60 protein-coding genes (1 of these 60 only partly in view) are annotated in these 57465 nt (G+C 54.1%); 14 read left to right on the forward strand and 46 right to left on the reverse strand.

What is annotated here, in order from left to right; all coding sequences use genetic code 11:
* On the forward strand, positions 1-839 hold an 839-nt coding region (locus KDN35_RS16665), incomplete at its 5' end, for a YncE family protein (RefSeq protein ID WP_212133330.1).
* A 225-nt stretch (positions 840-1064) separates the two neighbouring features.
* Here the strand turns inward: KDN35_RS16665 and KDN35_RS16670 are convergent.
* The 8 genes from KDN35_RS16670 to KDN35_RS16705 all read right to left on the reverse strand — a co-directional run bounded on the left by KDN35_RS16670 (position 1065) and on the right by KDN35_RS16705 (position 8189).
* Complete coding sequence (locus KDN35_RS16670) at positions 1065-1646, reverse strand: DinB family protein (protein ID WP_212133331.1); 582 nt, start codon at positions 1644-1646, stop codon at positions 1065-1067.
* 67 nt (positions 1647-1713) lie between these two features.
* A complete protein-coding gene (locus KDN35_RS16675; protein ID WP_212133332.1) occupies positions 1714-2661 on the reverse strand; it encodes a helix-turn-helix transcriptional regulator in 948 nt (315 codons plus the stop codon).
* Positions 2662-2810: 149 nt separating this feature from the next.
* Complete coding sequence (locus KDN35_RS16680; RefSeq protein ID WP_212133333.1) at positions 2811-3236, reverse strand: SRPBCC family protein; 426 nt, start codon at positions 3234-3236, stop codon at positions 2811-2813.
* Between the two features lie 74 nt (positions 3237-3310).
* Complete coding sequence (locus KDN35_RS16685) at positions 3311-4303, reverse strand: sigma-70 family RNA polymerase sigma factor (protein WP_349290997.1); 993 nt, start codon at positions 4301-4303, stop codon at positions 3311-3313.
* Positions 4304-4355: 52 nt separating this feature from the next.
* Positions 4356-4835, reverse strand: a complete 480-nt coding sequence (rlmH, locus tag KDN35_RS16690) for a 23S rRNA (pseudouridine(1915)-N(3))-methyltransferase RlmH (RefSeq protein WP_171563938.1) — start codon at positions 4833-4835, stop codon at positions 4356-4358.
* A 3-nt stretch (positions 4836-4838) separates the two neighbouring features.
* Complete coding sequence (locus KDN35_RS16695; RefSeq protein WP_171563937.1) at positions 4839-5108, reverse strand: CxxH/CxxC protein; 270 nt, start codon at positions 5106-5108, stop codon at positions 4839-4841.
* 165 nt (positions 5109-5273) lie between these two features.
* A complete protein-coding gene (cls, locus tag KDN35_RS16700) occupies positions 5274-6716 on the reverse strand; it encodes a cardiolipin synthase (protein WP_212133349.1) in 1443 nt (480 codons plus the stop codon).
* A 252-nt stretch (positions 6717-6968) separates the two neighbouring features.
* Entirely contained in the window at positions 6969-8189 is a 1221-nt protein-coding gene (locus KDN35_RS16705) for a S1C family serine protease (protein ID WP_171563935.1), read from the reverse strand.
* Positions 8190-8420: 231 nt separating this feature from the next.
* On the opposite strand from KDN35_RS16705, the gene KDN35_RS16710 reads away from it, so the two are divergent.
* Positions 8421-8633 carry a hypothetical protein gene (locus tag KDN35_RS16710; RefSeq protein ID WP_171563934.1) on the forward strand — a complete coding sequence of 71 codons (213 nt, stop codon included), beginning with the start codon at positions 8421-8423 and terminating at the stop codon, positions 8631-8633.
* Positions 8634-8670: 37 nt separating this feature from the next.
* Here KDN35_RS16710 and KDN35_RS16715 read toward each other — a convergent pair whose 3' ends face one another.
* The 6 genes from KDN35_RS16715 to KDN35_RS16740 form a co-directional block, all read right to left on the reverse strand.
* Positions 8671-9459, reverse strand: a complete 789-nt coding sequence (locus tag KDN35_RS16715; RefSeq protein WP_171563933.1) for an MBL fold metallo-hydrolase — start codon at positions 9457-9459, stop codon at positions 8671-8673.
* 53 nt (positions 9460-9512) lie between these two features.
* Entirely contained in the window at positions 9513-10289 is a 777-nt protein-coding gene (locus KDN35_RS16720; RefSeq protein WP_171563932.1) for a two-component system regulatory protein YycI, read from the reverse strand.
* Entirely contained in the window at positions 10276-11658 is a 1383-nt protein-coding gene (locus KDN35_RS16725) for a YycH family regulatory protein (RefSeq protein WP_212133335.1), read from the reverse strand. The genes KDN35_RS16720 and KDN35_RS16725 overlap by 14 nt, the downstream gene beginning before the upstream one ends.
* Positions 11655-13484, reverse strand: coding sequence for a cell wall metabolism sensor histidine kinase WalK (gene walK, locus KDN35_RS16730; protein ID WP_212133336.1), 1830 nt, complete (start codon positions 13482-13484; stop codon positions 11655-11657). Before walK ends, KDN35_RS16725 begins: the two co-directional genes overlap by 4 nt.
* Positions 13481-14188, reverse strand: coding sequence for a response regulator YycF (gene yycF / locus KDN35_RS16735; protein ID WP_171563929.1), 708 nt, complete (start codon positions 14186-14188; stop codon positions 13481-13483). Before yycF ends, walK begins: the two co-directional genes overlap by 4 nt.
* 160 nt (positions 14189-14348) lie before the next feature.
* Entirely contained in the window at positions 14349-15845 is a 1497-nt protein-coding gene (locus tag KDN35_RS16740; protein WP_171563928.1) for a peptidoglycan DD-metalloendopeptidase family protein, read from the reverse strand.
* Positions 15846-16113: 268 nt separating this feature from the next.
* Here KDN35_RS16740 and KDN35_RS16745 point away from each other — a divergent pair, with 268 nt between their 5' ends.
* Entirely contained in the window at positions 16114-16485 is a 372-nt protein-coding gene (locus KDN35_RS16745) for a hypothetical protein (RefSeq protein ID WP_171563927.1), read from the forward strand.
* 71 nt (positions 16486-16556) lie between these two features.
* Here KDN35_RS16745 and KDN35_RS16750 read toward each other — a convergent pair whose 3' ends face one another.
* From KDN35_RS16750 to pepF, 12 genes are all read right to left on the reverse strand, one after another.
* On the reverse strand, positions 16557-16760 hold the full coding sequence (locus KDN35_RS16750; RefSeq protein WP_371808859.1) for a hypothetical protein: 204 nt from the start codon (positions 16758-16760) through the stop codon (positions 16557-16559).
* Positions 16761-17073: 313 nt separating this feature from the next.
* Positions 17074-18360, reverse strand: a complete 1287-nt coding sequence (locus KDN35_RS16755; RefSeq protein WP_171563925.1) for an adenylosuccinate synthase — start codon at positions 18358-18360, stop codon at positions 17074-17076.
* 607 nt (positions 18361-18967) lie between these two features.
* Positions 18968-20317 carry a replicative DNA helicase gene (gene dnaB, locus KDN35_RS16760; protein ID WP_171563924.1) on the reverse strand — a complete coding sequence of 450 codons (1350 nt, stop codon included), beginning with the start codon at positions 20315-20317 and terminating at the stop codon, positions 18968-18970.
* A 24-nt stretch (positions 20318-20341) separates the two neighbouring features.
* A complete protein-coding gene (gene rplI, locus KDN35_RS16765) occupies positions 20342-20785 on the reverse strand; it encodes a 50S ribosomal protein L9 (protein WP_171563923.1) in 444 nt (147 codons plus the stop codon).
* A 67-nt stretch (positions 20786-20852) separates the two neighbouring features.
* Positions 20853-22790: a DHH family phosphoesterase gene (locus tag KDN35_RS16770; RefSeq protein ID WP_171563922.1), complete on the reverse strand. Its 1938-nt coding sequence runs from the start codon at positions 22788-22790 to the stop codon at positions 20853-20855.
* Between the two features lie 4 nt (positions 22791-22794).
* Complete coding sequence (locus KDN35_RS16775) at positions 22795-23703, reverse strand: DUF2232 domain-containing protein (RefSeq protein ID WP_212133337.1); 909 nt, start codon at positions 23701-23703, stop codon at positions 22795-22797.
* A gap of 88 nt (positions 23704-23791) precedes the next feature.
* Positions 23792-24022, reverse strand: coding sequence for a 30S ribosomal protein S18 (rpsR, locus tag KDN35_RS16780; protein ID WP_171563920.1), 231 nt, complete (start codon positions 24020-24022; stop codon positions 23792-23794).
* A gap of 57 nt (positions 24023-24079) precedes the next feature.
* Positions 24080-24538, reverse strand: a complete 459-nt coding sequence (locus KDN35_RS16785; protein WP_171563919.1) for a single-stranded DNA-binding protein — start codon at positions 24536-24538, stop codon at positions 24080-24082.
* 29 nt (positions 24539-24567) lie between these two features.
* Positions 24568-24855, reverse strand: a complete 288-nt coding sequence (gene rpsF / locus KDN35_RS16790; protein ID WP_171563918.1) for a 30S ribosomal protein S6 — start codon at positions 24853-24855, stop codon at positions 24568-24570.
* 139 nt (positions 24856-24994) lie between these two features.
* Positions 24995-26095, reverse strand: coding sequence for a redox-regulated ATPase YchF (gene ychF / locus KDN35_RS16795; protein WP_171563917.1), 1101 nt, complete (start codon positions 26093-26095; stop codon positions 24995-24997).
* Positions 26096-26376: 281 nt separating this feature from the next.
* Entirely contained in the window at positions 26377-26580 is a 204-nt protein-coding gene (locus KDN35_RS16800) for a hypothetical protein (protein WP_212133338.1), read from the reverse strand.
* A 496-nt stretch (positions 26581-27076) separates the two neighbouring features.
* The gene (pepF, locus tag KDN35_RS16805; RefSeq protein ID WP_171563915.1) at positions 27077-28990 is read right to left on the reverse strand and encodes an oligoendopeptidase F; all 1914 of its coding nucleotides are present in this window, start codon (positions 28988-28990) and stop codon (positions 27077-27079) included.
* 340 nt (positions 28991-29330) lie between these two features.
* Here pepF and KDN35_RS20280 point away from each other — a divergent pair, with 340 nt between their 5' ends.
* Entirely contained in the window at positions 29331-29420 is a 90-nt protein-coding gene (locus tag KDN35_RS20280) for a YjcZ family sporulation protein (RefSeq protein ID WP_171563914.1), read from the forward strand.
* A 290-nt stretch (positions 29421-29710) separates the two neighbouring features.
* On the opposite strand, the gene KDN35_RS16815 is transcribed toward KDN35_RS20280, so the two are convergent.
* From KDN35_RS16815 to KDN35_RS16825, 3 genes are read right to left on the reverse strand one after another with little or no spacing between them, the layout of a single operon-like run.
* Positions 29711-29920 carry a DUF951 domain-containing protein gene (locus KDN35_RS16815; RefSeq protein WP_171563913.1) on the reverse strand — a complete coding sequence of 70 codons (210 nt, stop codon included), beginning with the start codon at positions 29918-29920 and terminating at the stop codon, positions 29711-29713.
* Positions 29921-29943: 23 nt separating this feature from the next.
* Positions 29944-30831, reverse strand: coding sequence for a mechanosensitive ion channel family protein (locus KDN35_RS16820; RefSeq protein ID WP_171563912.1), 888 nt, complete (start codon positions 30829-30831; stop codon positions 29944-29946).
* A 2-nt stretch (positions 30832-30833) separates the two neighbouring features.
* A complete protein-coding gene (locus KDN35_RS16825) occupies positions 30834-31109 on the reverse strand; it encodes a putative Se/S carrier protein (protein WP_171563911.1) in 276 nt (91 codons plus the stop codon).
* A gap of 294 nt (positions 31110-31403) precedes the next feature.
* Between KDN35_RS16825 and yyaC the strand changes: the two genes are divergently transcribed.
* The gene (yyaC, locus tag KDN35_RS16830; protein WP_171563910.1) at positions 31404-32015 is read left to right on the forward strand and encodes a spore protease YyaC; all 612 of its coding nucleotides are present in this window, start codon (positions 31404-31406) and stop codon (positions 32013-32015) included.
* 68 nt (positions 32016-32083) lie between these two features.
* Here the strand turns inward: yyaC and KDN35_RS16835 are convergent, their stop codons facing one another.
* Positions 32084-32983, reverse strand: coding sequence for a diacylglycerol/lipid kinase family protein (locus tag KDN35_RS16835; protein ID WP_212133339.1), 900 nt, complete (start codon positions 32981-32983; stop codon positions 32084-32086).
* 132 nt (positions 32984-33115) lie between these two features.
* Positions 33116-33877, reverse strand: coding sequence for an ArsR/SmtB family transcription factor (locus tag KDN35_RS16840; RefSeq protein ID WP_171563908.1), 762 nt, complete (start codon positions 33875-33877; stop codon positions 33116-33118).
* Positions 33878-34040: 163 nt separating this feature from the next.
* Between KDN35_RS16840 and KDN35_RS16845 the strand changes: the two genes are divergently transcribed.
* The 3 genes from KDN35_RS16845 to KDN35_RS16855 are packed head-to-tail and all read left to right on the forward strand — an operon-like array spanning position 34041 to position 36414.
* Positions 34041-34985, forward strand: coding sequence for a DMT family transporter (locus KDN35_RS16845; RefSeq protein ID WP_171564189.1), 945 nt, complete (start codon positions 34041-34043; stop codon positions 34983-34985).
* A gap of 2 nt (positions 34986-34987) precedes the next feature.
* Positions 34988-35554 carry an NADPH-dependent FMN reductase gene (locus KDN35_RS16850; protein WP_171563907.1) on the forward strand — a complete coding sequence of 189 codons (567 nt, stop codon included), beginning with the start codon at positions 34988-34990 and terminating at the stop codon, positions 35552-35554.
* The gene (locus KDN35_RS16855) at positions 35551-36414 is read left to right on the forward strand and encodes an arylamine N-acetyltransferase family protein (RefSeq protein WP_171563906.1); all 864 of its coding nucleotides are present in this window, start codon (positions 35551-35553) and stop codon (positions 36412-36414) included. The genes KDN35_RS16850 and KDN35_RS16855 overlap by 4 nt, the downstream gene beginning before the upstream one ends.
* 164 nt (positions 36415-36578) lie before the next feature.
* On the opposite strand, the gene KDN35_RS16860 is transcribed toward KDN35_RS16855, so the two are convergent.
* From KDN35_RS16860 to rpmH, 15 genes are all read right to left on the reverse strand, one after another.
* A complete protein-coding gene (locus KDN35_RS16860) occupies positions 36579-37295 on the reverse strand; it encodes a DUF554 domain-containing protein (RefSeq protein ID WP_171563905.1) in 717 nt (238 codons plus the stop codon).
* Between the two features lie 351 nt (positions 37296-37646).
* A complete protein-coding gene (locus KDN35_RS16865; RefSeq protein WP_171563904.1) occupies positions 37647-38807 on the reverse strand; it encodes an aminotransferase class V-fold PLP-dependent enzyme in 1161 nt (386 codons plus the stop codon).
* 18 nt (positions 38808-38825) lie between these two features.
* A complete protein-coding gene (locus tag KDN35_RS16870) occupies positions 38826-39668 on the reverse strand; it encodes a ParB/RepB/Spo0J family partition protein (protein ID WP_171563903.1) in 843 nt (280 codons plus the stop codon).
* Positions 39665-40423 carry a ParA family protein gene (locus KDN35_RS16875; RefSeq protein WP_171563902.1) on the reverse strand — a complete coding sequence of 253 codons (759 nt, stop codon included), beginning with the start codon at positions 40421-40423 and terminating at the stop codon, positions 39665-39667. Before KDN35_RS16875 ends, KDN35_RS16870 begins: the two co-directional genes overlap by 4 nt.
* Positions 40424-40686: 263 nt before the next feature.
* Positions 40687-41538: a nucleoid occlusion protein gene (gene noc / locus KDN35_RS16880; protein WP_171563901.1), complete on the reverse strand. Its 852-nt coding sequence runs from the start codon at positions 41536-41538 to the stop codon at positions 40687-40689.
* 593 nt (positions 41539-42131) lie between these two features.
* A complete protein-coding gene (locus tag KDN35_RS16885) occupies positions 42132-42677 on the reverse strand; it encodes an MgtC/SapB family protein (protein ID WP_230077580.1) in 546 nt (181 codons plus the stop codon).
* 360 nt (positions 42678-43037) lie between these two features.
* Positions 43038-43754: a 16S rRNA (guanine(527)-N(7))-methyltransferase RsmG gene (rsmG, locus tag KDN35_RS16890; protein WP_171563899.1), complete on the reverse strand. Its 717-nt coding sequence runs from the start codon at positions 43752-43754 to the stop codon at positions 43038-43040.
* A gap of 12 nt (positions 43755-43766) precedes the next feature.
* Positions 43767-45662: a tRNA uridine-5-carboxymethylaminomethyl(34) synthesis enzyme MnmG gene (gene mnmG / locus KDN35_RS16895; RefSeq protein WP_171563898.1), complete on the reverse strand. Its 1896-nt coding sequence runs from the start codon at positions 45660-45662 to the stop codon at positions 43767-43769.
* A gap of 45 nt (positions 45663-45707) precedes the next feature.
* Positions 45708-47084 carry a tRNA uridine-5-carboxymethylaminomethyl(34) synthesis GTPase MnmE gene (gene mnmE / locus KDN35_RS16900; RefSeq protein WP_171563897.1) on the reverse strand — a complete coding sequence of 459 codons (1377 nt, stop codon included), beginning with the start codon at positions 47082-47084 and terminating at the stop codon, positions 45708-45710.
* Positions 47085-47415: 331 nt separating this feature from the next.
* Positions 47416-48762: a helix-turn-helix domain-containing protein gene (locus KDN35_RS16905; protein ID WP_212133341.1), complete on the reverse strand. Its 1347-nt coding sequence runs from the start codon at positions 48760-48762 to the stop codon at positions 47416-47418.
* A 235-nt stretch (positions 48763-48997) separates the two neighbouring features.
* Complete coding sequence (gene jag, locus KDN35_RS16910; RefSeq protein ID WP_171563895.1) at positions 48998-49627, reverse strand: RNA-binding cell elongation regulator Jag/EloR; 630 nt, start codon at positions 49625-49627, stop codon at positions 48998-49000.
* Positions 49624-50391 carry a membrane protein insertase YidC gene (yidC, locus tag KDN35_RS16915; protein WP_171563894.1) on the reverse strand — a complete coding sequence of 256 codons (768 nt, stop codon included), beginning with the start codon at positions 50389-50391 and terminating at the stop codon, positions 49624-49626. Before yidC ends, jag begins: the two co-directional genes overlap by 4 nt.
* A gap of 40 nt (positions 50392-50431) precedes the next feature.
* Positions 50432-50656, reverse strand: coding sequence for a membrane protein insertion efficiency factor YidD (yidD, locus tag KDN35_RS16920; RefSeq protein WP_171563893.1), 225 nt, complete (start codon positions 50654-50656; stop codon positions 50432-50434).
* A gap of 7 nt (positions 50657-50663) precedes the next feature.
* The gene (gene rnpA, locus KDN35_RS16925) at positions 50664-51032 is read right to left on the reverse strand and encodes a ribonuclease P protein component (RefSeq protein ID WP_171563892.1); all 369 of its coding nucleotides are present in this window, start codon (positions 51030-51032) and stop codon (positions 50664-50666) included.
* A gap of 399 nt (positions 51033-51431) precedes the next feature.
* Positions 51432-51566 (reverse strand): 50S ribosomal protein L34, encoded by a 135-nt coding sequence (gene rpmH, locus KDN35_RS16930; RefSeq protein ID WP_081656608.1) that lies wholly within the window; start codon positions 51564-51566, stop codon positions 51432-51434.
* Between the two features lie 568 nt (positions 51567-52134).
* Here rpmH and dnaA point away from each other — a divergent pair.
* From dnaA to gyrB, 6 genes are all read left to right on the forward strand, one after another.
* Positions 52135-53496: a chromosomal replication initiator protein DnaA gene (gene dnaA, locus KDN35_RS16935; RefSeq protein WP_171563891.1), complete on the forward strand. Its 1362-nt coding sequence runs from the start codon at positions 52135-52137 to the stop codon at positions 53494-53496.
* A gap of 214 nt (positions 53497-53710) precedes the next feature.
* On the forward strand, positions 53711-54850 hold the full coding sequence (gene dnaN / locus KDN35_RS16940) for a DNA polymerase III subunit beta (protein ID WP_171563890.1): 1140 nt from the start codon (positions 53711-53713) through the stop codon (positions 54848-54850).
* Between the two features lie 30 nt (positions 54851-54880).
* Positions 54881-55096 (forward strand): S4 domain-containing protein YaaA, encoded by a 216-nt coding sequence (gene yaaA, locus KDN35_RS16945; protein ID WP_029100576.1) that lies wholly within the window; start codon positions 54881-54883, stop codon positions 55094-55096.
* Between the two features lie 16 nt (positions 55097-55112).
* Positions 55113-56231: a DNA replication/repair protein RecF gene (gene recF / locus KDN35_RS16950; protein WP_171563889.1), complete on the forward strand. Its 1119-nt coding sequence runs from the start codon at positions 55113-55115 to the stop codon at positions 56229-56231.
* A 12-nt stretch (positions 56232-56243) separates the two neighbouring features.
* The gene (gene remB, locus KDN35_RS16955; protein WP_171563888.1) at positions 56244-56528 is read left to right on the forward strand and encodes an extracellular matrix regulator RemB; all 285 of its coding nucleotides are present in this window, start codon (positions 56244-56246) and stop codon (positions 56526-56528) included.
* A protein-coding gene (gyrB, locus tag KDN35_RS16960; protein WP_171563887.1) for a DNA topoisomerase (ATP-hydrolyzing) subunit B crosses the window boundary here: on the forward strand, positions 56528-57465 show its 5' end (the start). It continues 988 nt past the right edge of the window; only the first 938 of its 1926 coding nucleotides appear in the window; the start codon lies at positions 56528-56530; the stop codon falls past the right edge of the window. Before remB ends, gyrB begins: the two co-directional genes overlap by 1 nt.

Below are 57465 nucleotides of genomic sequence, written 5' to 3' on the forward strand. Positions count from 1 at the left end.
CAAATCATGTTCAAAAGAAAATCCGTGGGCTGTCAACCCATTTATCAATTGATAAAAATAGTCGGATGTGGGTGCCCATAGAAGAAGGTGGAAACCAAGTATATGTGCTTCAGGGGAACAAAATCGTCTATACGTATAATGACCTACCTTCTCCAATCAGAGTAGTTCATTCGGATAACAATTTCACTGCTGTTCTTTGTGTTGAGGATGGGGTAAACGGAAAAGTTGTTATCATCAATAATGAATCAATGAACATCATCAAAACAATAAGTCTTAAGGGATTAATAACAAACGCAGTGTTTCACAACGATCGTTTATATGTTACAGCAAATGAAATGTTAAACGAACAGGATAGCTATCTCCACAAAATTGATTTGATAACATATAAAACACTCACAATCAATCTGGATGGGCAAGCGGCACGCTCCCTTGACGCCGATGATAAAAACGTGTACGTTGGATTATTTAATCCAAGGCATACAAATTTGGTAATTTACAGAGCGGATACACTGGAAAAATTATCACATGTAAAAGTGCCTCCAGCTCCATATAAACTGAAGTTATTCAAAGACAAATTGTATATTCTTCATTTTGACATCACCAGCTTCTTTGGAAGGATACTAACTATCGTTGATACAAATACGAAATCTGTAACTAGTCATTCCATTCCGCTGCTTGCCGACGATTTTCATATAACGAACCATGAATTAATCTTATCCTCCTCCGTAGAGGATTCATTATTTGTGTTATCGTCGGATTCTCTGGAAATCAAAGAAAAGAAACCTTTTAACGGATTACTTTCAAATACTGTTGTAACAGAAAATGGGGTGAAAAATTAGTTCCGGGATCGTACCTAAATGTCATTTTAAAAGGCATGGCCATCCTTTATTGGATGGCCGCTTGCATTGCTTTCGCGATCATCAAGAAAGCTTCACGCTTATCGCAAAGTGGCTGATACGGAACGAGTAGCCCCAATTCCGTTTGCCACACTAACCGCCCGCTGCACATGCGACTTCGAAGCTACGCCTATCCAGTAAGAAGGCTTTCCGCTTTCCATTCCGGGCTCATCCATGAGCTTCCCTCCAAGCGTCGCACAGGTGCTGCTTTTGGAGTAAATGATGGCGATAATGCATCTCGATAAGCCGAAACCATTCCAACGCGTTTAATCCGCCAAATCGCGGATGGAGAACCGTATTTCGAACGATCTCCTTACCCGGTTCTGATTGCCTCTGGGCAACCGGATCAAACACCGACGCTACTATGGGTTCAATCTCGACCATTCGACGCAGCGTATCCTGCAATCCGGCGACAAGTTGTTCCTTGCTCTCCGGTTGCGGCGGCGTATATTGCGGGGACGGGGGGAGTTGGATTCGCTCAGGCGGGAAGCTCTCCCCCTTGAACAGATCCTCTCCCCACTTCGTCTTTCCCGCCTGTGAGACTTCCGGGCTGCCTCCCGGTTCAAGGCACAATGCGACGTTCCTCAAATGCAATTGCGCGGAACGGATCAGGTGCATGTACATCTGACCAAGCGACCATTCGTCCTCCGCCGGCTTCCAAAGCAGTTGTTCAAGAGTCAAGCCATCCAATTCTCGCATATAACCGCTGACAGTCTCCTCAAATTTGCTCAACGTCTCTTTCGTATCCATCGCCAAACCCGGCTCCTTTCAGCTTTAGTTGAATCCAGCATACAAAAACGCTACTGACAACAGTTTGTCAGTAGCGTTCGATCATTTTTTTGATTTCTTCGCGCACCTGTTCGCGCAGCGATTCCGGTTCCAGCACACGCACCGCTGCACCCCATCCGAGCGTCCATTGAAGGAGGTCCTCCACCCGCCGGACGCGAAACGTCGCCAGCCAGCCTTCTTCTCCCGGCTCGAACGACTCCATGTAGAAATTGTCCGATTCCTGAACCCGATCCGCGATGGCATGGTCCACCAACATGCGGACCGTCACATTTCGATCGTCTATCGGCCGATGATCCTGAAAGCTAAAACCCGGAACGATTCTGAACGAGTCTTCCAGTACAACAAGCTCTTTTATGCGAGACAGCCGAAAGTGCCGGATGTCCTGCCTCAGCTCACAGAACGCAACAAGGATCCACACCCCTTTGGAAAAAACAAGCCCGTAAGGATCAACCGTTCGTTCGCTATGGCGATTTCCGTCCGGACCCGGCAAGTTTTTGGAGTAGCGGAAACGGATCTTGCGCTTCCGCAGAATCGCCTGGCGCAACTGTTCGAACGTCTCCTTTTCCTGCCCGCGCACTTTCGACCCTTTTTCATTCAGCAGTCGAATCGTCGATCTGATCCGTTCGGTCTCCTTTCGTACTTTCTCCGGTAAAATCGCCTCGATCTTCTCTTTCGCACTGCGGGCCTTCGCGGCGTACTCAGCATCCAGCCCCATTTTTACGAAATCAGCTCCGATGAGCAGCGCTACCGCTTCTTCCTCTGTAAAGCTGACAGGAGGAAGAAAATAGCCCTCCATTAAGGAGTAGCCTATTCCCGGCGCACCGGCTACCGGAACACCCGCTTCGCTTAGCGCCTGAATGTCACGGTAAATCGTGCGGATACTCGTCTCGAACTTGCAAGCCAAATCCTCAGCGCGCAGCACGCCTTTACGCTGCAGCTCAATCACGATGGCCAACATCCGATCAGTTTTCTTCACATCGACCGCTTCCTTTTTTTCAAATTTCAATAGGGCATCAAATACAGGTTGAGCCGGTTCCATTTTCCGCTTTACAATCACTTGTGATATGCCTCAGCGTGTCACACCAAAGCAAATAAGAATGGCGCCCGATTGGACGCCAGCAGATATTAGTGAGTTTCCGTATATTTTTTAAAATTGTCCAGAATCGATTGCCAGCCTGCTTGCTGATACTCAACGGGGTGAATGTCTTCCGCATCGAACGTTTCGACGACCTCGGTTTCGTTTCCTCGGGCAGTGAAGATGATCTCAACTTTTCTCCCATCCCCCATTGTGTATGAGATTTCCTCATGTAATTTCACGACATCGTATGTTCCCCCAAAATCAAAGCCCATACTGCCATCTTTCGCTTCCATCCTGGTAACAAACTTGCCGCCGACCCGCAAATCATTTTCCGCTCTTGGCGCATGCCAATCATCCGAAGCCTGATTCCACTTCGTGATGTGTTCCGGCTCGGTCCAATACTTCCAGACCTTTTCCACCGGCGCCTGAATGACTGCCCGTACGGTTGCTTTCTTTGGTTTGCTGGTTCCCATTTTAACGTACACCTCATTTCATCAGAATCGGATTTTTGTTTCTCATATCATTAGACGAAATAAGCTTCTGAAATTCATCGGTGTATTTGTTCGGGAAGCCCAAAGCGAGTAAATAATTTTGCGTGAATAAAATTTTGGGTGTGCAAAATTTTACCCTCTTTTATTACCAGAACATGAATGCCCCAGGGAACCAGGACGGACTTATTGTCACTTGGCATATATTGCGCAAATGCAGGATAACCGCCATTCACCGTAATCGGCAATAGTCGGGAGCCTTCGCAATGCCAACGAGTTGCGGTAAAAAACTTGAACAGATTGTCCTTGCCGCTGACCCACATCTCGAAAGGCGGCATGGACAGGCACCCGTCTTCATGAAACAACGCCACCAGCGCATCAATATCAAATTGTTCAAAAGCATCCACATACCGCGAGAGCAGCTCTTGGTCCGGTTCAGCATCCATCATGCAGAGCTCTTCGGAGCGAAGCTCGGCCCGGTCCATCGTCTCTCTCGCTCTTTGCAAGGCACTGTTAACGGCTGCAGGTGTTATCCCTAGCGCCTCCGCAATCTGCCTTGCAGACCACTCGAATACATCCTTCAAAATAAGTACTGCACGTTGACGGGGAGGTAGTGTTTGCAGAAGGGCAAGAAAGCAAAGTTGAAGCGTATCTTTCCGCAGCACAACATGTTCCGGGTCACCTGCAAAATCTGGAGCAGGCCAGATCCATGACGATTCAGGCAACGTCTCGCGAGGCTCGATGATCGAAACAGCCGGGTCAAATATGTCAACAGGAAGGGCACGGCGTTTGGCTTGCCTCAGCTTGTCTATACATACGTTTGACGCGATGCGGTAGATCCACGTTTTGCGCGAAGATTGTTGTCTGAATGAATCCCAACTCCGCCAAGCGCGAGTGTAGGTTTCCTGAACTGCATCATCCGCGTCTACGATCGATCCCAACATCCTATAGCAGAACGATGTCAACTCAGGCTTTAACTTCTCAAAGAGTTCAAGATCAAGTGAGGATTCGTTCATCTTAGGCCTCCTTTTGAGTGATTGCCTGATGACGATCTAGGTCCATGCTACATTCGATAATCTGGTTACTTCATCGTAACCGCTTCCGTTACTTGTGGTAAGGCTCTCCGCGGTTGATCCGATACGCCCGATACACCTGCTCCAGCAGGATCAACCGCACCAGTTGATGGGGAAACGTCATCTTGGAAAACGACAGCAGCACGTCCGCCCGCTTCAGTACCTCCGGCGAGAGGCCCAGCGAGCCGCCGATGACAAACGCCACCTGGCTTTTGCCGTACGTAGCCAGGCGGTCCAACTCGCTGGCCAGCTTCTCGGACGACCACATCTGCCCTTCGATGGCGAGCGCGATCACGTACTGGTCGGGTTTGAGCTGGGCGAGGATGCGCTCTCCCTCCTTGCGCTTCACCTGCTCCATCTCGACTTCGCTGAGCACTTCCGGCGCTTTTTCGTCGGCCACCTCCACCACCTGCAGCTTGCAGTAGGCGGAGAGGCGCTTGCTGTATTCGTTGATTCCTTCACGCAGGTATTTTTCTTTCAGCTTGCCCACGGCGACCACGGTAATGTTCATGGGCTACATTCCTTTCACGCGCAGGAGAGCAATTTTGCCCTCGGCACCGCACACCCGGCAGCGCTTGTCCAGGGGGCCGCCTTCCACTTCCTCGGCCCGATACGTATCCGGCGCCGCCTCAAATTGATCCACGTACTCGTCGATCTCCTGGTCGACGTGCTCCATGCAGGCAAACCGCACCGGGTGTGCCGGATGCAGTTCCACCTCTGTTCCCGCGATGCGGATCGTTTGTGCGGTAGGCTGTTCGTTTGTGTTTCTGGTCTTCTGCTCCATGTGTTTCCGCTCCTTTTCCTGTTCGTTACCCGTCCTTATTCTACCCCAGTTCCAGGAAAGGTCAAATGACGCTGTCCGTTCCGGAAAAACGCCTCTGCCATTCCCCGCGAAAGGAGGCGGGCCGACCGGATCGCCAGGTATGGTCCGGAATCCCGCCCGCCTTTCCTACAGAATCGGCGACAGCAGCCGCGTCAGCGACTCTTTCAGGCGGACGACAACCGGCCGCTGCTCGTACGCCTCCAAGGTCACTTCCGTACAGACGGCCAGGTCCTGACGGAAAATCTGTTCAAGATGGGTAGCCAAATCCGTATCAAACAGAAAGGCATTCGTCTCAAAATTGATCTTGAAGCTGCGAATGTCCAGGTTGGCACTGCCGACCGAGGCGATTTCGCCGTCGACGACCATCATTTTGGCGTGCAGGAAGCCCTTGTCGTACCGGAAGCAGCGGACGCCGCTCTTCAACAGTTCGCCGATGTAGGATTGGGACGCCCAGTAAACCAGTTTGTGGTCGGCGCGGCCGGGGATCATGACCCGGACGTCGACCCCGGACATGGCTGCCATCTTCAAGGCCGTCAGCAAGCTGTCGTCCGGGATCAGGTAAGGTGTCTGCACATAGATGCGCTTTTTTGCCTTGTAGATCATTTTCAGGTAGCCGTGCTTGATTTGCTGCTTTTCCGAATTGGGACCGCTGGACACGATCTGGACGCCCACGCTGCCGGCCGGGATCGGTTCGGGGAAGTACCGCGGCCGCTCCTCCATCCGCCGCGTCGCGGACAGGTTCCAATCGAGGAAAAAGCGGGCCTGCAGCATGGGAACGGCACCGCCGGTCAGCTTCAGATGGGTGTCCCGCCAGTAGCCGAGCCGTTTGTGCAGTCCCAGGTACTCGTCGCCGATGTTGAATCCGCCGATGAAGCCGGTCCTGCCGTCGATGACGGCGATTTTCCGATGGTTGCGGAAGTTGACCCAGATATTCACGTAGGGAATCCGCGACGGGAAGAACGCGGCCACCTGTCCGCCCTCCTTCACCAGCGGGCGGAAGAAGCGGGTAGACAAGTGGGAGCCGATCGCGTCGTACAGCAGTCGAACCTCCACTCCCTGCCGCGCCTTGTCGGCCAGGGCCCGGATGAGCCGTCTGCCCAGTTCGTCATTGCGAAGGATGTAGGTCGTAATATGGATATGGTCACGCGCTTCGCCGATACTCTGAAACAGCGCGTCAAACAGGCTGCTGCCGTCGGTAAACACCTCGACGGCGTTGTCTTGGGACAGCAGCGCGGCGTCACTGGCCGCATTCATCAGGATCATATCCCGATGATCGCGCATGGCCGGATCGCGAAAGGACAGCGTTCCGTTTTCCAGCTGCCGCATCTGCTGCTCCACCGCCTCCTGAAACCGGGAAAACTCGCCTTCGCGCAGCCTGTACAGCTTCCGCCTCGTCAATTTCTGTCCAAACAGCAGGTAAAACACGAATCCCAGGCCGGGCAAAAACAACAACACCATCAGCCACGCCCAGGTGGCGGCAATGTTGCGCCTCTCCATAAAGATGAGAATCGCCGCCAGCAGCAGGTTGGCTATCGTCAAGAGGGAAACGATTTGTTGAAACAGTTCCATATCCCACATCCGCCCCTTTGCCTCGGACGCTCCCATCTGCGGGGGACCGGGCACAAGGTGTCTCCTTTTCGCTCCACATTTCTTTCATTGTAACACGATGTACGGTGCTGCATGCACTTGGTCACAAGCAGCAGGCCCGGATAGCGGATGAATAGGAAAAAGGGGTGCCGATCCGGTCGACACCCCTGTGAGGGAGGAAGCGCAGTTGGTTTTTCTCGTAGCAATCGCGTGAGCAGTCCGGTTGGAACTACGTCACCGCTCCGGCGTATTGCCCAGAGTGGCGGTCGTTGTTTTCAGGAAGCCGTCCCGGTAGTAGGTGATTTCGATCTTGTCACCCGGCTTCTTGTTCAGGGTCAGGTATTTGCGCAGTTGGGCGGCGTTGTTGATTTCCTTGCCGTCCAGCTTGACGATGACGTCATACATGCGCAGGCCAGCTTGACCGGCCGGCGAGAATCTGGTCACTTCGTCGCGAATGACGACGCCTGCTTTCACGCTGTCCGGCAGATTCAGCGTCTCTTTCCAGTGATAACGAGGAACGTTGGTCAAATCGTAAGGCGCAATGCCCAGATACGGTCGTTTCAATTGGCCGTACTGCATCAGTTGGGCGACAATCGTCTTCACGTCGTTGATCGGGATGGCAAAGCCCAGACCCTCAATACCTTCCTGGGAAATCTTCAGCGTATTGATTCCGATTACCTGTCCGTAGATGTTGACCAGCGCACCGCCGCTGTTCCCCGGGTTGATCGCCGCGTCCGTCTGCAGGACGTCCAGCTCCCAGTCATCCTGCCCGTCCTTGTCCACGTCAATCGGCATGGAGCGCTGCAGCGAACTGATAATGCCCTGTGTAACGGTGCGGGAGAACTCCATGCCAAGCGGGTTGCCGATGGCGATCGCCGGTTCGCCCACTTTCAGCGTGCTGGAGTTGCCCAGTTCCGCCACCTTCGTCACCTTGGAGCCGTCGATTTCCAGCACGGCTAAGTCTGTAAACGCGTCGGCTCCCAATACTTTTGCGTCCACCTTGTCCCCGGACGGGAGGACGACCTCCACTCTTTCTGCATTGGCAATCACGTGGTTGTTGGTAATGATGTGCGCTTTGCCGTCTTTTTTCTCAAAAACAACGCCAGATCCTTCATCGCGCTTCAGCGACTCCTGGTTGAACCAGTTGACCACCCGGCGGACGTTGATCACGCCGACGACCGCATCTTCCACTTTTTCCACGGCCTGCACCGTCGCCGTGTTGACCTCGACGGAAATTGGCTGCGTAAACAGATTGGCCGCTGAATTGGTCATGGCATTGGCCGTGCCTTTCTCCACTGTGGAGAGGTATCCCGATTTGGAGAGGGTCGGGAGCATCAAGAGGACGACCATCCCGCCGATCACAGCCGAGGTGATCGACGTCATGATCAGCCGCCCGAGCCCCGCCGGCTTCCGCTTTTTACGCTCCACATGCGCTATATCATCATAAAAACCCATGGTTCTCGCTCTCCTTTCTCTACTTACTAGCTTAGCGGCTTTTTTGCCTACGTATACATACGATTGCGACACTTTCAGTATACGATCTGTTTTCGGCAAAGTCGCGTGAGAATTATGGAAAGATTGTGGAACGACACCGTAAAACCGGCATAAATCGCAAGCGGCGCGGATATGCTGGAGGTAACACTTTCCACAGAGAAATCCCAGAGCTGCGAGAAAGGATTGATAGGCATGAAAGACGTAAACGTCATCGCCAAACTGGCTGACCTGCAGGATGTAGGATACCAGAACGCGCTATTGCTGCACGCGTTGGTGGACCTGCTGGAGTCCAAGGGTCTGCTGAACAAGGACGAGCTGATCGGCAGCATGCACGAGTTGGACGCCAAACTGCACCACCGCATCCAACAAATCGTCCGGCTCTCCCCCGCTCCTCAAGAACCGTGAGTCACGCCAATATCGGCTCATTCGTTACTATGCGTGTCTACAGCACTTCCAATCGGGTCGGCCGGTCGGGGTAGGTCTCCCGCAGATGGACGTCGTCGCCCACTTTCAGTCCCCGCTCCTCCAGGACGCTTTTCACCGTGAGCCGCGCCAGATCGATCATGTTGTTTTCCTTGCTCAGGTGGGCGAGGTAGACTCGCTCCGCACGGCCGCTCAAAAAGTCGCCCAGCGCCTCGCCGGCCGCCTCGTTGGAGAGATGCCCCACGTCGCTTAAAATCCGCTGTTTGATGCTCCACGGATACTGCGACATGCGCAGCATCTCCACATCGTGGTTCGCTTCAAAGATGTAAGCGTCCGCGTCGCGAATCGTCTGCTTGATCCGATCACTGACATAGCCCAGGTCAGTGGCGATACTCAGTTTTTTTCCGCCGTGGTAAAAGCAAAACCCCATCGGTTCGGCGGCGTCGTGGGAAATGCCGAACGACTCGATCCCCAAATCCTCCAGTTCCTTCTTTTCCCCTACTTCAAAGTAGCACCTTTGGTCTTCCCGGATGGTGCCGATCTGTTTGTCCAGTTCGGCCCACGTCTTTTGGTTGGCATAAATGGGCAGATTGTAGCGGCGGGCCATCACGCCAATGCCTTTGATATGGTCCACATGCTCATGGGTAACCAGAATGGCATCCAGCTCACCCGGATTGACCCCGATCTCCCGCAAGGCCGCCTCTGTCTGTTTTCCGGTAATGCCCACATCAATCAACACGGAAACACGGTCGGTCGCCACGTAGATGGCGTTGCCCGTGCTGCCGCTTGCCAAAACACTGAATCTCACTGCATATCCCTCTTCCTTCACACGTCACGTTGCAAAAATGCAAAAGCTGTCACTCACGATTTGGACGTCACCAGCGGCCGTTCCAGCGCGCCGGTAAACGCATTGACAAAATGCTGCTTGCCGTCGTGGATGATGCGCCACACCGGGGCGAGCACCTGGACGTCCGCATCGTACGAACCGTAGTATCCAAGACGGACGCTCTCGATCCGCTCACCCGGGGTAATGATCCGCTTGTCCACCAGTGAGCGGATGGCTGTGTACGGCGATATGACCTGCCGGGACGCCCCCTGGCTGCGCAGGTTTAAGTAAGTTTGCCGGTACCCGAGGACCGCGCCGTCCTCCAGGTAGATTTCCAACGGAGCCACAAAGAGCGGCAGCTTCTTGTAGGTCTGCCAGTACAACAGCCGTCCCTGGCTTGATTGATACAGATCGGCCGTGTATTGGTCGGCGTACAGCATGCGCGGGCCGAGCTGACGCAGCAACTCGCCCGGCGTGAACTGTCCGCGGATCTGCAGCGGCGGGTCCAGACGAGCAGCCAGCGCCATTTTTTCCATCGTCACCTGTATCCCAGGTATTTCCTGCAAACCGATTGCATTGATGCCAGCGTACTCTGCGTTAAGATATGTCATCGCCGGCGTCTCCTGCGGCACGTCCGCTTCCAGCGAGATATTTTGCTGATTCAGATACATCTCGATGTCCCATCTGTCCGCCTGCACCGCCAACGGGCTCTGCCAATGGCTGAACCGGGTCTGGTACACCTGGTAGCCGAGAAACAGATCGAGGAGAAGAAAGGCCCAAATCAAAATGGTTTTGGCTCTACTCCAATCCATGTACCTGTCCTCCTCCCCGCTGCACCCGGGCGGGAATGTACAGATTGGCCCGATTGGCGATCTCCACGACCCAGACTGGCGTCAATTCGACGTAATCGGGAGTCGTTCGGGTCTCGTACGCCAGGTACGCGTTGGTAATCTGTTCGGTATCCGCCAGCTGTTTGTCGCGGATATACTGAAACATCTCCGGTCCGGACATCACAATCCACTCGTGGTTGTCGATGTAGCGCTCCAGGCCGAGCAGCGAACGATCCAGCGTCACCACCTGCCCCGCCTCCGAGGTGATGCGGATCACGTCGATTGGATAACCGTCCTGACTGACCAGCGGATAGGCGCCGACGTACTGCCGGAACGTGATCACGTCTTTTTCGTTGTAGCTCCTTTTGATTGTCTCGAAGTGAAAGTCGCCTGTCCAGCCCACGTGTTTGTTGATAAATGAAACCGCCCCTTTGACCTTTTCCTCATCCGACAGTTCCTGATCGCTCGGTTGAAAGACAGGGTCGGTAAAGGTGATTGCCTGCTGTTCGGAACGCAGCTGGATCGAGCGGCTGCCGTCGGTAAAAATCAGTGTTTTGTCCCGCTCCATGATTTGGCGGACCAGCGTCCGGTCGAGGAAGTAGGCGTCAATCAGCTGGTCGTTGGTCAACGTATGGTAGCTGTAGCGAAACGCCTGCATCCTCGTCCGGTTTTTGGGCAGATAGTACATGTCACCGAGAGCATATTGCTGCTCCACCGCAGGCAAGTTGCGCGGCGGCCCGACCATTTTCATGATCTGTTCCGGCATCGCGTTGCCGGTCGGCAGGTAAGACTGGCGCAAATCCTTGGGACTGATTGACGTGCGCGCCCGCATCACCCGCTCTTCTTCCGTGGAAATGAACAGGGCGTACACGACATCTTCCAGTTCCTCGTAATACAGCCACAAACGGTCGATGCTTTTCAGCCTGGTTTCGTTCTCATCGCGGATCGTCACCAAACGGCCTACGACGGACATGGGAACGCTGCTTCGAAAGCGAATCTCCACGCCCTGCTTTTCCCGGGCAATTGTGCCCCATTTGTCTGCCGTGAGTGGATACGAAGCGAAGTCGAGGAAGATCCACTTGGGCATTTCCATTTGAACGATGATGCGATACTGCCCGTCCGTCGCGTTCGCCTTTGTGTGCCGGTTCTGCCCGTAGTGGAAAATGACTGACTCCGGCGTCACCAGCTCTTCCAATTGTTTTTCCCGGACCGGCTTTGACTCCTTGTACTGGGCCGGCTCGATAAATTGTAACTTGGGCTGATTGCTCCACAACAGCGCGGTCAAACAAAAGCTGGTCAGCACCAGGAGGTTGAGCAGCACGGTTTTGGCGGGTTCCTTCCACTTTTTCATCCCGCCTTCCCCCCTTTGGCATATGGCACCCAGAACGTCACCGTGGTTCCTTGATTCAATTCGCTCGTTATCTCAATCTCAGCTCCGTGCGCCTGCACCAGTTCGCGGGCGATCGCAAGGCCGAGCCCGGTTCCGCCCTGTCCGCGCGAACGCGCCTTGTCGACGCGGTAAAACCGCTCAAAAATGCGCTTCAAATCCCGGCTGGGAATGCCGATACCGGTGTCAGCGATTGAGATGTACACCCGTTTTTGATGCCGGTTGGCGTATGCCCGCAGCACCACCGAGCCGCCTGCGGGCGTGTACTTGATCGCATTGGACAGCAGGTTGTCCAGCACCTGATTGATCGCGTCCTTGTCGATGTGTACCTCGGGCAGCGTTTCCTGGATCTCCAGGCTGAGCTGCACACCCTGCTGCTCGCCAAACAGGGAAATACGGTCCACCGCGTAGCGCAGCAGTTGGTTGGCATCCACATCCTTGCAGTGCAGACGGACGCCCTGCGAATCAAAGCGGGAAAGCTGAAGCAAATCGTTGACGAGCCGGATCATCCGTTCCGTCTCCGACATCGTGACCCGCAAAAAGCGGTTGGACAGCTCCGGCTCCTCGACCGCTCCGTCCAAGAGCGCTTCCACGTAGCTTTTGATCGTGGTCAACGGCGTGCGCAGTTCGTGCGACACGTTGGCCACAAATTCCCGGCGCTGCTGCTCCAACCGCTGCTGTTCGGTCACGTCCTGCAGCACGGCGATAATCCCGCCCTTTTTGCCGCTGTCATGCTGCAGCGGGGTAAACGTCACGCGCAGAATCAGCACATCCTTGTTGGGCAGCACCATCTCAATAAACAGCGGTTCGTTTTGAGCGTACAGCGGCATCTCTTCCTCCGGCGGCAGCCGCAGAAGGTTGTGCAGGGTCGTCCCTTTTTGCACGCACTCGTTCATCGTCACCTGCAGCATTTCTTCGGCCGATCGGTTTAGCAGAATGATCTGCCCATCCCTGTTGGCCGCGATCACACCGTCTGACATGTTGGTGAGAATGCTGGCCAGCTTCTCGCGCTCTTCTTCCTGCTGCAGGATGGCCTCCTTCAGCCGCCGGGTCATGTGGTTAAAGGCCATGCCCAGCTGACCGATTTCATCTTCACTGTACACGCGTACGTTTCTGTTAAAATCACCGTCCGCGACGGCTCGCGCCTGGCGAGTCATCTCCTTGACCGGCGTCGTTATCGTCCGAGCCAGTACCACGCCCAATCCGGCCGTCAAAAGCAGCGCGATCATCGTCCCCGAGGCGAGAATCCCGTTCATCTTGCGAATCGTCATGTACGTGCCTTCCATGGAAGCGACCATGTACACGGCCCCGTACACGATGTTGTCTCCCTTGACCGGAAGCACCAGCATCTTTACCCGGTCTCCGGTCCGCGGGTCGATCCGCATCGACTCGCTGCGCGTGCCCAACAGCGCGATCGTCACTTCCGGCTGGGACGTGCGCCGACCGAGGATGCGCTTGTCTTCCGTCGTGCTGATCACCGTGCCGCTGGAGTCGATGACCTGGACGTTGGTTCCGTTCAGTTTCACCAGGTTGTTGATCAAATTGTCGATGCCCTGCCTGACTTCTTCGGCGCTTTGTTCCTTGGCGTCGCGCGGGCGCAGGTAGCCCTCCAGATGGGTGGCCAGCAAACTGGCCTGGGCATTTACCGTCTCCGAGAAGTTGTTGAGGTAGTAGCTCTCCACTTGCCGCGCAAAATAGGCGCCGATAAACTGCATGGCCATCAAGATCAACAGCATGTAGATGACGACCACTTTCCACTGGACCGTGGTAAACAGCCGGAGCGGTCTCATCCGGCCGTTCCTCCCAGACCCGGATTGCGCATGGTGTACCCCAGACCGCGCCGCGTAATGATGTACTTCGGTTGGCTGGGATCGTCCTCAATTTTTTCGCGCAGCCGGCGAATCGTCACGTCGACGGTGCGCACATCGCCAAAGTAGTCAAATCCCCATACCGACTGCAGCAGGTGCTCCCTCGTCAAGACCTGTCCCTGATGGCGCGCCAGGTATGCGAGCAGTTCGAACTCGCGATGCGTCAGGTCCAGCGGCTCTCCTGCCTTCTCCACCGTGTACGAATACAGGTCGATCTCCAGCTCGTGCACGCGGATCTGGCGGATTTCCTGCTCCTCGTTTTTTGGTTTCTGCCGGCGGAGGTGGGCCTTGACGCGGGCGACCAGTTCCCGCGCGCTGAACGGCTTGGTCACGTAATCGTCCGCCCCCAGCTCCAATCCCAGCACCTTGTCCAGCTCTGAATCTTTGGCCGTGAGCATGATAATTGGCACGTCGCAGGTTTGCCGCACCACCCTGCAGACGTCCATCCCGTCCCGGCCGGGGAGCATCACATCCAAAAGGATCAGGTCCGGCTTTTCGTTTTCCACCTGCAACAGCGCTTCTTCGCCGTCATAGGCGCAGACCACCTGATAACCTTCTTTTTCAAACGTAAACTTCAATATATCGGCAATCGGTTTTTCATCGTCCACAACCAGGAGTTTTGCCATTTCCGCTCCCCCCTTCTTTCTATTGGATTCCACTCGATCTCGCGTTTTTCCTCCACAAGCGCCTGGTAATCGTTGTCACCCGCTGTTTACGGATGCCCCTTCACAACAAGAAAAGGGCTCCTCCATTTTCGGAGGAACGCCCTTTTTTGCAATGGATGTGCTAATTCAGGAAACGCAACGGGTTTTGAACTTGTCCACCTTTTATCACCTCGAAATGGAGGTGTACCCCGGTGGAATCTCCGGTAGAGCCCATAACGCCGATCGCTTTGCCCTGTTCTACCACTTGGCCCACCTTTACACTGATGGAGCTCAAGTGGCCGTAGCGGGTCTTCATCCCGTTTCCGTGGTCGATCAGAATGCATTTGCCGTAATCGCCATCCCATCCGGCAAATACGACTCGGCCGTTGTCGGCCGCCCGGATCGTACCGGAACCTGCGATGTCGATACCTTTGTGCAGTTTGCCCCAGCGCATGCCAAAGCCGCTGCTGATACGGCCTCTGGCCGGCCAGGTAAAACGGCCTGTCCCACGTGACGGTATCACCTTGGTGCCCCGTTCCACAATTTTGGCCACGGGCTGGACCAGCACCTGCTGGTTGAGCACCCTGCGGTTAACCACCTGTCCGTTCTCCTTGATCACTTCGTAGCTGACCAGCTTGCTGCCGTCGCGTCCTGCCTGGACCACTCTGGTTTCCCCTTTGGGCAGCTTGTCGTTGTTTTTGATCTGCGTAGTGAAGGGGATCGCCTCTTTTTGCGAGACTTCCTCCTTTACCTGTACGGTGACCAGGGGACGGAGTGCTGTCACGTTGATCTTTTGCCCCAACTGGAGCACGGTGTCTTCCGTAATCCCCGGGTTGTTGGCGTAAATGTCCTTGGAAGTGATGCCGTACTTCTGCGCGATGCAGCCGATGCAATCACCCGGCACAACGGTATGGGTGACGGTTTTCAACGTGCCTTTGGAGAGCAGTACTTCCAGCTCGTCCACCGGAAGCACCTGCGCCGCCGCCACCGAGTCGCTTTCCAGCTTCACGTCTTCCTTGAACGTCACTTCCTTGACCTTTTCAGGCGCCGCCAACGGCATGGACGCGGCCGCAACCATCGCTTGCTTTCCTCTCAAGGCGGGAATGCCGGAGAACTTTTCCTTCACCTTGGCCAGCGCTTCCTCCGCCGATTCGCGATCAGCGGCGTAGCCGACCACTTTGCCGTCAACGACCAGCTTGACCGCTTCCACCTGGACGCCGGCAACATCGGCCAGTTTCTCAATCGCCGCGGCATTGTCGTATGTGCCTTTGAATACCTTTTCTTCCGTAAACGTTATGTAATTGGAAAGTTTTAGGTTCAGGCCATGCTTGTCCTCTTCTTCCGCCAGCTTGGCCTTGAGCCAGTTGTTCACCACGTCCGGACTGTTCACCACGCCGATTTCCTGTCCGTCTACACTCACGTGATAGAGCGTGATGACGTTGCTCGTATAGTAACCGTAGGCTGATAATCCAATTGTAGTTGTAAGGAGCAATCCTGCCGCGATGGACAGGGTTTGCTTTTTATGGGTGCGGAGATACGCGTTTGTGCGTGTCGCCGCGCTCTTTGCCAGTTTACTGCCGTTCTGGATGAGGCCGCTCATCCGCTTCAGCAGCTTGGCCTTCCATTCGGCCCATTGCATACCTTGTCCCTCCTGAAAACAGTGCAGCTTTTCCAAGCACCGGTACTTGCCGAATATTTGAAAAATACCGACCAGGTCAAAAAGCCTATCCTCATGTTTCCAGTTGCCTGTCAAATTGCCTAAAGAAACCAACTATGTCGACTTTACCACAAAAATAACGACAACATCAAGTGTAAAATATTGTCGAATAAACGCACCGACTAACAGGAATCATATGGATACCAGAGCGGCAGTGCTCACTTAGAAAACGTTGAGAGGAGCAGCACACGTGAAGGAACGCAACATTTTGGCCGGTTTCAAGACCGAGGAAGCGGCTGTTCAGGCACGCGACAAACTTCGTCAGGCTGGTTTCGACATCGTTCAGATCGACAGGATCGGTCAGTTTCCCGGCGATGGCGTGGAAAACGTTCTCAATCCGATTACCGGAGAAATCCCCAGTCTGGCAAAGATGACCATGGCAGGCGATTTTCCCAGCGGCCGTGACGCCAGCATTCTGGCAGCGGCCAACCCGGATGCGAGCGGTATGGCCGACCGCGGCGACGACGATCTGGAAGCCAGCATCCTGCTCACTGCTGTCGTGCCGGAAGAACGGGGCGACGAAGCGACCGACATCATCCGCGCCTGCGGCGGCATGGTCTAGCCGTATAACGCAAATGAAGCCACCTTCCCTCTCATTGGGCAGGTGGCTGTATGTTTATACGCATCGGGACGTCACACCTCGACCATCGACGTGATGTCCTTCAGCGCCAGGCGGCGAATCGTCGTTTTCCCTTCATCCCGCTGTTTGTATGTGGTGATGAAGCAGAGATACCCGTTGTCAAAATGAGTCATGGTTCCTTTGATGACGCAGCCGTTGAACATTTTCACCTGGACGTTCTTGCCCAGGAGTTTCATTGCCTTTTGATCAAATCCCATCATCGCGACCACCTCATTTTTCCCTTGGTATGCCATACCATATGCCCAGACAAAGTCGGTTTGTGTCTGTCCGCCACAAAAAAATTTTCCCCTGCTTATCCTCCTGGGCACAAACGAAGAAGACAGGACAAGAGTGCTCCTTCTTTCCGACCTGAATGGGACAAACAGACCAGGACGTTTTGGTCAAACGGGGGCAAAATCCCTTCCTCCGCACTGCGAAACCGGTCACAGAAATATCAGGTGACAAATGAAAATAAAAAAGCTGCCCGAAACGGCAGCTTTTTCGTATGCAATTTGCCTGATACAAAATTGATTATCCGTAGATGCCGCGGACAACCACGGTCTGTTCGCGGTCAGGACCCACGGAGAAAATGGAGAGCGGAATGCCGGTGAGCTGGGTGATGCGCTCCACGTAGTGGCGGGCATTTTCCGGCAGATCGTTGAGACTGCGCACTCCGGTAATGTCTTCCTTCCACCCCGGCAGCTCTTCGTAGATCGGTTTGCATTTGGCCAGCATATTCAGACTTGCCGGGAACGACTCGATAATTTGCCCGTTGTACTCGTACGCCGTGCAGATGCGCAGGGTGTCGATGCCGGTGAGCGTATCCAGCTTGGTCACGGCCAGTCCGGTGATCCCGCTGACGCGGCGGGCATGGCGGACTACCACGCTGTCAAACCAGCCGACGCGGCGCGGACGTCCGGTGGTTGTGCCGTACTCGAATCCCGCTTCGCGAATATAGTCGCCGGTTGCGTCGGTCAGCTCGGTCAGGAACGGGCCGTCACCTACGCGGGTGGTATAGGCTTTGGCGACACCAATCACCTGGTTGATCTTGGTCGGACCGACGCCGGAACCGATCGTGACCCCGCCGGCAATCGGGTTGGAGGAGGTGACGTACGGATAGGTGCCCTGATCGATGTCCAGAAGTACCCCTTGCGCGCCTTCAAACAATACGCGGTTGCCGCGGTCGATCGCGTCGTTCAGCACCACGGAGGTATCGGTGACGTACGGACGGATGATCTCCGCATACCCCAGGTACTCTTCCAGTATTTCGTTCAGGTCAAAGCCGCTGGTATTGTACATTTTCTCCAGCAGGCGGTTCTTCTCGGCCAAATTGCGCTCCAGTTTGCGCGCAAACTCATCCTTGTCCAGGAGATCGGCGATGCGAATGCCGATTCTCGCCGCCTTGTCCATGTACGCCGGACCGATTCCCTTGCGCGTGGTGCCGATCTTGTTTTGGCCGCGGCTCTCTTCTTCCACGCTGTCCAGCTTGATGTGGTACGGCATGATGACGTGCGCGCGGTCGCTGATTTTCAGGTTTTTCGTGGAGAACCCGAAACCGTGCAGGTAATCCAGCTCCGCCACCAGCGCCTTCGGATCGATCACCATCCCGTTGCCGATCACGCAAATTTTATCTTTATAGAAAATCCCGGAAGGAATCAAATGCAGCTTATACTTGTTTCCATCAAAAATAATCGTGTGCCCCGCATTGTTACCCCCTTGGTAACGGGCCACGACCTCTGCGCTTTCTGCCAGATAGTCTGTAATCTTTCCTTTACCTTCATCGCCCCACTGGGTTCCGACGACAACGACCGTTGACATCGAAAAACACCTCCTGCATTCGTCATATCCTTGATTGGGCCTGAAACACCCTAAGTGTACTAAACCAATTCATACCTTGTCAACGAAAATACGAACGTTAGGAGTTTGGTTAGTTTATACGTTCGGTATTTTTATCTTATTCAGAAAAACAGCCGCTGATCCCTCTTTTGCCGCTATCATGCGGACACAGCAAAAAAGCCGGACAGCTGTCCGGCCCAGACTGAAGACAAACTGTTCATTGAGTTAGCGTCCACAAAAAAATGATTTCCAGGCCGGAAGGCCTGCCCATTCATCATCCGAAGCTGTAGACAACGTACATCGCATGGAGAGATGGGCCAAGCGAGCTCCTTTGACGACCGGCTCAGCGGAAAAACGAAAGACGCGGGGATACACAGGGGACACAAGTCTCACTTCGTCGAAACGCCCAGATGTTTGTCCCCTGCCCGCGTCTCGTTTTGGAGCGGACTTCATCCGCTTCTTTGCTGGGCGTCAAGCGAGCGAGCGGGCCCGATCTCCCATGCGCCTCGGACTTTGTCTACACGCTGAGCCGGACAGCTGTCCGGCCTTGCACCTGCCTGTGCCGCCTTCGCTGACCGCGGTGCGCTGCTCAACCCGCCATGTCGCGAAAGCGGTTGTCCAGGCTGACAAACTTGTTGTATTCCTTTAAAAACGCCAGCTCCACGGTTCCGGTCGGGCCGTTCCGCTGCTTGGCGATAATGACTTCGATCACGTTTTTGTTCTCGGTTTCCTTGTCGTAGTAGTCGTCCCGGTACAAAAACGCCACGATATCCGCGTCCTGCTCGATGGAGCCGGATTCGCGGATGTCGGACATCATTGGCCGCTTGTCCTGGCGCTGCTCCACGGAACGGCTCAGCTGGGAGAGCGCGATGATCGGCACGTTCAGCTCGCGGGCGATCCCTTTCAGCGTACGGGAGATTTCCGATACCTCTTGCTGCCGGTTTTCTCCGCGCCCGCGTCCCTGAATGAGCTGCAGATAGTCGATCACGATCAGCCCCAATCCTTTTTCCGCCTGCAGCCGCCGGCATTTGGCCCGTATGTCCTGCACGGTAATCCCCGGCGTATCGTCGATGTAGATGGGGGCCTTGGCCAGCGTTCCGATCGCCATCGTCAGTTTCTGCCAATCGTCCTCTTCCAGCCAACCCGTCCGCATCCGGGATGCATCCAGGTTGCCTTCCGCGCAGATCATCCGCTGTACGAGCTGTGATGCCGCCATCTCCAGCGAAAAGATCGCCACGGTCTCTCCCGCGCGGGCCGCCACGTTTTGCGCCACGTTCAGCGCAAACGCAGTTTTCCCCACGGACGGACGGGCGGCCAGGATGATCAGGTCGCTGCGCTGAAAGCCGGAGGTCATTTTGTCCAGGTCCGGGTAACCGGACGGAATGCCGGTCACGTCCCCCCGTCTCTGGCTGAGAAATTCAATCCGTTCGTAGGTTTCCAACAGCACGTCGCGAATCGGGACAAAGCCCCCGCTGTTGCGATTCTGGGCAATTTCCAGGATGTATCTCTCGGCATCCGCGAGAATCTGCGTGACGTCGTCTTCGCGCGAATAACCGTCATTGGCAATTTTTGTTGCCGTGAGAATCAACCTGCGCAGCAGCGACTTTTCCTCGACGATGCGGGCGTAGTATTCGATGTTGGCCGCCGTCGGCACGGATCTGGCGATTTCCGTCAGATAGGTGACGCCGCCCACTTCGTCCAGCAGCTTGTGGTCCTGCAGTTCCGCCGTCACCGTGACGAGGTCGACCGGTTCCCCTCTTTCGTAGAGGTCCTGCATCGTTTTAAAAATCCGCTGATGCGCCGTCTTGTAGAAATCTTCCGGTCGAAGAATCTCGATGGCCGTGATGAGAGCTTCCTTGGATAAGAACACTGCCCCCAGAACAGACTGCTCGGCCTCGTTGTTTTGCGGCGGCACACGGTCCAAAAACAGGTCGCTCACGTCACACCCCCTCGCTTGCCTCGATTATTCTTCCACCACGTGCACTTTGAGCGTTGCCGTCACTTCGTTGTGCAGCTTAACCTTGATTTGCGTCACACCCAGCGAACGAATCGCTTCCATCTCCAGTTTGCGCTTGTCTACCTTGATGTTGAACTGCTCTTCCAAGGCTTGCGCCACCTGTTTGCTCGAAATGGCGCCGAACAGGCGGCCGCCCTCTCCCGCTTTTCCCGCTACTTTCACGGTCAGTTCGTTCAGCCGTTTTGCCAGTTCCTGAGCTTCCAGCTTCTCCTGCTCCTTGCGTTTTGCCTCGCTGCGCTTCTGCGCTTCCAGCGTCTTCAGGTTGGCCTCTGTCGCTTCCTTGACCAGTCCGCGCGGCAGCAGGAAGTTGCGCACATAGCCTTCCGACAGGTCTTTCACTTCGCCTTTTTTGCCTTGTCCTTTCACATCTTGCAGAAAAATGACTTTCATCGTCGTTTCCCCCTTTTCATCGAATACTGGTCGAGGGCAGAGCGTAACAACAGTGCCTTACGCGCGCCTAGACGACCTCATCGATTGCTTCTTTCAAGCGTTTGACCGCCTCTCGCAGGGAAATGCCCTCGATCTGGGTGGCCGCGCCGTTCAAGTGGCCGCCGCCGCCCAATCGCTCCATGATGGATTGGACGTTGATGTCCCCCAGGGATCGGGCGCTGATCAGCACGGTGTCATCGGCGCGTCTGGCGACGACAAACGACGCGGCAATCCCGGACAGCGACAGCAGTTGCTCCGCCGCCTGGGCCACCTGTACCTGTGTAAAGTCCTCGCTCGGATCGCCCACGGCAATCGCCATGTTGTCGCGGTACGTCTCCGTGTTCATGATGACGCGCGCCCGCTTTACGTACTGCTGCAAGTCTTCCTTCAGCAAGCGCTGAACCGCCGCCGTGTCTGCCCCGTTCCGGCGCAAAAACGACGCCGCTTCAAAGGTGCGCGAACCGGTGCGGAATGCAAAACTCTTGGTATCCACCACGATCCCGGCCAACAGGGCCGTCGCGATCAGGTTGTCGATGTTTAACCGTTCGCTCTGGTACTGCAACAGTTCCGTCACAAGCTCCGATGTGGAGGAGGCGTACGGTTCCAGGTACAAAAGCACCGGCTCGATGAACTCTTCGGAGCGGCGATGGTGGTCGATCACCACGATCCGGCTGGTTTCCTGCAATAGCTGCGGTTCGATGACCAGCGACGGCCGGTGTGTGTCGACGACGACGAGCAGCGTCCTGCCGGTGACAAGACGAATCGCCTGCTCAGGCGTAATGAACGAGTCGGCCAGCTCCGGATGGGCGTAGATCTCCTTCATCAGCCGCTCCACGGACGAGTTGCCTTCGTCCATGACGATGTAGGCCTCTTTGTTGTGGACCTGCACCGCCTTTAACACCCCGAGCGACGCGCCGATCGAGTCCATGTCCGGCTGCTTGTGTCCCATGACAATGACGTGCTCTGCTTCGTGGATCAAGTCGCGCAGCGCGTGCGCGATCACGCGGGCACGGACGCGCGTGCGCTTCTCCACGGCGTTGGATTTGCCGCCGTAAAACGTCAATTTGTTGCCCACTTTGACCGCGGCCTGGTCGCCACCTCGACCCAACGCGATATCCAGGCTGGATTGGGCCATTTGTCCCAGTTCGATGTACGTGTCGGCTGCCGCTCCCACCCCGATACTGAGTGTCAGCGGTATCTTGTTGTCGGCCGTCATCTCCCGCACGACGTCCAAAATGTCGAAACGGCTTTCTTCCAATTTGTCCAGCGTCTCTCGCTCCATTAGTCCCAAAAACTTGTCGGCCGTGAGTCGACGCAGGTAGATGCCGTGCTTGTTGGCCCACTCCGTAATGACCCCGGACACGCTGGTGGATAACAGAGTGCGGCTTTGTTCGTCCATGACCTGTCCCACTTCGTCCAGATTGTCGAGGTGAATGATGGCGAGCACGGCCTTTTCGCGATGGTAGCGAAGCGACAGCTCTTTCATGTCGGTAATGTCCGTGAAGTAGAGCAGCCGCTCATCGGGCCGGATCAGCACTTCATAGGTACGTTCGTTGTAGGTAAACTCCAGCCGCTTCTGCTCCGGTTTCCAGCTCAGATGCGGAAAAACGTCCTGGAGACTTTTCCCGATCATCATTTCGTCTCCCGACATGTTCGTCATGAACGGGTTTACCCACTCGATTACCTTGTCTTCGTTGTACAACAATATGCCGATCGGCAGTTCCTGGATGACGCCTTCTCCCGCTTTTTTCACCCGGTGCGTCACCGTAGCCAGGTATAGGCGCAGATCCCGTTGAAAGCCTTTTTCCGCTTGCAGGGCATAAAGAACCAGGCCAATCAGACAGATAATCCCGATCGCCCCGTACATCCAGTGATGCAGCGTCAAAATCCCCAACAGCAACAAGCTAAAGCTGAGAGCCAGGACCATATGCAGCCCGTACCAACGCTTTAACAGGAATTTGGGCATTTCCTCAGCCCCTCTTCACTCTTGTTTCCAGTTTTTTGCGCAATTGCAGCCCCAGATCTAAAATGCCTAATAAGCTAAGTATAGTAGTTAGGAACGGAAAAATAAATAGAGAGACAACAAGCGCCGGGGCCAATCGCTTCCATCCGTACAGATGACAGGCAAACAGAACGAAAGCCAATCCCTGCAGGACAAAGACGCCGTCCAGCATCACCTTTACGTTGAGAACGGCGCTTGACCAGAACGTTTCCTCCATCTCCTGTCCTACCACGAACAGACCGATCAGGGCAGCAAAATAGTAGTACAGCAGGGAGCGGGGAAAGCTCCACTCGCGCACCGGCTTCAGGGCGGGCACGGGGTACCCCAGCCGCTTGCCAATCAAGCGCGCCAGCCCGTGTGTGATGCCGCTCTGCAGGTAGCTGAACATGACCAGAAACGCCGGCAATACCATTTTGCCAAGCGCAAGGGACTGTTCAAACTGCTCTTTGGTCATAAACGACGGCTTGAAGGCTGCCGCCTCCCGCATGACCGCCTGGAAGTCGACATGCAGGACAAACGTTGCGAGAGCCAAAAAGGAAACGAATCCGAGAAACACCACGCCGGCTCCCGCCGTAATCGCAGACAGCGCCGTCCCGCGCTTGGCGTACATCAGGCCCATGGCGCCGCCCCACAGCCCGGACAAAAGCGCGATAAAGCCGGTCGTCGGCCCGATCAGCACTCCGCTCAACAAGGCAAAGCCTGTCACGATCCAAATCATGTTCGGGACCGTTCGTCTCATGCCCAACAGCACGAACGGCAGCGGAAGCAATAAGCTGGTTACGACGCCGAGCACCGTGTAGAGGCTGACAAACAGCAGCACCAGCGCGATGGCCAACAGCACGGCGTTCTCCGCCAGTTGTTTGGTTTTTGAAGGCATGGCGACACCTCACTGAAAATCTGGCAATGACAACAAATATGGAAAAAAGAGGGCCACACAATTGTGTCCCCCTTTTGCATTGTGTCAATTATTCAGCCGTGTACTGCAGCAGTGCCACTTGACGTGCACGTTTGATGGCTACGGTCAGCATGCGCTGATACTTCGCAGAAGTGCCGGTTACGCGACGAGGCAGGATTTTGCCGCGCTCGCTGATAAACTTCTTCAGCAGATCGGTGTCTTTGTAGTCGATGTGCTTGATTTTGTTTACCTTGAAGTAGCACACTTTGCGACGCTTGTTCGGACGTCCTTTGCGCGCCATGAAAAGTCCCTCCTTTTGCAGGAAATGTGAAGTTCTACGATTGAACGCAACCTCAAATCAGAACGGCAAGTCATCATCCGAAATGTTGATCGGCTTGCCAGCATTGGCAAAGGGATCTCCAAATGGATCAAAGTCGTCACGTTGGCCGCCGGTCGGTTTCCCGCCGCCAAAGCCGGGATCGTAACCTGCGCCTTCACTGCCACGCCCGCCCAAAAACTGGACGTTTTCCGCCACAACTTCCGTCACGTACACCCGTTTGCCTTCCTTGTTGTCGTAGGAACGCGTCTGAATGCGCCCTTCGACAGCCGCTTGTCTGCCTTTGCGCAGATACGTGGCGCACAAATCGGCCAGTTTCTGCCAGGCGACAATGTTAATGAAGTCGGCTTCCCGCTCGCCCGCCTGATTGGGGCGCGGACGGTTCACCGCGAGGGTAAAGGTGGCAACAGCGACACCGTTTGGCGTATAGCGCAACTCCGGATCTTTCGTCAGGTTTCCGATGAGAATGACTTTATTCATCTTGGGTCCCCCTCTGCCCGCGACGACGATTACTTCTCTTCACGAACAAACAAGTAGCGAATCACGTCGTCGTTAATTTTCATGAGACGCTCTGCTTCCGCAACAGCATCGGGATTCGCCTTGAAGTTCATCAAAACGTAGTAACCCTCACGGAACTTTTTGATCTCATACGCAAGACGACGCTTGCCCATCTCTTGAAGATTGGTCACTTCGCCGCCGAAGTTGGTGACAACTTCCTGGTAACGAGCAACGTTGGCTTTTACTTTCTCCTCTTCAAGGTCTGGACGCAATACGTACATTACTTCGTATTGACGCATACCTTTCACCTCCTTATGGACTTAGCGGCCCTGTACGGGCAAGGAGCGAGTGCAGATAGATAAGCATGGGACATGCACTCCATAAATACTCGCATTTTTGTATTATAGCAAAGCGCCTTCTGAGAGGCAAGGTTGAGTTCTATACGTTGAACCGGAAATGCATGACATCGCCGTCCTGGACGACGTACTCTTTCCCTTCCAGACGGTACTTGCCCTTTTCCCGGGCGGCCGCCACGGAACCGGCTTCCACCAGGTCGTCGTAGGAGATCACCTCGGCGCGGATAAAGCCCCGTTCAAAGTCGCTGTGGATCACTCCCGCTGCCTGCGGGGCCTTGGTGCCCTTGCGGATGGTCCACGCACGCACTTCCTGCACGCCGGCAGTGAAGTAGGTGATCAGTCCCAGCAGGTCGTAGGCGGCGCGAATCAGACGGTCGAGACCGGACTCCTTCAGCCCCAGCTCTTCGAGGAACATCTGCTTGTCTTCGCCTTCCAGCTCGGCGATCTCCGCCTCCACCTTGGCGCTGATCACGACCACCTGCGCCCCTTCCTCTGCTGCCTGCTTGCGCACCGCCTGCACGTGCGGATTGTTGTCGGCGTCAAGAATGCCGTCCTCCGCCACGTTGCACACGTACAGCACCGGCTTGATGGTCAACAGATGCAGATCGCGGATCAGTTTGCGTTCATCCTCGTCCAGCTCCACGCTGCGCGCCGGCTTGCCTTCTTCAAATGCCGCCTTCAGGCGTTCCAGCACGTCCAGCTCCTGCTTCGCCTCTTTGTCGCCCGCTTTTACCTTGCGGCCGATCCGGTCGATGCGCCGTTCGACCGACTCCAGGTCGGCAAAGATCAGCTCCAGGTTGATCGTCTCCATGTCGCTCAGCGGATCGACGCGCCCAGCCACGTGCGTGATGTTTTCGTCCTCAAAACAGCGCACCACGTGAGCGATCGCATCCACCTCGCGAATGTGTCCCAGGAATTGGTTTCCCAATCCTTCGCCCTTGCTGGCCCCTTTGACCAGACCGGCAATGTCCACAAACTCAAATGCTGTCGGAACCACCTTGTTCGGCACCACGATCTCCGTCAGCTTGGTCAGGCGCGGGTCCGGCACCTCGACAATACCCACGTTGGGGTCGATGGTACAGAACGGATAGTTGGCCGATTCGGCGCCCGCCTGCGTGATCGCGTTGAACAAAGTCGACTTGCCTACGTTGGGAAGGCCTACAATGCCACAAGATGCACCCATCTATATACACTCCTTGTTTTCATCCTCATATCCTTTTCAGTATATAGATTTGGCTGAAAGAATACAATTGTCTCCTTGTGGCAGCATATCCCTGCATGCGGTTGCGTCTGTGAGCGTCTTTTACGCTACTTACGTTAGCATCCTGTGCTGGGACAAAAAAAGCTCCCTTTCTTGCGGGACAGGGGCTATTTATACTTGTCCTGTTTGATAAAACCAGTCCTGAACACAACACAAAAATGAAACGCCACTGCTGAATACGAGGGCGCGTGTTACGTCATCATTTACTGTTTTTCATCTTCATCCTTTTGCTGCATAAAAGAACTCAATGGATCTTTGCCAACTCGACCGGACATCATATCGTCAAAAGGGGTATAATCTGTCCTGCTTGGCAGCTTGTTTTTTTTAATCGACTTATAAATCAACCACAGTAATCCTGATGCGATAACGAAGGTAAACAACAACGGGATTACACTAATTTGTTTCACCCACTTTTACTTTTTCACTGCTTTTGCAATCCTGTCGGCTGCTTAACTACGAAGCCTTATTGAATAATATATCAATTCTGTAATATTTATACAACAAACTCCCTTCACTGCCGAAGGGAGTCAGACTAAAGACAAAATGTTTATTTATTGAGTGTCCACAAGGAAACGATCTTTCATCGTTTCCAGGCTGAAAGGCCTGCATATTCATCAACCGAAGCTGAAGACAAAGTACATGGCATGGAGTGATGGGCCAAGCGAGCTCCTTTGACGACCTGCTCAGCGGAAAAACGCTAGACGCAGGGAAAAACAGGGGGCACAAGTTTCCTTTCGTCGAAACACCCAGATGTTTGCCCCCTGCCCGCGTCGCGTTTTGAAGCGGACATCATCCACTTCTTTGCTGGGCGTCAAGAGAGCCAGCGGGCCCGATCACCCATGCGCCACCAACTTTGTCTACACACGGAAACTCCCTTCACTGCCGAAGGGAGTTTCTCCTGCACTAATTCTTTTCGTTGACCAGCTTTTCCAGCTCGTTGAGCGTCTCCTCGAAGATCTCCATCGCCTGTTCGATCGGCTTGGAAGTGGACATGTCCACGCCTGCCGCTTTCAACACCTCGATCGGCGGCGCGGAGTTTCCTGCTTCGAGGAAGTTTTTGCGAATGCGGTCGACTGCCGGTTTGCCTTCGTCCAGCACCTGTTTGGCCAGAGCCTGGGAAGCGGCGAAGCTGGTGGAGTATTGGTAGACGTAGTAGCGGTAGTTGAAGAAATGCGGTACACGCGCCCATTCCATGGCGATTTCCTCGTCCGAGACCATGTCCTTGCCGTAGTACTTCTTGTTGAGGTCCAGATAAATCTGCTTGAGCGCTTCGGCGTTGAGCGATTCACCCGCCTGTTCCTTCTCGTGAATCAACCGCTCAAACTCGGCAAACTGGGTCTGTCTGAAAAGCGTGGAGCGGAAGTTCTCCAGGTAGTGATTGAGCAGGTACATTTTCTCTTCCTTGGTCTTGGCCTTTTCGTACATGCTCTTGAACAGCAGCGTTTCGTTCATCGTGGACGCCACTTCCGCCGTAAAGATCGGATAGTTGGACGTGATGTACGGCTGCGTCTTGTTGGTGTAGTACGACTGCATCGCGTGGCCCATTTCGTGGGCAATCGTAAACACGTCGTCCAGCGTGCCCTGGTAGTTGAGCAGCACGTACGGGTGCGTGTCATACGCTCCCCACTGGTACGCCCCGCTGCGCTTGTCGTCGGTGGAGTAGACGTCCACCCAGCCGCCTTCCAGGCCCTCGGCCAGCACCTTCACGTAGTCGTCCCCCAGCGCCTGCAGTCCGTCGATGACCATCTTCTTGCCTTCCTCGTACGGAATGTACTTGTCGTCAGACGGCACGATCGGCACGTAAATGTCGTACATGTGCAATTCCTTGACGCCGAGCATTTTCTTCTTGAGCGCGATGTAGCGGTGCAACAGCGGCAGGTTTTTGTTCACGGTTTCGATCAGTTCGTCGTACACTTTCGTAGGGATGTTGTTGGGCGTCAGGCTGGCCTCCAGCGCAGAGCCGTAATTGCGCGCCTGGGCGTAAAAGTTGTCCGCTTTTACTTTGGCCGCCAGCGTCTGGGCAAAAGTGTCCTGGAAGTCTGTCAGCGCCTGATAGTATGCCTTGAACGCATCTTTCCGCACCCGCGGGTCCTTGCTCTCCAGGTAGGAGACGAAGTTGGCCCGCGTCAACTGCACTTCATTCCCCTTTTCGTCCTTGATTTTTGGAAATTTCACGTCCTTGGAGAGCATGCTGTAGATGTTGGTCGGCGAGTTGCCCAGCGGCGACGATTTGGCCAGCAATTCCTCCATCTCTTTGGGCAGCGAGTACGGTTTGGTGCGGATCATGTCCTCCAGCATCATTTTGTACGGCGCCAATTCCTTGGCTTCCAGGAAGCTCTTCATCTTGCTGTCCGGAATGGCGACGATCTCCGGCTGCATCCACGAGGTCTTTTCGGAGACCAGCGTGTTCATTTTTTCCGCCCGGTCGGCCAGCTTTTGCAGTTCGGGATTTGCCGAGTTGACGTCCAGAGCCATGTTGGCATAGACGTACGCCTTGTCGTTCAAGCGCATCAGCGCACTGTAGTCGTCCAATGCCTGCAGCAGCGATTGCACCGATTGGCCCAGTTTGCCCTGATGCTTGGTAAACGCATTTGCCAGCGCTTCCACCTTGGCGACGTCCTTCTCCCAGTCCTGAACGGTCGGGTAGATATGATCCAACTTCCATTTGTATTTGTCGGGAATTTCGGCGCGGGATTTGTAAACGGGCGCTTCAGCCGCAGCCGCCACCGCCGCCGTGCTGTACGGGATAAACGGGGAAGATACGGTCGTCAACGCGATTGCCAGCGCCGTCAAAGATGCCAACGCATGCTTTTTCACACAGAATCGCCCCTTTTCTTTATGTTATATCTTTGCTAAATACTGTAATTATATCCCTCCCCCTAAATTCCTTCTTACTAATAAAAATATTTAAAATATTTAATACTATTTATCCAAAGATTTGCATTGTTTGTGAATAAAACTGTGAATAATATTTGGCGCATCGTATGGTTATCCACAGTTTTAGCGGCAAATTCCCGGAAAAACGACCTGGTTGTCCACATTTTTGTGGATAGTATTGTGTATAACTTAATTTCCGCGCAGCGTGACAAACGCCCATACCGCCTCCTCTCCTCTGACATAGCATAGGTAATGAATCCAGGGTAGGAGGTGTTAGCTAGTGGGTATCTTCAACGGCCGCTTCGACGGTTTCGCGCTTGTGCTGGTTCTCTTCATCCTGCTTGTTATCGTTGGTTGTGACTGCGAGTAACGTCCCCGCGCTATCCAAGCTATATAAGGTGTACAACCGTTTGAAGCGAGCATATCCATCCCCGGCATCGCTTCGACAGCGGCTTTGCCTGAATATCGAGAGGGTAACCACACGAGGTGTTGCGCAAGGCCAGACGGCAACCGACCGGGTCCCTTGCCTTTTGCCATCATTGACCAAACGAAAGAGGATGCAACCTGTGACGCGTCGCATCCTCTTTCCTTGTGCTCGCTTGTTCGATTTTGCTGTGCTTGCCATCGTTTTCGCCGACCCGGCATTCCAGCCGTGAACGGTTACGATTCCGGCTGTTCCTCTGCCCGAACCAGCACTTTTTTCATTTTCCGCTCAAATTCCAGACGCGGGATCATCACGCTGTGTTCGCACCCGGTGCATTTAATGCGGATGTCCATACCCATGCGGATTACTTTCCAGGCGTTTGTCCCACATGGATGGGGCTTTTTCATCTGCACGATGTCCCCCAGGGCAAACTGCTTACGTTCCATGCTTCTCCCTCCTTTTCCTCTTGTCAGGCTTGTCCTTTTGGCTGGAACACCAACCGCGGATACGGAATTTCGATGCCGCGGGCGTCGAACTCCCGCTTGATCATCGCCCGCAGCTTGCGGCTCACACCGTGATGGGTGTTCGGTTTGCATTCCGCCGTCACGCGCATGATCACTTCCATCGGACCGAAGGCGTGAACGCCAAGCAATTGCGGTTCCGCGACGATATCCGGTACTTCGTCCTGCGCCTTTTTGATGATCTCTTTCAGGACGCGTTCGACGTTGTCCAGATCCTCTTCATAGGCAACCGATACGTCCACGACCGCCAACGTGTTTTGCAGCGAATAGTTGGTCACCTGCGTGATGCTGCCGTTGGGGAAAATGTGAACCTCCCCCGTCCAACTGCGAATCCGGGTGATCCGCAGGCCGATCTCCTGCACCGTACCCGTCATGTTGTTGATCGTGACCACATCGCCCACGGCGAACTGATCTTCAAAAATGATGAAGAAGCCGGTGATCACGTCGCGCACCAGGCTTTGCGCGCCAAACCCGACTGCCAGCCCCAGCACCCCTGCGCTGACCAGCACGGGACGCAGGTCGACGCCCAACTGCTGCAGTGTCAGCAAGATGGCCAAAAAATAGATCGAGTAACGAGCGACGTTGTTCACCAGCACCCGCAGCGTGTCGACCCGCCGCTGCTCGATCTGCAGCTTGCTCCCCCGCCGATGTTGAAACACCCGGTTTACCGCCGCCTGGACGAGCGCCACCACGATGCGGGACAAGATGATAATCAGCAGGATTTTCAGGACGATCGCTCCGATTGTGATCCATGTGTCGGGATTGGTCAGGTAAGCGCTCGCTTGCGCATACAACGTCTCAAACCATCGCTCCTGTTTGGCAATTTCCTCTGTCACGTTTACTGCTCCTTCCTGTTTCCGTGTTCGTCGATTTCGTGGTAGCAGTCGGAAAACAAGCGAAAGTAGCCGCGAATTTCTACATGCTGCCCTTCGATGATTTCTCTGGCCTGCCGGTAATCAGCCAGCGGGAACTCAATGGACAAGGCGCAGCCGGCCGTGATTTCTTTCGGGGTCGGACGAGTGTCAATGTCGATATCGGCATACTCCAGCAGCATCTCCGCCCGCAGTGCCTGCTGGGTGGAATCGAACGCGATCAGTACAGTCTCGCCTTCCACATCGAGCCCCTCCCTCCACTTTTTCTGTTCCCATTGTACCTGTTCGGATACAACCGCGCCAGTTTCCCCGGTTGTAAAGAATTGCTTCTGCGGGTAATGCGTCAAGGCATAGAAATGAAACAGGCCCATCACGCTTTGCCTGTCGTTGTTTCACTATCCAGAGCGTTCAAAACAGCCGCAACCTTTGTATTAGCTGGTATAAAAAAACCCGTCCGGTACTATACTGTGAATACTTTTGGTGTGAACCGCATTCGGTGTTATCGGCCTTGAACGACGCGAGACTTGGGGGTAGTCATGAACCTGTTTGATAGCCAGCGCAAGGACAGCTCCTTGCCACCGTTTACCGTCGAGTATCGAAATGAAACCGCCGCAGATCAGTTGGCTCAACACCTGGCGCAGCGCATCCTCCTGAAAACGCAACGCGACGACATCGTCATCCTCTGCATCGGAACCGACCGTTCTACCGGCGACGCGCTTGGGCCGTTGGTCGGCAGCAAATTGAAAGCCCGCACGCACCACCTGTTGCACGTATACGGAACCCTGGAAGAACCCGTGCACGCCATGAATCTCCGCGAAAAACTGGATGAAATTAACCGGACCCATCCACAGGCACTGCTCATCGCCATCGACGCCTGTCTCGGCCAGTTTAGCAATGTGGGCAATATCAACGTGGCGGACGGGCCCCTGAAGCCAGGCGCCGGCGTAAAAAAGGACCTGCCCTCGGTCGGTACCTTTCACATTACCGGCATCGTCAACGTCGGTGGTTTCATGGAGTATTTCGTCCTGCAAAACACCCGGCTCTACGTGGTCATGCGCATGGCGGAGATTATCGCCAATGCCCTGTTTCAGGCCGCGCTGATTGTTTCCGGGGATCAAAACAAACTGGGCACGGCGCTGCAAGAGTAAGAAACGCTTCAACCATTCTGATAAAAAAAAGACTTGTTTCCTTACGGGGAATACAAGTCTTTTTGCTGTTATGACAAGATGGTCAATCGCCGCCTGGCCACATTCACGGTGATCGGCGTAACGCCCGCCATTTCGCCGTCGGCATGCACCACCATTGGTCGTTCCGATTGAATGGTGATGGTAGAGCCGCGAAAAAAGCGAGCCGCCGGATGATGTACATGTTTGCCCGTATAAATCAGCGGAAAGGCCCGAAGCAGGCTCCAGCGGCTGGCGTGGCTGACCACACAGATGTCTGCTCGGCCGTCGTCCGGAACCGCATCTGGACAAATCTGCATCCCTCCACCGTAACTGGATATGTTTGCAACAGCGATCAGCCAGACGTTTTCCAGCGTCTCCTGACGGTCGTCGATCACAACCGTCACCGAGCAGGGCTTGTATGTGAGCAGAACGCGCACAACTGCAAGGAAATAAGCCAGGACTCCCAGCTTGATCTTGTTCAGCCACCGTTTATAGCGCGCCCGGTTTGCCGTTACTGCCACCTGACCGTCCAATCCGGCGCCAACGGAATTTATCGCCACCATTCCGTTGAGCTGGAGCACATCAATCGTTTTGGTTACATTTCCTTGCAAAATCTTCTCCAACGCCTGGAGCGGATCGCGCGGCAAATTGTGTCCGCGGGCAAAGTCGTTCCCCGATCCCGCCGGAATATGGCCAAACGCACAGGCAACCTGCGATTCGTGAATTCCGTTTACCACTTCATTGACCGTTCCGTCACCGCCCACTGCCACAATTCCGGTTACGCTTCCGTTTTGCAGCACGTCCACGGCAAGCTGCTTCGCTTCGCCCGCCATGGACGTCTTACGCACCAAGTACGCGACGTTCCTCTGCCTCAATTCCTCCTCCAGCTGCTTCCATACCATTGCTCCCCTGCCGTTCCCCGAAACGGGATTCACAATGAATCCAAGCATTCTGCCCTCTCCCCCGCGAAGTTACTTGAGTTTATGACTGTATTATCATATGATCCCGTTCATCATCATCATAAAACAAAAACCGAGCATGTTATCAGGGATTCACCCTGACACCGCTCGGCTTTAGCTGGATTAGGAAGTTAATGACCTGCCTGTCTCGATCAATGTTTTCATACCGGACAGAACGATCGGCAATCCCTCTTCCAATACACGGGATGTATTTGGTGCTTCCTCAAACTCGTCGTGCACGACAGTCACCAATGTCACTCCGGCAAACTCAGCATGCGGCTCGATCTCCCAAGTCAAACGTGATGGCTTCTCCTCCGCGGTGTCGGCTTGCACAAGCAGTTGCCATGTCATCACCAGCCGACGGGGCGGCTCCACGACAAGAAACTCCCCTTTTGCCTGCAGCTGCCCTTGGGGATTCCATATCTCATACGGACAGCCTGCTTTGAATTCACCTTTAATCATTCCATTATACCAATATTGAGAAGTCAGCGAAGGATTGGTCAGCGCGTTCCAGACCTGTTCCGGATTTGTTTTGATCGCAATGCGGTTAATATGCCTGGGCTTTTGTTCCATGGCGGGTCCACTCTCCATCTCTTTTTTTAGCAGGCTTAATCCCGACACCCACGGTTCGGCGTACTTGCTTACCCACCTGTCGTAGATTTGGCGAATGGCTACAGGGTTCAAGTAGTGGTACTTCTCCCGCCCTACCTTACACGTAGTAAGCAGGCCCGCTTCCTCCAGAATGCGAAGATGCTTCATAACGCCGAATCGGGACATCTGCAGATGAGTGCAGAGATCATGTAATGTTCGGCCATCCTTTTCATACAACAGGTCCAACAGTGTTCGCCTGCTGGGATCGGCCAGTGCTTTAAATATATCGTCCATATGGAAATGCCTCCATGATGTCCACGAACTAGGCAATGGTAAAACATATCAATAACCATTGACATGTTACCATATAGTAACATATATTAAAAGTGACCATTTGGTCACATATTATGACGCACGGGATGTTCTGCCGGCAACCATCACGTTGCAACTCCTGGGGGTGATTTGGCAGCTGAAACTTGCTTATTTCGTTGCCATTCTGAATGCGGCGGTGATTGGCGTAACGTTTCTGCTTGTCAAACTGACGTTGACCTTCGCTACTCCTCTCGATACGTTGACCTACCGTTTCGCCGTCGCTTTTGCGGTCATGATTGTCCCGGCGATCTTTGGATTCTTCAAACTGGGCTACCGCGGCAAACCGCTGTTTTCCTTGCTGCTGCTGGCCTCCTTATACCCAATCGCTTACTTCGTGCTGCAAACATATGGGCTCCAGCATGCTGCGTCTGCGGAAGGCGGCATCATCAGCGCCATGACGCCAGCCGTCACGATGATATTTGCTTCCGTCTTTTTAAAAGAAACGACCACCTTGATGCAGAAGCTCTCTCTTCTTCTGTCTGCGAGCGGCATTGTGTTCATTTATACCATGAATGGCGCAAGCGACTGGTCGCGGACCACCGGCATCGCCTTGCTCGTTCTCGCATGTGTCACATTAGCCGGGTACAACGTGCTGGCCCGATTGGTCACCAGACATTTCAGTGCTATGGAAATCAGTTTTTTTATGGTGGGGATCGCATTCGTCTCATTTTTGACTGCATCCCTTGGCATCCATGCTGCGGCAGGAACGATTGATACCTTTGTCGCTCCTCTTTCCAGCGGTGTCTTTATCGCCTTGATCAGCTGTCTTGGCTTGATTCAAGTGGCAACTGCCTATATGGCCAATTTTGTCTTATCCCGGATGGAAGCCGCCAAGATGAGCGTATTCTCCCACTTGTCCACGATTATCGCCATCGGAGCGGGTGCGTTGATCTTGGAGGAGAGCGTTACTTGGAGTCATCTATGCGGCGCTGTCCTGATTATCTCCGGGGTCATTGGAGTGAATATGCCGTGGAATGTTTCTAGCACATCAGCAAAGCAGCTGAAAAAAACAAGCAAAGCGAGGTCATAATGATGCACATTGCCATGATCGCCGGGAGCAACCGGCAAAACGCGACAAGTACAAGTGTGCTTCGTTATATCGAAACCATTCTGAAAGCCCGAAACATCCAGGTCTCCTTTATCGATCTGGCGGTTGTGCGGCTGCCGCTCTTTTCCCCCGATGCGGAAGATGTTCACCCGGAAGCAGATTTTATGATCAGATCAGTCAAACAAGCTGACGGCCTCATCCTGGCAACTCCCGAATACCATGGTTCCATCTCCGGTTCGTTGAAGAATGCGCTGGATTATTTGGATAACAGCCACGTAGCGGGCAAGCCGGTATTGACCGTAAGCTCGGCAGGCGGGCGTCTCGGTGTGAGTTCACTTGTCCATTTGCAAAGCATCATCCGGAATCTTCACGGTATTCTAAGTCCGGAATGGATCTCGATCGGGGACGGTCACCCCCTCTTTGATCGGGATGGGGCTCCTCGAGATCCGGAGATATTACAGCGCATTGATCAAGCCGTTGAACAATTTATCGAACTCGTGAGGAAGTTGGGAAACGACACACAACCTAGGAAAGTGATGATGGAATCATGATGACCCCCGCTGAAATCAAAACATACTTGAAAAGAATCGGCATTGAGGACATACAGCCGCCAACCTTGTCTTACCTCACGCAGCTTCACAGAGCGCATGTGGCATCCATCTCCTGGCAAACCATTGATATCGTCGCCGGCAGACCGGCTCCGATCGATCTGGATGAGTGCGTCCGGCTCATGCTGAGTAACCGCAGCGGTTATTGCTTTCACTTGAACGGCGCATTCAGTGTGCTTCTTCGTTCGCTTGGCTTCCGGGTTTTTTGGCATAGAGCCGGCGTCCAGCCTCTGGGGCAGGAACCTCGGATCAATTCCTTTCACCTCGGGTTAACCGTCAGCCTGCCGAATGAAGAGCAACAAGAACAGCGATACATCGTCGATGTGGGATTGGGCGATATGCCCTATGAACCAATCCCGCTGCAGATCGGCACTTACGAACAAGGGCCGCTGCGCTACCAGGTTGAGAGCTCCGGCGTCGTTCAAGGCGGTTGGCGGCTTGTTCATGACCCGAACGCATCGTTTGTCGGTGTAGATTTTGCTCCTGATGACTTGGAGGACCTGGAAGAGTTCAAACCCAAACACGAATTTTACAGCACGTCGCCGGAGTCACCCTGGTATAAGCTGTTTCTTGTTCGGCACAGACACGCCACGGGCAGTAATGAATTGAGAGGCTGTATATGGAACAAGCGGGGAATCGATGGGATTGAGAAAATCGAACTCCGTACAAAATCGCAATGGCTGGAAGTGCTGGGAGATGTGTTTCAGGAGCATTTGGTCAATTATAGCAAGCTGGAGCGTGACGATCTATGGAATCGGGTATGGAACTACCATGAGGAATGGAAAAAAGCGAATCAAAAATAAACGGGGACCAATCCAGTTTCGTTGCAAAAAAACCGTCAGGGATATGTTTCGTTCCCTGACGGTCCTCTATTTGTGGTCATGGTTGCCATGCAATTGCCCGCACGGTTTTCTACACACATATTGACTCTGCATTTATTTGCGGCCAAAGGAATAATTCGTCCACGTTATTTGAAGAAGGTGTCCAACCACTCCACAAGCGGAACACTCACTGCCGCAATTACCAGTGCAGGCAGCATATTGGCGACATTGATTTTCCGCAATTCCAAAATGTTGATGCCGATCGCGATAATCATCAATCCCCCTACCGCCGTTACCTCCGCCAGGATGGCCTCCAGCATCGCCGGGCTGACCAGACTGTTGATTTGTGTGGCCAACAGGGCAATCGTTCCCTGATAGAGAAAGACGGGAATCGCGGAGAAGATGACGCCTATGCCCAATGTCGATGAAAAGATGATCGCCGACAAGCCATCCAGCATAGATTTCGTGTACAAAATGTCGTGGTTGTTGCGCAAACCGCTGTCCAACGAACCCAACACGCCCATGGCACCGATGCAGTACACCAGCGTTGCCGTTACAAACCCGGTAGCGATTGTCCCCTGTCGGTTTCCCCCCATCTTTTTCTCCAGCCATTGGCCCAAGCGATTCAGGTTTTTATCGATGCCCATCAGTTCTCCGATGATCGAGCCCAGCACGATGCTGACAATCATGATCAAAATGTTGTTCGTATCCAGGCTCATTTTCACTCCCAGCACGATAACGGCAAGAGCAATCCCCTGCATCACCGTCTGCCGGATTGATTCCGGGATGCCGGACAACAAGCGCCCCAGCAATGCTCCCGCCGCAATGGCAAGCGTATTTACCAGTGTCCCCAACAAAAACACGTTCTCCACTCCTCTGTGATCGCAGCTTTTGGAAGAACTCCGTTTTGCCATTTCTGTACGCGGTGCTTTTACCGGGGGCTTTTACACAGGGCATTCGAAACAGCCTCTTCTGCACATATGTACAAAGCTGTTTTCACTCTGCCGTTATTCCCTCTTTCGCCTTTCCCTGCAAAGCGCTGCCGCGAAGGCACAGCCGCCTTCTTATGTTCCTCCTCAAGCGTTCTCTCCTTGCTGTTTCATGCCGTTCGCGGAATTTCCATCTGGTTGTTGCCGGTGCAATCATGTCAGAATCTCTGTCTCACCAGGGACTCTGCCGGTCATCACCTGAGCAGGCAACGTGGCCTCTTCCGCCTACGCCGGGTTGAACGCGGACGCAATCTCGCGGACCGCTTCCAGCAGCGCGTCTACGTCTTCCTCCGTATTAAAGACGCCAAAGCTGACCCGCACGGCTCCTCGCTGTTCCGTTCCTGCGGTCTGGTGTCCCAGCGGCGAGCAGTGGTAGCCGGCCCGCGTCGCAATCCCGTACTGCTGATCCAGGATAAAAGACGCCTCCGCAGCATCAACGCCTGCGATGTTAAAGGAAACGACGCCGACTCTTTCCGTTTCAATGCCCGGTCCGTACCATTCCACTCCCGGAATCTCCTGCAGTCCCGATATCGTCCGCTTCGTCAGTTCCCACTCATGTGCACGAATGGCTTCCACGCCTTTTTCCATGACAAACGTCACTCCGGCCAACAGACCAGCCAATCCCGTCGTGTTGACTGTTCCGCTCTCATAGCGGTCCGGCCTGGTCGTCGGCTGTTCGATTGCTTCTGATTGACTGCCTGTCCCTCCGTGGATCAGCGGCTCCAGATCTATTGACTCGTGAACGTACAGGCCGCCGGTCCCCTGGGGCCCGTAAAGTCCCTTGTGTCCGGGGAATGCCAGCATGCCGATGTTCATTTGCTCCACGTCGATCGGCAAGACCCCTGCCGATTGGGACGCGTCCACAAGCAATACGACACCGTGCCGCTTCGCCACTTCCCCCAATTCGGCGACCGGCAGAATCACCCCGGTCAAATTGGAGGCGTGGCTGACCACCAATAGTTTCGTTTTAGGCGTGATCGCCCGATCAAAATCTTCCGCGTGAAACCGTTGGTCGTCTCTCGGTTCCACATAGGTTATTTCCACCTGTTTGGTCCGACGCATGTACTCCAGCGGACGGCGCACGGAGTTGTGCTCAATCGACGATGTGACGACATGGTCCCCTTCTTTCAAAAACCCTTTGATCGCTTGATTCAGCGCCTGGGTCGCATTGAGATAAAAAAAGAGGTTATTCGGGTTTTGAATCCCAAACAACCGAGCCAATTGCACCCGCGTCCGAAACACGGTCTTGCTCGCCTTCATCGCCAACGCGTGCCCGCCTCTGCCCGGATTGGCCGCAAACTCATCAAGCACCTCAGCCATCATTTCCTTTACCCCGGGCGGTTTGGGCCAGGTAGAAGCAGCATTGTCCAGGTAAATGATCCGCATTGCTTCCTCCTTATGGGGTTACTCCACATACAAAATGTCCAATATGCGCTGCAAGTCTTCCTGCGAGTAGAAGTCGATCTCGATTTTCCCCCGTTTGGTTCCCTTTTTAATCTTCACCGATGTGCCAAGACGGCTGCGCAAACGTTCCTCCAGTTCCATGAGCTGGGGTTCCTTTTTGGGCTTTTTCTTCTTCGGTGTTTCACGTGAAACATTCAGTTGTTTCACCATTTCCTCCAACTGCCGCACACTCAATCCCTTTTTGACGACATCATTGGCAAGCTGGAGTTGTACCGTTTCCTTTTCCACGGACAACAATGCACGGGCATGTCCCATCGACAGCTCTGACGCTGACACCATTTCGCGAATCTTTTTGGGCAGCTGTAGCAGGCGCAGCATATTGGCCACGTGCGGTCTGCTCTTGCCGATCTTTTGGGCCAACTGTTCCTGCGTATACGAATGATGAGCGATCAGCTTTTCGTACGCTTCCGCTTCTTCGAGCGGATTCAGATCTTCCCGCTGAAGGTTTTCGATCAGGGCAATCTCCATCAACTGTTGGTCGGAGTACGCCTTGACCACGGCGGGCACTTTTTTCAATCCGACCGATTTGGCTGCCCGCAATCGCCGTTCTCCCGCCACCAATTCATAGCCTTTGATGCTTTTTCGCACAATCAGCGGCTGAATGATACCGTGTTCCTTGATCGACTGAGCCAGTTCTTCGATCGCTGTCGGTTCAAACTCTTTCCGTGGTTGATACGGGTTGGGACGAATATCTCCGACGGCGATCTCCGTTACGCTCTCACCCTCTTCAATGAGATTGGACGTGATCAACGCGTTCAAACCTTTCCCTAAGCCCCTGCTCATACCCCTACCACTTCCTTCGCCAAGTCGGTATACACTTCCGCTCCGCGAGAGCGCGGATCATACGTGATAATCGCCTGTCCGTGCGACGGCGCTTCACTCAAGCGCACATTGCGGGGAATAATCGTCTTGTACACCTTTTCCTGAAAGTACTTCTTCACTTCTTCAATTACCTGCAGTCCCAGGTTGGTACGCGCATCCAGCATGGTCAGAACGACGCCTTCGATCGTCAGCTGAGAGTTCAAATGTTTCTGAACCAGGCGGATCGTGTTCAGCAGTTGGCTCAATCCTTCCAGCGCATAGTACTCACACTGGATCGGAATCAGCACCGAATCCGCCGCCGTCAGGGAATTCACCGTCAGGATTCCGAGCGAAGGCGGACAATCGATAATGACGTAATCGTATTTGTCTTTGACGACTTCCAGTGCCTTTTTTAACCGAACCTCACGCGAGATGGTTGGGACGAGCTCAATTTCCGCACCGGCCAATTGAATGGTAGCAGGGATGATCATCAGACCATTGATGTCAGTGGGCAACGTGGCATCTACGGGGCTGACATCATTGATGAGCACGTCGTAGATACAGTAGCGCACATCCGCTTTGTTCACACCAATCCCGCTGGTTGCGTTCCCCTGCGGATCAATGTCCACCAGCAGCACTTTCTTTCCCAACGTAGCCAAACAAGCGCTGAGGTTGACGGACGTGGTCGTCTTTCCTACGCCACCTTTCTGGTTTGCTACCGCAATGATTTTACCCAACTTCTCCACCTCATTTTTACACCATTCTACTAACCATGTTACCAGATTTAATCCAGAGTCGTACGCTGGAATTTAGAATTGAAACATTTTTCCACCCAAGGGCCCGAAGTGCCTCTTCGTCCTCCCAAATCATCAAAATGGGACGAGAGCCAAAAAGAAAGGCGGCTGTTGTCCGCCACCGTGTTCCTGCTTTACGGAACGATTCGATCATCGTGTCCTTTCCCCATTGGAAATCCGTGTGTACCTCTATTAGGTCTATTGTCTCATTTCCCTTCCATCCGTTTGGGAATGCGAATAGTAAATTGATAGTATTCCTCGTGGTCCTCTTCATTCGTCTCGACTGCCAGACCGGTCTGCAGCACCATGTCAATGGACTGACGCACCGTGTTGATAGCGATGCGCGCATCCCGGGAAAAAGCTTTCCACTTTGGCTTTGCCTCTTTTTCCTGTTTGGGTTGTTCTGCTGCCTCCAGGAGCTGCTTTACCCGCGTCTCCGTCTGCTTGACGTTCCATTCCCGCTCCAGAATTTCCTGCAGGACTTTGCGCTGCAAATCGGCATTCTTCAACGGAATCAAAGCGCGCGCGTGTCTCTCCGTCACTTTTCGGGTGAGCAGGGCATCCTGAATCTCCTGCGGCAAATGGAGCAGCCGCAGCTTGTTGGCGATGGTGGACTGCCCTTTGCCCAAACGCTGCGCCAGGCTTTCCTGCGTCAGGTTGTGCAGGTCAATCAGCTTCTGATACGCGATGGCTTCTTCAATGGCCGTCAAGCCTTCGCGCTGCAGGTTTTCAATCAAGGCGATCGAAGCTGTCTGGGTATCGTTAAAATCCTTGATAATTGCCGGAATACGCTCCATCCCCAGCTTTTTCGTCGCACGCCAACGCCGCTCCCCAGCGATCAACTCGTATCGGTTGTTTCGCAAGCGAACGACAATCGGTTGAATCAATCCATGCGTGCGGATGGTTTGGCACAGTTCATCGATTTTTTCGTCATCAAATACCGTCCGAGGCTGATATGGATTGGGTACGATTTCATCAACGGGTATTTGTCGTATTTCTTCATTGTCTGTTTTGTCCGTCAACCCGAAAATGCGAGAAAATGAATCTTTAACTGCCATGGTTTGCATCCCCCACTTCCAACCGTTCCATCAGCCGCTGTGCTAAACAAGACGTGACGATTCCCTGGTTGACAAAACTTCCGCCTGAGCCGTTCGACGCAGCCGTCATCATTATTGGATTTCGGAACATTTTCTTCCCGTATCGGTCTGGCGAGCTCACACGTTGCTGGGTTGGGTGATACGGTCGAAAGAAAAACTTTTGATCGTCTGATCGTCGCTTTTCAAAGCTGTCGATCCTTCTATTGTGAATGGTTCATCCTGCTGTTTCAGGCTGCGCATCACTGAAGCATTTGCGTGTTGAAACAGGAAGAACACCTGCTGGAGTAGTCCTTCCAAGAATGATCATGCTTCATCAGCCAAGCGTATATCTACTGCTCCAGGCAAATCATCGTGACGTGTGTTTATCTTTTTTTCTGAAACAGCAAAACAGTCGACGTCGTCTCTGTGATGCAGTCGAGTGCTTTTCCTGCGGATTTTTTACCAAATCGTTGACGCCGTGGCACATGCGTATCTGTCTTACAGTCTTCTTCTTTCCTAATTATTCTGCACGGTCCGTTTAATTCCTGCTGCGGAAACGTGTTTCACGTGAAACATCAATTACTGTCTTGCTTGTTTCCTTCCTGTTCCTGATGTTCGTATTCATAATCGTCATCTCCTGGCTCCTGCCGGCTCCGGAAGTTGAACAAATGGGGGAACAAGCGGTGGAAATCAAGCGTCAGATAAGCAAAAAATGCCGCAATGATTGCCGTGATGTACATGCCGGCGCTGAACATCAAACCGATGGCCGAAGCCACCCACATGCCCGCCGCCGTCGTCAGCCCTTTAACCGTACCATTAAACTTGATAATCGCCCCTGCGCCCAAAAAGCCCATGCCGGTAACCACCTGGGCGGCTACGCGGCCTGGATCGTTGTTTACACCACTGCTCGAAAAGCCGTAGATGGAAGCAAGTCCAAACAGGCATGAACCGAAGCAGACGAGACTGTACGTGCGGAATCCTGCTCCCCGCTGCCGATTGGCTCCTCTGATGAAACGCTCTCGTTCCAATCCCATAATGGCTCCGGTCACAAACGCCAAAAACAGTCGAAGCAAAATCGTAGGCAGTTCCGGCGGGAAAAAAGTTGCATGAAGCGTATCCATTTCCCTCTCAACCTCCCGTTCATGCTATCGTCTCTTGCGAAAAAAGACTGCTTTCTTTGAAAGTATGCGGACTAATCGGCTTTTATCAATGAACGGCTGTCCGCTTTAAAAAAGCACTGGCGGCTCACTGGGCCAAACATGTTTTTTTCAGTACAGGCGGAGGCGATTCCGGTGTCCCCAACGGTGTTCCCAAGCCTGCCAGCAGACAGATTCGATTCGGCTGATTCTTCACCATGCGTTTGCCGCTTGGGCAGCTTGCAATCATTCCCCTCTGCCAAAAAAGGGCCACAGCGTTGTGCCATAGCCCTCTGGTCTCCAATAACGTCGGTGATCCCGCAGCCGCCCCGCTGCCGCCTGCTTCTACAGCAGCGGTTTTTTGGCAGGGGTGCCCGGCTTGCGCGGATAACCTTTCGGGGTGGCGCCCAGTTTTTCAATGATGACGATGTTACGCTCCCCCGCTTCCTCCACCAGTTGAAACGTCTCTACTTTTTTCGTCTTGCCGCCCAGGGTCTTGATTGCCTTTTTCGCCTCGTTCAGTTCCGGCGAGATATCGGCTCCCTTCAACGCGATGAAATGACCGCCGACGCGGGCGAACGGCAGGCAATACTCGGCCAGCACGTTCAGACGAGCGACCGCGCGGGCCACCACGAGATCAAACGACTCCCGATACGCCGCTTCCTGTCCGCGCTCCTCCGCCCGGCCGTGGACCGGATATACGTCTTCCAGACCAAGTTCGGCGGCAACGTGATTCAAAAAGGTCATCCGTTTGTTCAGCGAGTCAATGATGGTCATCTTGAGATGAGGAAAGCAGATTTTCAACGGGATGCTGGGAAATCCCGCCCCTCCGCCGATGTCTGCCACAGACTCCACCTGATCAAAGGAAAAGTAGAAGGCAGGCGTAATCGAGTCGTAAAAATGCTTCACGTACACCTGTCCTTCTTCGGTAATCGCAGTCAGGTTCATTTTTTCATTCCACTCCACCAGCAGGCGGTAGTACGCGTCAAACTGCTCCAACTGGCGGGCGGACAGCACGATGCCCTTTGCTGCCAGCGCCTCGGCAAATTGCTCCTTGTTCATGCCTTCGTCTCCTTACTCGGCCGTTCTCACGCGATTGTACTGCTCCAGATATATCATCAATACGGAGATGTCTGCCGGGTTTACGCCGGATATGCGGGATGCCTGCCCGATATTCAGCGGACGGACTTTGCTCATTTTTTCCTGCGCTTCTTTGGACAAGCCGGAGATTTGATGGTAATCAATGTCGTCCGGAATACGGCGTTCCTCCATCTTTTTCATCCGTTCCACCTGCTGCAGCGACTTGCGGATGTAGCCGTCGTACTTGATTTGGATTTCCACCTGCTCTGCCACATCTTCCGGCACTGGTTCCGAAGTCGGCACCATTTGGATGATGTGCTGATAGGTGATTTCCGGACGGCGGAGCAGTTGGGCCAGGTCGGTCACTTCCGTCAATTCCGGTGTACCGGCCGCGCGCAGCACTTCCTGCACGTGCGGCATATCCGGACGGACGCGGGTGTTCATGATTCGTTCCTTTTCCTTCTCGATCAGTTCCCGTTTGCGGCAGAACTTGCGATAGCGCTCTTCGCTGATCAGGCCGATCTCGTAACCGATGTCGGTCAGGCGCAGGTCAGCGTTGTCGTGTCGCAGCAGCAGCCGGTATTCTGCCCGGGAAGTGAGCAGCCGGTACGGTTCATTGGTTCCTTTGGTCACCAGGTCGTCGATCAACACCCCGATGTACGCCTGTTCCCGCCCCAAAATGATCGGCGGTTTTCCCTGTACTTTTCGCGCTGCGTTAATCCCGGCCATCAAGCCTTGGCCGGCTGCCTCTTCATAGCCGGACGTACCGTTGATCTGACCGGCTGTGAACAGCCCTTCCACCAGTTTGGTTTCCAACGACGGCCACAGCTGTGTCGGCACAATCGCGTCGTACTCGATGGCGTACCCCGGCCGCATCATTTTTACATTTTCCAGGCCGGCCATGGAACGCAGCATGGCCAACTGCACGTCTTCCGGCAAGCTGGTGGACATCCCCTGCACGTACATCTCTTCGGTGTGACGTCCCTCCGGCTCCAGGAACACCTGGTGCCGCGGCTTGTCGCTGAAACGCACCACCTTGTCCTCGATGGACGGACAATAGCGCGGCCCCGTTCCCTCGATGATGCCGGAGTACATCGGCGCGCGATGCAGGTTGTTGTTGATCATCCGGTGTGTTTCTTCATTGGTATAGGTCAGCCAGCACGGCAGTTGATCCATGATAAACTCGGTGGTCTCGTACGAAAACGCGCGCGGCACGGTGTCGCCGGGCTGAATCTCCATCTTGGAGAAGTCGACGCTGCTCTTGTGCACACGCGGCGGCGTCCCGGTCTTGAAGCGAACCATCTCAAAGCCCAATTCCTGCAGATGATAGGCGAGACGGATCGACGGCCGCATGTTGTTTGGACCGCTTTCGTACTGGAGATCGCCCAGAATGATTTTCCCGCGCAGATACGTTCCGGTGGTCAGGACAACCGCTTTCGCCGAATAGCGGGCTCCCGTCTGCGTAATCACCCCTTCGCAGACGCCGTTGTTGACGATCAGCTCATCCACCATCGCCTGACGCAGGACCAGGTTGGGAGTCTGCTCAATCGTGTGTTTCATCTGATGCTGATAGGCAAATTTGTCTGCCTGCGCGCGCAGGGCGTGAACAGCCGGACCTTTGCCCGTGTTCAGCATCCGCATCTGAATGTGCGTTTTGTCTGTATTTTTGCCCATCTCTCCGCCCAAGGCGTCGATTTCGCGTACGACATGCCCCTTGGCCGGCCCGCCGACAGACGGGTTGCACGGCATAAAGGCAACCGCATCCAGGTTAATGGTCAACAGCAGCGTGCTGCATCCCATGCGCGCCGCCGCCAACGCTGCCTCGCAGCCGGCATGACCCGCACCAATTACTATGACGTCATACGATTCCGCTTCGTAGGTTGCGTTCATGGTTTTCCTCCTTACTCTCCAGTATGGGCGCACTCTCTTGTTTTTTCACTTGCCCAGACAAAACTGGGAGAATATCTGGTCGATCAAATCTTCGCCCACACTCTCTCCGATCACTTCGCCGAGCAATTCCCACGCCTTTTTGATGTCGATCTGCACCATATCGATCGGCATCAGGTTGTCGATGCCGCTGATCGCATCGTCAATGGCCTGTTCCGCCTGGCGCAGCAGTTGAATATGACGGGCGTTGCTCACGTAGGTCAGGTCGTCCTGCTGTACGCGGCCGCTAAAAAAGAGATCGGCAATCGCCTGCTCAAGCTGATCAATGCCTGTCTCCTCCCTGGCCGAGGTCAGGATGAGCGGCCGATTGGGGAAGTGCCGTCTCACTTCATCCAGGTCGATGCGTTGCGGCAGGTCCACCTTGTTGATGATGACGATCACCTGGAATCCTTTGGCCGCGTCAAAAATGGCGTAGTCGTCAGGCGTGAGCGACTCGTTGTAATTGAGCACCAGCAGCACGAGATCGGCTTGCTGCAGCAGTTGCCGCGACTTTTCCACGCCGATCTTTTCCACGATGTCCTCCGTCTCGCGAATGCCGGCTGTATCAATTAAGCGCAGCGGCACGCCGCGCACATTCACGTATTCCTCGATGACGTCCCGGGTCGTGCCCGCCACGTCGGTGACGATCGCCTTTTCCTCCTGCACCAGGCTGTTCAAGAGCGACGATTTGCCGACATTGGGCCGGCCGATAATCGCCGTGGACAGCCCCTCGCGCAGGATCTTTCCTTGTCGGGCCGTCTGCAGCAGTCGGCCGATCTCCTGTTTGACCTCTGTGCATTTTTCGCGCAAAAAGTTCTGCGTTACTTCTTCCACATCGTGCTCCGGGTAGTCCAGTGTCACCTCGATGTGGGCCATGGCCTCAATCAGGTTTTGCCGCAGCTTGCGAATCAGCTGGGACAGTTTCCCCTCCACCTGGTTGAGCGCTACTTTCATTGCCTTGTCCGTCTTGGCGCGGATCAGGTCAATCACCGCTTCGGCCTGGGACAAATCGATGCGTCCGTTCAAAAACGCACGCTTCGTAAACTCCCCGGGCTCCGCCAGGCGAGCACCGTTGTCCAGTATCAGCTCCAGTACCCGTTCCACGGACACGATCCCGCCGTGGCAGTTCACCTCCACCACGTCCTCCCGCGTAAACGTCCGCGGTGCACGCATCACCGAGACCAGCACTTCTTCCACTCGCTCGCCGGTCTGTGGATCGTACAGATGTCCGTAATGAATCGTGTGGCTGTCCACAGTGGACAACTTCCGCTTGCCCCGGTATATCTTATCCACAACTTCGATTGCGTCCGGGCCACTGACGCGAATCACCGCAATCCCGCCCTCCCCCATGGGGGTCGCAACCGCTGCGATGGTGTCAAATTCCACGCTGTTTCACCTCAAGCTTTCCGCTGACGAATCAGTACTAACTTCTTAGCATAGCAGAACCACCTGCAAAAATCCAAGCACGAAACGCTTTGCTCACCCTTTTCGAAGAATCATCCACATCTGGACATGCCGTTCCCCTGTTCTGTACTACACGCGAGATTTCCTGCCCGGCACGTTATCCACAGTATGGTCGACTGAAACGGCATCCAATCGCACTATCCACAGGCGCATCATCCTTCATGAAATCGAGAAAACAAAAAAAAGACCCTCACAACAAGAATCTGCATTCTTATTGCAAGGGGATAGAGTAATACATCAGCCAATACGAGTTCTACGTTGGACACCGCTTTTCATCTGTACGTTCGTGCGGTTCCGCCGACAGTTGTTCCGCAGCTTGAGCCTGCAACACTTCAACAGCTTGGCTTCCCCGATATGGACTCAACTCTTTCACAATGATTTCCATATGTTCAAATGATAAATTTCTTTCATTCATGCGATGATATTCAATAAAAAGACCGATACAGGCGGCCACCTTCGCGAAGGAGCCTAATTGCCGATAATAGCTGATGCTTTTCAACAGGGTATCGAATCCTTCCGTAATCTGTCCGATCGAGATCTGACATTTTCCTTTTTGCACATGATACTTGGCTGTTTGTTTGATCCGTTGCGGGTGAGAGGTGATGTCGGCAGGAAAAAACTGATCTTCAGCAGCGATAAGTTCTTTCATCAAGTCGTTTCTGCCGGTCTCCAGGCAGACGTCCAGAAGATCGGTGACAACGTTGATGCGCCCGTCGCGTTCTGCTTCCTGCAGGCACTCTTGATAAAGCGCAATCGCTTCTTCGTGCTGTCCTTTTTTTGCGTAAAGCAGAGCCCGAAGATGTTTTTTGCGGAAGTCCGCAAATTTGCTGTTTTCGTACTCTTTCAAGTACACCTCGGCAAGTACGAGATCACCCAGGTCAAGATATGAATTGACGATGGCGATCAAAGCGGAGGCTTTTTGCCTGCTGTCTTCGTGATCTTCCCGAATGCATTTGCTGCACAATTCAATGCAATCGTAATAATGGTCCAAAACGTAGGCATGTACGCCCAGTCGAAAATACGCCGCAATCCGCTCTGCCGGCTGAAGCCATTCAAGGTAATGCAGCATTTCTTTTCCTCTTTGATACGTTTCTTCCAAGCGAGCGAATTCGTCCCGCTCAAGTAAGTACCGCTCATAAAGCCCCTTCGCCAAGTAATAGGGAATCCCATTCTTTCTGGTATATTCAATGAGCACATCGTACAATACCAGTTTTATGGCAGGATCGTCCGTACCATTTGCCGTTTGGAAAAGGTGGTCGAGAGCAAGAAATGTTTGCATTTTGGGGGTGTCCAGCAATTTTTGGGCTGCCTTTTCGATGACGGTTTTGTTATTGTGTGCGATGGCTTCTTGGAGCAGGAATTTCAATGTTTCCGCCCGTTCTGTTACATCCAGATACGTACTGATTACCAATCCGTAGGGAATATGTAATGCGTTCCCGATCTTTTTCCAGGTGGCAAAGCTGGGCCGTTTTGTTTCCCCGGATTCAATCCGAGACAGGACGCTCCTGCTGACGCCTGCCCGTTCCGCCAGTTCATCAACCGTGATATTTTCCTGATACCTGTATCTGAGAAGCACATCTGCAAAGTCTCCAAACCCCATGGCAGAAGCCCCCTAGCTAAACGTTAGGAATTTTTCCCATGCATTGCTTACAAGCGTGTACTCCCATACTTACTGGCGGGAAACGTTCTCTACTTTCCTTATCGGTTATCATCCTTCGTCTTCTAATGTTTTACGCAAAAAAAGTGAAAAGGGAGTCACGGCGAACAAATGTAAGCCAATGCTGCTACCATGCCGTCTGTCACCCGGGCGACTTGCCGGGCATAAAAAAAGAAGCCTACCGGGAGGCTTCTTTAGGCGCGATCACGATGCAGCGGTTGGGTTCGTCCCCTTCGCTGTAGGTGACTACATCCGCTCGCTTTTGCAAAAACGAGTGAATCACTTTCCGTTCCGCAGCCGACATCGGTTCCAGCCGGACGGAGCGCTTGGTGGCGACAGCCTTCCTGGCCACCCGCTCGGCCAGCTGCTCCAGCGTTTCCTTGCGGCGCGTGCGGTAGTTTTCAGCATCGAGAATGATGCGGACGTGCTTGTCCGCATGGCGGTTTGCTACGACATTTACGAGATACTGTAGAGAGTCTAAGGTCTGTCCCCTGCGGCCGATAATGATTCCCAGGTTGGTCCCCTGTATGTCAAACAGGACGCCGTCTTCCCCGGGACGCGTTTCCACGCGGGCGTCCACGTTCATGTTGGCCAGCACATCCTGCAGAAATGCGAGGCCCTGATCCACCGGATCGACATTGACCTCCACTTCCACCTTGGCGTCCCGCGAACCGAACAGCCCAAACAATCCCCTGCTCGGCTCCTCCAGGACGCGCACGCTCACCTTGTCGCGTGTGACGCCCAGTTCTTCCAAGGCCTTACGCACAGCATCGTCAATGGTTTTTGCCGCAGCTACCACCTTTTTCACTTGGAGGTTCCCTCCTTAGGACGCGGCGCTTTGGGCGCTTTGTTTGTATCGCGATACAGGAAATACGTCTGCACAATCGTAAACAGGTTGCCGTACACCCAGTACAGGGAGAGCGCGGACGGCAACGTCACGGCGATCGCCAGAATCATCAGCGGCATCATGATGGTCATCAGCTGCATCTGCGGATTGTTCTGCACCGCCGATCCCATCATCTTGGACTGCAGATACGTGGTAATCGCCGCCACGATCGGCAGGATGTAGTACGGGTCCTTTTCCCCCAGCGACATCCACAGGAAGGTGTGGTTCTTGATTTCTTCCGTACGGATAATCGCGTGGTAAAACGCAATCAGAATCGGCATCTGCACCAACAGCGGCAGACATCCGGCCAGCGGATTTACGTTGTGCTTCTGGAACAGCACAAGCGTTTCCTGCTGGGCCTTTTGCGGATCGTTTTTGTACTTCTCGCGGATTTTTTGCAGTTCCGGCTGAAGCTCCTGCATTTTCTTGGAACTCTTGATCTGTTTGACCATAAGCGGCAGCACGAGCAGGCGGATGATGATGGTGGCCACCAAAATCCCCAAACCGTAACTGCCCCCCAGTACCACTGCACTCTCTTTGATGAGCCAGGACAGCGGCCAAACAAAATACTTGTCCCATATGCCGGTGGCGTCAGGACCGATCGGCGCAGCGGCCTGAGGGTTGCAGCCCGACAGAATCAGTACCAGCAGGGCCAGCATGGATATGCTGAGGATGCGTCTTCTCAAAGGATGGTCCTCCTTTTCCCTGATTCGGTTGTTCACGTAGTTACGAATGGCGTTGATCCGGCACAGGATCAAATCCGCCCGGATGAAACGGGTGGCACTTCAACAGGCGGCGCAGAGCCAACCAGCCCCCCTTCCACGCCCCGAAGCGGCGAATGGCCTCGATCGCGTAGTGCGAGCAGGTGGGCGCAAACCGGCATGTAGGCGGTTTCAACGGGGACAGAAACAGTTGGTATCCGCGGATCAGCCATATCATTAAGCGCGCCATTACCGTTTCACCCTCTTTTTTGGTTATGTACGGGTGTATGTCTGATCACCTTGGCTCGTTTCATCACGTGCAGGAGCGATTGTTCAATCGCGTCCAGTGTCATCGCTTCCACGCCGGGTCGAGCGATGATGACCAGATCCACGTCCGGCGGGATGACGCCTTCCAATCGGCGCACCGCTTCGCGGATCAACCGCTTGACCCGGTTCCGGATCACGGCGTTGCCGATTTTTTTGCTGACGGAAATCCCGGCGCGAAACACGGCTTGTCCCTCCTGTTTGGCACAATACAGGACAAACTGTTTGTTTGCCGCCGAGTTTCCCTTTTGAAACACTGCCTGGAAGTGCTCATTTTTTCTGAGCCGATGCGAACGATGCAAGGTAAACATCCCCTAACATCATAATTATAGTAGAAAACGTATGCAGCATCTACCAGTATATCCTGGTTTCGCCCACTTTTTTCCCCGTCCGGCCGATCCTCCCGCGCGCGCACAGATGTTTTGCGTCCATCCCCCGCGCAGATACATCGTCCAGACAGGCCCAAGAAAAAAGCCGGTCCCATCCCTCTCGCGTTTCAATGTCCGTACTCCTCCCGGTCGTCCCTAAAACCCTCTCCCGCTCGGCCATACCAGCGGTGATCCGGTCGAGCGCGTTCTCTCCGGGCAGTTCCTCTCAAGGAGCGGCACCGATCGGCGCCAGTTGCGGACACAGGTCCTGCGGTCAAGTGATGTCCCGACTGATACTCATCACAATACAAAAAAGGCCACTGTAGCTGTGGCCTATGCGGAAAGCACTTTTCTACCTTTACGACGACGGGCTGCCAAGACCTTACGGCCGTTTTTCGTGCTCATACGCTTGCGGAACCCGTGGTCCTTTTTGCGTTTGCGATTATTTGGATTAAACGTTGGTTTCATTCCTATACACCTCCGTCCTCAAAAGGCATTCTTTCGCATTATAAAGAGATTTGCCTAAAAAGTCAAGCAGACCGGCCAGCGCCGTCAAAAGGGAAATTATCCCCACAAAACTATTTCCCGTCCTGTGGATATCATTTTATCCACACTCGCAGATTTCGACAAGGTTATCTACAGCTTGTACACAAAATATAGGGGTGTGAATATGTCCCCAATACCAGTGGTTGTGTTTGTGGATAAGTGCGAAAAAACCATTGATACCGTGCCTTTTATCTGTTATTATGTTTTTGTTTTGGAACGTGTATAACTCCATTGGGACAATCAGATTTTCCACAGCATGTGGATAAGTTTGTGGACAGCTTTCCTCAGTTGTGAATGATTGTATTCACAATGATGCGAATAACGTCTACTTTTTTTCGCTTCTCTGCGCGAAATCCCTATTTTTCGACTATATTTTATCCACAGTCGACACGCTGTACTTGTGTTGAACATTTATCCTATTGGTCATCCGCCATTCCGAATCTTTTCATTCATCATTTCATATTCGTTTGCCTGAAAGGAGGGATTCCGGTTGGATGCAGCGATTAGCGAGCTCTGGCGAAAGGTACTCGCCAAAATAGAAAAATCGCTCAGCAAACCAAGTTTTGATACCTGGCTCAAGGCGACCAAAGCGAGCACACTGGAGGAGGACGCGCTGATTGTCATAGCGCCCAACGACTTCGCCAGGGACTGGCTGGAAACTCGCTACTCTCAATTGATCACCGATACACTCTATGAGGTTACCGGCGTAAATATGAAAGTGATTTTCGTCGTCCAGCAAAATACGGACGGCGCCTTTGCCGAAGAACAGCCGGCCCCCCGAGTGAAAGTATCCGCTCCTCCAGCCAACACCGATGACCAGCCTCCCAGCATCCTGAATCCCAAGTACACGTTTGACACGTTCGTCATCGGTTCCGGAAACCGGTTTGCCCACGCTGCATCGCTCGCCGTGGCAGAAGCGCCGGCCAAGGCGTACAACCCGCTGTTCATCTACGGAGGAGTCGGATTGGGGAAGACTCACTTGATGCACGCCATTGGCCATTACGTGATTCAGCACAATCCCTCAGCCAAAGTGGTGTATCTATCGTCGGAAAAGTTTACCAATGAGTTTATCAACTCGATCCGGGACAACAAGACTGTTGAATTTCGCAACAAATACCGCAGCGTCGACGTGCTGTTGATTGACGACATTCAGTTTTTGGCCGGCAAGGAGCAGACGCAGGAAGAGTTCTTCCATACGTTTAACGCGCTGCACGAGGAGAGCAAGCAGATTGTTATCTCCTCCGACCGTCCGCCGAAAGAGATCCCCACGCTGGAGGATCGCCTTCGCTCCCGCTTCGAATGGGGACTGATAACGGACATCCAGCCTCCTGATTTGGAAACGCGGATTGCCATCCTGCGAAAAAAGGCCAAAGCGGAAAACCTGGACATCCCCAACGAAGTCATGATTTACATCGCCAACCAGATCGACAGCAACATCCGCGAGCTGGAAGGCGCACTGATTCGCGTCGTGGCGTACTCGTCCCTGATCAACCGCGACATCGACACCCATCTGGCGGCGGAAGCGCTGAAAGACATCATCCCGTCTTCCCGTCCGCGGGTGATCACGATCATGGACATCCAGCGCGCAGTCGGCGAAGCGTTCAACCTCAAGCTGGAAGACTTCAAGGCGAAAAAGCGGACCAAATCGGTAGCGTTTCCACGACAGATCGCGATGTATCTGTCCCGCGAGCTGACGGACGCCTCGCTGCCCAAAATCGGCGACGAGTTTGGCGGCCGCGACCATACGACGGTCATTCACGCGCACGAAAAGATTTCCAGAGCGCTTGCGACCGATCCGCAGCTCCAGACGACGATCCAATCGTTGATCGAAAAGCTGAAAGCCAACCACTAACCTGTGAATTGTGAATAACGCCAAAAGCCTATACACAACTTACCCACATGTGTATAGGCTATCTTTTACGTCAGAATTGGGGATATCCACAAACCCACAGGGCCTAGTACTACTCCTGTTAAAAAGATAGATCCTAATAAGATATGAAAGAGACACGGGCATTATGCACAGCAGGCCCAAAACGAGATGGCAGGAAAAAGGGAGGTTTACGGTGATGCACATTACCGTTCAACGCGACAGACTGGTGAACGCCGTTTCGCACGTCAGCAAGGCAGTATCCAGTCGGACGACGATTCCGATCCTGACCGGGATCAAGATGAGAGCGGATGAAGAGGGACTGACGCTGACCGCAAGTGATTCCGACGTCTCCATTGAAGTGCTCATCCCCACGGAGGAAGGAGACGAATGGGGGGTAACTGTTCACCAGCCGGGAAGCATTGTGCTGACTGCTCGCATTTTCAGCGAAATTGTACGAAAACTGCCGAGCAATGAAATTCACATCATGGTGGATGACCGTCTGGTGACGCAAATCCGTTCCGGCCAAGCGGAATTCACGATCAACGGGATGGACGCAAACGAATTTCCGCAGCTGCCGCAGCTGGAAGAGGACAAGGTGTTCAGCGTGCCGGGCGATTTGTTGAAAGCGATGATTCGCCAGACTGTGTTTGCCGTGTCCACGTCTGAAATGCGGCCGATTCTGACCGGATTGATGTGGTCGCTGGACCGCGGCCAATTGAAATTTGTCGCGACTGACAGCCACCGGCTGGCCAGCCGCACGGCGATGGTGGAGTGCCCGGAAGAGCTTTCCTTCCACAATGTGGTCGTACCGGGTAAAAGCTGCAACGAATTGGTCAAAATATTGGATGATGACCAACATCCGGTCGACATCGTCGTTGCTGACAACCAGATCCTGGTGAAGTCGAAGCACATTTTGTTCTACTCCCGTCTGCTGGAAGGAACGTATCCGGACACGTCCCGGATCATCCCGCAAGGCTGCAAGACGGAAATCACGGTCAGCACAAAGGAATTCCTGCAGTCGATCGAGCGCGCATCCCTGTTGAGCCGCGAGGGCAAATCCAACGTAGTGCGCCTGATGACACTGCCGGACGGCAGCGTGGAGATCACCTCCAACGCGCCGGAGATCGGGAAGGTGACGGAGATTGTCGCGCCCAAGTCGCTCAACGGCGAGGATCTGAAAATCTCCTTTAACGCCAAGTACATGATTGACGCGCTTCGTTCCATCGACAGCAGCGAGATCAAAGCCAGCTTTACCGGCCCTATGAGCCCGTTTGTCATCTGTCCGACCGATCATGACTGGATGCTTCACCTGATCCTGCCGGTCCGGACCTACTAGGTAGTATTGGAAAAGGAAAGGAGCCCATCCATGCGAGAGGTGTCCATTCAAACCGAGTACATCGCCCTGGGCCAGTTCCTCAAGCTGGCCGACATCATCGACACCGGCGGGATGGCCAAAGCGTTTCTCGCCGAAGTGCCGATCTTGGTCAACGGCGAAGAGGAAAACCGGCGCGGCCGCAAGCTGTATCCCGGCGATGAGGTGACGGTCGAAGGGCACGGCCGGTTCAAAGTAGTGCGCCGCTGAGAGGAGAGCCTGATTCTTGTTTCTCAAGAACCTGTCGCTAACTCATTTTCGCAATTACGACGCGCTGTCCCTCACGTTTGACGGCCCCATTCAGCTGTTTATCGGCAACAACGCGCAAGGCAAGACCAACGTGTTGGAGTCCATCTACGTTCTTGCGCTGGCCAAATCCCACCGGACGTCCCGGGACAAGGAACTGATCGCTTGGGATGCCGATTTTGCCGCCATCCGCAGCGACGTCGAGCGCCGCACCGGACCTGTTCGGCTGGAGCTGCAGTTGACCGCCAAGGGAAAACGGGCCAAAATCAACGGGATGGAACAGCAAAAATTAAGCGAATACGTCGGAGCACTCAACGTGGTCATGTTCGCCCCCGAAGATCTGGGAGTGGTCAAGGGGGCGCCTGCCCAACGGCGCCGGTTTATCGACATGGAAATCGGCCAGGTGTCTCCGACGTATCTGTACTATTTGAGCAATTACAACAAGGTGCTGGCCCAGCGCAATCAACTGCTGAAAGACCTGGCGATGAAGAAAAGTAACTCGCTGGAAATGCTGGCAATTTGGAATACCCAATTGGCAGAATTAGCGGTAAAATTGTTACGGAAGCGTTTTTCGTTCATTCGGAAGCTGGAAACGTGGGCTCGCTCGATCCACGCCGGCATTACCGACGGCAAGGAAACGCTCTCTTTGCATTATGAGAACAGTTCGCCGGTGACGGAAGAGATGGCCGTGGAGCAGGCGGTTGAAGCGATGCTGGCCGCCTACGAAGAGGTGTTTGACCGGGAAATGGCCCGGGGCAGCACGCTGATCGGGCCGCACCGGGACGATTTCAGTCTGAAAGTAAACGGCATGGACGTACAAACGTACGGTTCTCAGGGACAGCAGCGGACCAGCGCGCTGTCGATCAAACTGGCCGAAATCGAGCTGATCAAGGAAGAAGTGGGCGAGTACCCCGTTCTTCTGTTGGATGACGTGCTGTCTGAATTGGATGAACATCGGCAGACGCTGCTGTTGGAAACCATACAAGATCGCGTTCAGACGTTTGTAAGCACCACGGGTGTGGAAGGCTTAAAACATCAGGTTCTCCAGCAAGCCTCGCGTTTTTACGTGCGGGAAGGGAAAATCTCCGGGGAAAGGTAGGGAGAACAGGTTATGTTTATACACATTGGTGGCGATACTGTGGTGAGCACCAAGGACGTAATTTCGATTCTCGACCACCAGTCTGTCAAATCGTCAAAAGTGAACCAGGCGTTTTTGCAGGCACGTCGCAACATGGTGGTGGACCAGGGTGTGGAGGAGACGAAATCGTATGTCATCACCAAGGATGCCGTCTACTGTTCGCCCATATCTTCCCTGACGCTAAAGCGACGCGCTCAGTTCGTGGACAGCTTGGAGCAGGTTCCCGTACAAGCTGAAGTGGAGGAGTTGACAGAGTAGTGGACCAGGTAACGACAAAGGATACGAATTACGACGCCAGTCAGATCCAGGTGCTGGAGGGCTTGGAGGCGGTGCGCAAGCGGCCCGGGATGTACATCGGGTCAACCAGCAGCCGCGGTCTGCATCATCTGGTGTGGGAGATTGTCGACAATTCCATCGACGAAGCGCTCGCCGGATACTGCGACAATATCGAAGTGGTGATTCACCCGGACAATTCTGTCTCCGTGACGGACAACGGACGGGGGATTCCTACGGGCATCCACGAAAAGACCGGGAAATCGACCGTAGAGACCGTTTTGACCGTCCTGCACGCCGGGGGGAAATTCGGCGGCGGCGGGTACAAGGTGTCAGGCGGTCTGCACGGCGTGGGCAGCTCGGTGGTGAACGCGCTCTCCGAGTGGTTGGAAGTGGAAGTGAAACAGAACGGCAAGGTCCACTTCATGCGCTTTAACGTCGGGGTCCCGGAGGCAGATCTGGCGGTTGTCGGAGAAACCACAGAAACCGGTACCAAGGTCACCTTCAAACCTGACCCGACTATTTTTACCGAAACGACCGTTTTTGATTACGAGGTGCTGCAGAAGCGCATCCGCGAGCTGGCCTTTTTGAACAAAGGGCTGCGCATCACGTTGAAAGACGAGCGGCCCGGCCAGGAGCGGGAAGAGTCGTTCCACTACGAGGGCGGGATCGTGCAGTTTGTCGAGTACTTGAACAAGAACCGCGAACCGCTGCACGAAGAAGTCATTTACTGTGAAGGGGAAAAAGACGGGCTGCACGTAGAAGTAGCCATCCAGTACAACGACAGCTATATAAGCAACATCTACTCCTTTGCCAACAACATCAACACGCACGAGGGCGGGACGCACGAGTCCGGCTTCAAGACGGCGCTTACCCGCGTCATCAACGACTACTGCCGCAAGTTCAACTTCCTGAAGGAAAA

The organism is Brevibacillus sp. NL20B1, assembly GCF_018195675.1.
GTDB lineage: Bacteria > Bacillota > Bacilli > Brevibacillales > Brevibacillaceae > Brevibacillus > Brevibacillus aydinogluensis.

What these genes read in the sequence shown, in the direction of transcription:
- KDN35_RS16695 (WP_171563937.1), bottom strand. Translation starts at nt 5,108, where the DNA reads ATGGAGCAGAAGACCAGAAACACAAACGAACAGCCTACCGCACAAACG.
- KDN35_RS16750 (WP_371808859.1), bottom strand. Translation starts at nt 16,760, where the DNA reads ATGGGATTTGATCAAAAGGCAATGAAACTCCTGGGCAAGAACGTCCAG.
- rsmG (WP_171563899.1), bottom strand. Translation starts at nt 43,754, where the DNA reads ATGAACAAGGAGCAATTTGCCGAGGCGCTGGCAGCAAAGGGCATCGTG.
- KDN35_RS16885 (WP_230077580.1), bottom strand. Translation starts at nt 42,677, where the DNA reads ATGGATACGCTTCATGCAACTTTTTTCCCGCCGGAACTGCCTACGATT.
- ychF (WP_171563917.1), bottom strand. Translation starts at nt 26,095, where the DNA reads ATGGGTGCATCTTGTGGCATTGTAGGCCTTCCCAACGTAGGCAAGTCG.
- rplI (WP_171563923.1), bottom strand. Translation starts at nt 20,785, where the DNA reads ATGAAAGTCATTTTTCTGCAAGATGTGAAAGGACAAGGCAAAAAAGGC.
- dnaN (WP_171563890.1), top strand. Translation starts at nt 53,711, where the DNA reads ATGCACATTACCGTTCAACGCGACAGACTGGTGAACGCCGTTTCGCAC.
- KDN35_RS16740 (WP_171563928.1), bottom strand. Translation starts at nt 15,845, where the DNA reads ATGCAATGGGCCGAATGGAAGGCCAAGCTGCTGAAGCGGATGAGCGGC.
- yycF (WP_171563929.1), bottom strand. Translation starts at nt 14,188, where the DNA reads ATGGCAAAACTCCTGGTTGTGGACGATGAAAAACCGATTGCCGATATA.
- KDN35_RS16670 (WP_212133331.1), bottom strand. Translation starts at nt 1,646, where the DNA reads ATGGATACGAAAGAGACGTTGAGCAAATTTGAGGAGACTGTCAGCGGT.
- KDN35_RS16785 (WP_171563919.1), bottom strand. Translation starts at nt 24,538, where the DNA reads ATGAATAAAGTCATTCTCATCGGAAACCTGACGAAAGATCCGGAGTTG.
- KDN35_RS16755 (WP_171563925.1), bottom strand. Translation starts at nt 18,360, where the DNA reads ATGTCAACGGTCGTTGTCGTCGGAACCCAGTGGGGCGATGAAGGTAAA.
- rpsR (WP_171563920.1), bottom strand. Translation starts at nt 24,022, where the DNA reads ATGGCGCGCAAAGGACGTCCGAACAAGCGTCGCAAAGTGTGCTACTTC.
- cls (WP_212133349.1), bottom strand. Translation starts at nt 6,716, where the DNA reads ATGGAACTGTTTCAACAAATCGTTTCCCTCTTGACGATAGCCAACCTG.
- KDN35_RS16815 (WP_171563913.1), bottom strand. Translation starts at nt 29,920, where the DNA reads ATGGAACGTAAGCAGTTTGCCCTGGGGGACATCGTGCAGATGAAAAAG.
- KDN35_RS16855 (WP_171563906.1), top strand. Translation starts at nt 35,551, where the DNA reads ATGATGACCCCCGCTGAAATCAAAACATACTTGAAAAGAATCGGCATT.
- KDN35_RS16840 (WP_171563908.1), bottom strand. Translation starts at nt 33,877, where the DNA reads ATGGACGATATATTTAAAGCACTGGCCGATCCCAGCAGGCGAACACTG.
- KDN35_RS16710 (WP_171563934.1), top strand. Translation starts at nt 8,421, where the DNA reads ATGAAAGACGTAAACGTCATCGCCAAACTGGCTGACCTGCAGGATGTA.
- rpmH (WP_081656608.1), bottom strand. Translation starts at nt 51,566, where the DNA reads ATGAAACCAACGTTTAATCCAAATAATCGCAAACGCAAAAAGGACCAC.
- KDN35_RS16680 (WP_212133333.1), bottom strand. Translation starts at nt 3,236, where the DNA reads ATGGGAACCAGCAAACCAAAGAAAGCAACCGTACGGGCAGTCATTCAG.
- KDN35_RS16870 (WP_171563903.1), bottom strand. Translation starts at nt 39,668, where the DNA reads ATGAGCAGGGGCTTAGGGAAAGGTTTGAACGCGTTGATCACGTCCAAT.
- noc (WP_171563901.1), bottom strand. Translation starts at nt 41,538, where the DNA reads ATGGCAGTTAAAGATTCATTTTCTCGCATTTTCGGGTTGACGGACAAA.
- rlmH (WP_171563938.1), bottom strand. Translation starts at nt 4,835, where the DNA reads ATGAACATTACCGTGGTCGCCGTGGGCAAGCTGAAAGAAAAATACCTG.
- remB (WP_171563888.1), top strand. Translation starts at nt 56,244, where the DNA reads ATGTTTATACACATTGGTGGCGATACTGTGGTGAGCACCAAGGACGTA.
- KDN35_RS16905 (WP_212133341.1), bottom strand. Translation starts at nt 48,762, where the DNA reads ATGGGGTTTGGAGACTTTGCAGATGTGCTTCTCAGATACAGGTATCAG.
- mnmG (WP_171563898.1), bottom strand. Translation starts at nt 45,662, where the DNA reads ATGAACGCAACCTACGAAGCGGAATCGTATGACGTCATAGTAATTGGT.
- KDN35_RS16720 (WP_171563932.1), bottom strand. Translation starts at nt 10,289, where the DNA reads ATGGATTGGAGTAGAGCCAAAACCATTTTGATTTGGGCCTTTCTTCTC.
- walK (WP_212133336.1), bottom strand. Translation starts at nt 13,484, where the DNA reads ATGAGACCGCTCCGGCTGTTTACCACGGTCCAGTGGAAAGTGGTCGTC.
- KDN35_RS16850 (WP_171563907.1), top strand. Translation starts at nt 34,988, where the DNA reads ATGCACATTGCCATGATCGCCGGGAGCAACCGGCAAAACGCGACAAGT.
- yyaC (WP_171563910.1), top strand. Translation starts at nt 31,404, where the DNA reads ATGAACCTGTTTGATAGCCAGCGCAAGGACAGCTCCTTGCCACCGTTT.
- KDN35_RS16725 (WP_212133335.1), bottom strand. Translation starts at nt 11,658, where the DNA reads ATGAAAAAGTGGAAGGAACCCGCCAAAACCGTGCTGCTCAACCTCCTG.
- KDN35_RS16775 (WP_212133337.1), bottom strand. Translation starts at nt 23,703, where the DNA reads ATGCCTTCAAAAACCAAACAACTGGCGGAGAACGCCGTGCTGTTGGCC.
- KDN35_RS16865 (WP_171563904.1), bottom strand. Translation starts at nt 38,807, where the DNA reads ATGCGGATCATTTACCTGGACAATGCTGCTTCTACCTGGCCCAAACCG.
- KDN35_RS16770 (WP_171563922.1), bottom strand. Translation starts at nt 22,790, where the DNA reads ATGCCCAAATTCCTGTTAAAGCGTTGGTACGGGCTGCATATGGTCCTG.
- KDN35_RS16705 (WP_171563935.1), bottom strand. Translation starts at nt 8,189, where the DNA reads ATGGGTTTTTATGATGATATAGCGCATGTGGAGCGTAAAAAGCGGAAG.
- yidD (WP_171563893.1), bottom strand. Translation starts at nt 50,656, where the DNA reads ATGGCGCGCTTAATGATATGGCTGATCCGCGGATACCAACTGTTTCTG.
- rpsF (WP_171563918.1), bottom strand. Translation starts at nt 24,855, where the DNA reads ATGCGTCAATACGAAGTAATGTACGTATTGCGTCCAGACCTTGAAGAG.
- yaaA (WP_029100576.1), top strand. Translation starts at nt 54,881, where the DNA reads ATGCGAGAGGTGTCCATTCAAACCGAGTACATCGCCCTGGGCCAGTTC.
- KDN35_RS16835 (WP_212133339.1), bottom strand. Translation starts at nt 32,983, where the DNA reads ATGCTTGGATTCATTGTGAATCCCGTTTCGGGGAACGGCAGGGGAGCA.